Origin of the sequence: Lysinibacillus mangiferihumi (genome assembly GCF_003049665.1) — a bacterium.
In the GTDB taxonomy this organism is placed as follows: Bacteria; Bacillota; Bacilli; order Bacillales_A; family Planococcaceae; genus Lysinibacillus; species Lysinibacillus mangiferihumi.
The window spans coordinates 55,031-99,949 of the sequence record NZ_PYWM01000020.1 but is presented as its reverse complement, the minus strand read 5'-3'; the positions used below and the strand labels follow the sequence as shown (position 1 = coordinate 99,949).

Annotated in this window: 44 protein-coding genes, 3 tRNA genes and 1 rRNA gene (1 of these 48 running past the window's edge); 43 read left to right on the top strand and 5 right to left on the bottom strand. The window is 38.0% G+C overall.

Annotated elements, in window-relative coordinates; translation table 11 throughout:
* Nucleotides 1-385 precede the first annotated feature (385 nt).
* The 11 genes from rrf (at nt 386) to rsmI (ending at nt 8,544) form a co-directional block, all read left to right on the top strand.
* Nucleotides 386-501, top strand: a 5S ribosomal RNA gene (gene rrf / locus C9J37_RS18005).
* Between the two features lie 537 nt (nt 502-1,038).
* Nucleotides 1,039-2,463, top strand: a complete 1,425-nt coding sequence (locus C9J37_RS18000; RefSeq protein WP_107896452.1) for an aminotransferase class I/II-fold pyridoxal phosphate-dependent enzyme — start codon at nt 1,039-1,041, stop codon at nt 2,461-2,463.
* A 17-nt stretch (nt 2,464-2,480) separates the two neighbouring features.
* Nucleotides 2,481-3,110: a dTMP kinase gene (gene tmk, locus C9J37_RS17995; RefSeq protein WP_107896451.1), complete on the top strand. Its 630-nt coding sequence runs from the start codon at nt 2,481-2,483 to the stop codon at nt 3,108-3,110.
* 281 nt (nt 3,111-3,391) lie between these two features.
* Entirely contained in the window at nt 3,392-3,721 is a 330-nt protein-coding gene (locus C9J37_RS17990; protein WP_024362572.1) for a cyclic di-AMP receptor DarA, read from the top strand.
* Between the two features lie 95 nt (nt 3,722-3,816).
* On the top strand, nt 3,817-4,257 hold the full coding sequence (locus tag C9J37_RS17985; RefSeq protein ID WP_024362573.1) for a YaaR family protein: 441 nt from the start codon (nt 3,817-3,819) through the stop codon (nt 4,255-4,257).
* 158 nt (nt 4,258-4,415) lie between these two features.
* The gene (holB, locus tag C9J37_RS17980; RefSeq protein ID WP_024362574.1) at nt 4,416-5,420 is read left to right on the top strand and encodes a DNA polymerase III subunit delta'; all 1,005 of its coding nucleotides are present in this window, start codon (nt 4,416-4,418) and stop codon (nt 5,418-5,420) included.
* A complete protein-coding gene (locus C9J37_RS17975; RefSeq protein WP_024362575.1) occupies nt 5,413-6,228 on the top strand; it encodes a PSP1 domain-containing protein in 816 nt (271 codons plus the stop codon). Before holB ends, C9J37_RS17975 begins: the two co-directional genes overlap by 8 nt.
* 27 nt (nt 6,229-6,255) lie before the next feature.
* Nucleotides 6,256-6,612, top strand: coding sequence for a DNA replication initiation control protein YabA (gene yabA, locus C9J37_RS17970; RefSeq protein ID WP_024362576.1), 357 nt, complete (start codon nt 6,256-6,258; stop codon nt 6,610-6,612).
* 63 nt (nt 6,613-6,675) lie between these two features.
* Complete coding sequence (locus C9J37_RS17965; RefSeq protein WP_024362577.1) at nt 6,676-7,425, top strand: tRNA1(Val) (adenine(37)-N6)-methyltransferase; 750 nt, start codon at nt 6,676-6,678, stop codon at nt 7,423-7,425.
* Nucleotides 7,409-7,672, top strand: a complete 264-nt coding sequence (locus C9J37_RS17960; protein WP_024362578.1) for a GIY-YIG nuclease family protein — start codon at nt 7,409-7,411, stop codon at nt 7,670-7,672. Before C9J37_RS17965 ends, C9J37_RS17960 begins: the two co-directional genes overlap by 17 nt.
* Complete coding sequence (rsmI, locus tag C9J37_RS17955; RefSeq protein WP_107896450.1) at nt 7,669-8,544, top strand: 16S rRNA (cytidine(1402)-2'-O)-methyltransferase; 876 nt, start codon at nt 7,669-7,671, stop codon at nt 8,542-8,544. Before C9J37_RS17960 ends, rsmI begins: the two co-directional genes overlap by 4 nt.
* A 269-nt stretch (nt 8,545-8,813) precedes the next feature.
* Here the strand turns inward: rsmI and C9J37_RS17950 are convergent, their stop codons facing one another.
* Entirely contained in the window at nt 8,814-9,092 is a 279-nt protein-coding gene (locus C9J37_RS17950; RefSeq protein WP_024362580.1) for a transition state genes transcriptional regulator AbrB, read from the bottom strand.
* A 347-nt stretch (nt 9,093-9,439) separates the two neighbouring features.
* Here C9J37_RS17950 and metG point away from each other — a divergent pair, with 347 nt between their 5' ends.
* The 25 genes from metG to C9J37_RS17825 all read left to right on the top strand — a co-directional run bounded on the left by metG (nt 9,440) and on the right by C9J37_RS17825 (nt 33,952).
* Nucleotides 9,440-11,416, top strand: coding sequence for a methionine--tRNA ligase (metG, locus tag C9J37_RS17945; RefSeq protein ID WP_107896449.1), 1,977 nt, complete (start codon nt 9,440-9,442; stop codon nt 11,414-11,416).
* 253 nt (nt 11,417-11,669) lie between these two features.
* Entirely contained in the window at nt 11,670-12,440 is a 771-nt protein-coding gene (locus C9J37_RS17940) for a TatD family hydrolase (protein ID WP_069510816.1), read from the top strand.
* Between the two features lie 135 nt (nt 12,441-12,575).
* On the top strand, nt 12,576-13,787 hold the full coding sequence (locus tag C9J37_RS17935; RefSeq protein WP_107896448.1) for a resuscitation-promoting factor: 1,212 nt from the start codon (nt 12,576-12,578) through the stop codon (nt 13,785-13,787).
* 168 nt (nt 13,788-13,955) lie between these two features.
* Nucleotides 13,956-14,522 carry a ribonuclease M5 gene (gene rnmV / locus C9J37_RS17930; protein ID WP_107896447.1) on the top strand — a complete coding sequence of 189 codons (567 nt, stop codon included), beginning with the start codon at nt 13,956-13,958 and terminating at the stop codon, nt 14,520-14,522.
* Complete coding sequence (rsmA, locus tag C9J37_RS17925) at nt 14,515-15,396, top strand: 16S rRNA (adenine(1518)-N(6)/adenine(1519)-N(6))-dimethyltransferase RsmA (protein WP_025218327.1); 882 nt, start codon at nt 14,515-14,517, stop codon at nt 15,394-15,396. The genes rnmV and rsmA overlap by 8 nt, the downstream gene beginning before the upstream one ends.
* A gap of 156 nt (nt 15,397-15,552) precedes the next feature.
* Entirely contained in the window at nt 15,553-15,813 is a 261-nt protein-coding gene (gene veg / locus C9J37_RS17920) for a biofilm formation stimulator Veg (RefSeq protein WP_024362586.1), read from the top strand.
* Between the two features lie 114 nt (nt 15,814-15,927).
* A complete protein-coding gene (locus tag C9J37_RS17915) occupies nt 15,928-16,107 on the top strand; it encodes a small, acid-soluble spore protein, alpha/beta type (protein WP_004229193.1) in 180 nt (59 codons plus the stop codon).
* Nucleotides 16,108-16,318: 211 nt separating this feature from the next.
* On the top strand, nt 16,319-17,185 hold the full coding sequence (gene ispE, locus C9J37_RS17910) for a 4-(cytidine 5'-diphospho)-2-C-methyl-D-erythritol kinase (protein WP_107896446.1): 867 nt from the start codon (nt 16,319-16,321) through the stop codon (nt 17,183-17,185).
* 56 nt (nt 17,186-17,241) lie between these two features.
* Nucleotides 17,242-18,069, top strand: coding sequence for a pur operon repressor (purR, locus tag C9J37_RS17905; RefSeq protein WP_024362588.1), 828 nt, complete (start codon nt 17,242-17,244; stop codon nt 18,067-18,069).
* A gap of 3 nt (nt 18,070-18,072) precedes the next feature.
* A complete protein-coding gene (locus tag C9J37_RS17900) occupies nt 18,073-18,447 on the top strand; it encodes a RidA family protein (RefSeq protein WP_024362589.1) in 375 nt (124 codons plus the stop codon).
* Between the two features lie 342 nt (nt 18,448-18,789).
* Nucleotides 18,790-19,092, top strand: coding sequence for a septation regulator SpoVG (gene spoVG / locus C9J37_RS17895; RefSeq protein WP_024362590.1), 303 nt, complete (start codon nt 18,790-18,792; stop codon nt 19,090-19,092).
* A 272-nt stretch (nt 19,093-19,364) separates the two neighbouring features.
* Entirely contained in the window at nt 19,365-20,735 is a 1,371-nt protein-coding gene (glmU, locus tag C9J37_RS17890) for a bifunctional UDP-N-acetylglucosamine diphosphorylase/glucosamine-1-phosphate N-acetyltransferase GlmU (protein ID WP_107896445.1), read from the top strand.
* Between the two features lie 24 nt (nt 20,736-20,759).
* Nucleotides 20,760-21,719, top strand: a complete 960-nt coding sequence (locus C9J37_RS17885) for a ribose-phosphate diphosphokinase (protein WP_024362592.1) — start codon at nt 20,760-20,762, stop codon at nt 21,717-21,719.
* A 480-nt stretch (nt 21,720-22,199) separates the two neighbouring features.
* Nucleotides 22,200-22,790, top strand: coding sequence for a 50S ribosomal protein L25/general stress protein Ctc (locus tag C9J37_RS17880; RefSeq protein WP_107896444.1), 591 nt, complete (start codon nt 22,200-22,202; stop codon nt 22,788-22,790).
* 210 nt (nt 22,791-23,000) lie between these two features.
* Nucleotides 23,001-23,564, top strand: coding sequence for an aminoacyl-tRNA hydrolase (gene pth / locus C9J37_RS17875; protein WP_024362593.1), 564 nt, complete (start codon nt 23,001-23,003; stop codon nt 23,562-23,564).
* 60 nt (nt 23,565-23,624) lie between these two features.
* The gene (locus C9J37_RS17870; RefSeq protein ID WP_024362594.1) at nt 23,625-23,852 is read left to right on the top strand and encodes an anti-sigma-F factor Fin; all 228 of its coding nucleotides are present in this window, start codon (nt 23,625-23,627) and stop codon (nt 23,850-23,852) included.
* A gap of 277 nt (nt 23,853-24,129) precedes the next feature.
* On the top strand, nt 24,130-27,642 hold the full coding sequence (mfd, locus tag C9J37_RS17865) for a transcription-repair coupling factor (protein ID WP_107896443.1): 3,513 nt from the start codon (nt 24,130-24,132) through the stop codon (nt 27,640-27,642).
* Nucleotides 27,643-27,829: 187 nt separating this feature from the next.
* A complete protein-coding gene (spoVT, locus tag C9J37_RS17860; RefSeq protein WP_107896456.1) occupies nt 27,830-28,366 on the top strand; it encodes a stage V sporulation protein T in 537 nt (178 codons plus the stop codon).
* A gap of 159 nt (nt 28,367-28,525) precedes the next feature.
* Nucleotides 28,526-30,145, top strand: coding sequence for a putative polysaccharide biosynthesis protein (locus C9J37_RS17855; RefSeq protein WP_107896442.1), 1,620 nt, complete (start codon nt 28,526-28,528; stop codon nt 30,143-30,145).
* 9 nt (nt 30,146-30,154) lie between these two features.
* Nucleotides 30,155-31,618 carry a bifunctional methyltransferase/pyrophosphohydrolase YabN gene (gene yabN, locus C9J37_RS17850; protein WP_107896441.1) on the top strand — a complete coding sequence of 488 codons (1,464 nt, stop codon included), beginning with the start codon at nt 30,155-30,157 and terminating at the stop codon, nt 31,616-31,618.
* Between the two features lie 4 nt (nt 31,619-31,622).
* Nucleotides 31,623-31,913, top strand: a complete 291-nt coding sequence (locus tag C9J37_RS17845; RefSeq protein ID WP_107896440.1) for an RNA-binding S4 domain-containing protein — start codon at nt 31,623-31,625, stop codon at nt 31,911-31,913.
* A gap of 267 nt (nt 31,914-32,180) precedes the next feature.
* Nucleotides 32,181-32,480: a sporulation protein YabP gene (yabP, locus tag C9J37_RS17840; protein ID WP_004229167.1), complete on the top strand. Its 300-nt coding sequence runs from the start codon at nt 32,181-32,183 to the stop codon at nt 32,478-32,480.
* Complete coding sequence (gene yabQ, locus C9J37_RS17835) at nt 32,477-32,968, top strand: spore cortex biosynthesis protein YabQ (protein ID WP_107896439.1); 492 nt, start codon at nt 32,477-32,479, stop codon at nt 32,966-32,968. The genes yabP and yabQ overlap by 4 nt, the downstream gene beginning before the upstream one ends.
* A 16-nt stretch (nt 32,969-32,984) precedes the next feature.
* On the top strand, nt 32,985-33,389 hold the full coding sequence (locus C9J37_RS17830) for an FtsB family cell division protein (protein WP_024362601.1): 405 nt from the start codon (nt 32,985-32,987) through the stop codon (nt 33,387-33,389).
* A 134-nt stretch (nt 33,390-33,523) separates the two neighbouring features.
* On the top strand, nt 33,524-33,952 hold the full coding sequence (locus C9J37_RS17825) for a S1 domain-containing RNA-binding protein (RefSeq protein ID WP_024362602.1): 429 nt from the start codon (nt 33,524-33,526) through the stop codon (nt 33,950-33,952).
* Between the two features lie 178 nt (nt 33,953-34,130).
* On the opposite strand, the gene C9J37_RS17820 is transcribed toward C9J37_RS17825, so the two are convergent.
* The 4 genes from C9J37_RS17820 to C9J37_RS17805 all read right to left on the bottom strand — a co-directional run bounded on the left by C9J37_RS17820 (nt 34,131) and on the right by C9J37_RS17805 (nt 34,934).
* Nucleotides 34,131-34,379, bottom strand: coding sequence for a hypothetical protein (locus tag C9J37_RS17820; RefSeq protein WP_107896438.1), 249 nt, complete (start codon nt 34,377-34,379; stop codon nt 34,131-34,133).
* Nucleotides 34,380-34,695: 316 nt separating this feature from the next.
* A tRNA-Glu gene (locus C9J37_RS17815) sits at nt 34,696-34,767 on the bottom strand.
* Between the two features lie 5 nt (nt 34,768-34,772).
* Nucleotides 34,773-34,849 (bottom strand) — tRNA-Met (locus C9J37_RS17810).
* Nucleotides 34,850-34,859: 10 nt separating this feature from the next.
* A tRNA-Gly gene (locus C9J37_RS17805) sits at nt 34,860-34,934 on the bottom strand.
* Nucleotides 34,935-35,307: 373 nt separating this feature from the next.
* On the opposite strand from C9J37_RS17805, the gene C9J37_RS17800 reads away from it, so the two are divergent.
* The 7 genes from C9J37_RS17800 to hslO form a co-directional block, all read left to right on the top strand.
* Nucleotides 35,308-37,701, top strand: a complete 2,394-nt coding sequence (locus C9J37_RS17800; protein WP_107896437.1) for a SpoIIE family protein phosphatase — start codon at nt 35,308-35,310, stop codon at nt 37,699-37,701.
* Between the two features lie 28 nt (nt 37,702-37,729).
* Nucleotides 37,730-39,136, top strand: coding sequence for a tRNA lysidine(34) synthetase TilS (gene tilS / locus C9J37_RS17795; protein ID WP_107896436.1), 1,407 nt, complete (start codon nt 37,730-37,732; stop codon nt 39,134-39,136).
* A 68-nt stretch (nt 39,137-39,204) separates the two neighbouring features.
* On the top strand, nt 39,205-39,747 hold the full coding sequence (gene hpt / locus C9J37_RS17790; RefSeq protein ID WP_025218332.1) for a hypoxanthine phosphoribosyltransferase: 543 nt from the start codon (nt 39,205-39,207) through the stop codon (nt 39,745-39,747).
* Between the two features lie 285 nt (nt 39,748-40,032).
* Nucleotides 40,033-42,060 (top strand): ATP-dependent zinc metalloprotease FtsH, encoded by a 2,028-nt coding sequence (gene ftsH / locus C9J37_RS17785; RefSeq protein ID WP_107896435.1) that lies wholly within the window; start codon nt 40,033-40,035, stop codon nt 42,058-42,060.
* A gap of 122 nt (nt 42,061-42,182) precedes the next feature.
* Nucleotides 42,183-43,016 (top strand): aldo/keto reductase, encoded by an 834-nt coding sequence (locus tag C9J37_RS17780; protein ID WP_107896434.1) that lies wholly within the window; start codon nt 42,183-42,185, stop codon nt 43,014-43,016.
* Between the two features lie 254 nt (nt 43,017-43,270).
* Nucleotides 43,271-44,038, top strand: coding sequence for a type III pantothenate kinase (locus tag C9J37_RS17775; RefSeq protein ID WP_025218335.1), 768 nt, complete (start codon nt 43,271-43,273; stop codon nt 44,036-44,038).
* A gap of 21 nt (nt 44,039-44,059) precedes the next feature.
* On the top strand, nt 44,060-44,919 hold the 5' portion of the coding sequence (gene hslO, locus C9J37_RS17770) for an Hsp33 family molecular chaperone HslO (protein ID WP_107896433.1). The gene runs 22 nt beyond the window's last position; 860 of the gene's 882 nt are visible here — the first part of the coding sequence; it begins with the start codon at nt 44,060-44,062; its stop codon lies beyond the right edge, outside the window.

Genomic DNA, 44,919 nt, shown 5'->3' with positions numbered 1-44,919 from the left:
GATGAGGTAGATAGGTTCGAGGTGGAAGTGTGGTGACACATGGAGCTGACGAATACTAATCGATCGAGGACTTAACCAAAAAGTTTGAAACATTCAATGAACCGTTTATCCAGTTTTGAAAGAACAATCTTTCATAAAAGGGTTTCAAGATACGAGTAGTTCGCGGAAGCGATTGAGAGAAGGAAGGAGCGTACGTCTGTACGTGACTGACTGAACGAATGAAGCTGACAAAGAAATACGATGTATATTGAAAGCCGTGAGAGCTTCAAGACACAAGTAGAACAAGGAAGCAAACGAGTGAATGAAGGAGCGTACCTTTGTACGTGACTGATTGAACGAGAGAAGCTGACGCAGTAATACGCCGTGTATTGGAGGTCGAATAGAGTCTAGTGATGATGGCAAAGAGGTCACACCCGTTCCCATACCGAACACGGAAGTTAAGCTCTTTAGCGCCGATGGTAGTTGGGGGCTTCCCCCTGTGAGAGTAGGACGTCGCTAGGCAACTTAAAAAGACCGAAGAGAAATCTTCAGTCTTTTTTTATTTGAAATCCTAACGTATCCAAAGCGCTAAAGAAACAATCACACATTGTAATATCATGATTAGCTGCTTAGCCCAAAAAGTATGAGACACTTATTCTAACTAACTTATAGTTGAGATACTCTAAACAGCATGTGTATCGTTAACCTGAGAAAACTATTGGAGAATGGGTGACATCATACATCTAGAGACGGCAAGAAATAGATAGTAGGTATTGTAAATGGTGAAAGTGATGCAAAAGAGATACTTAAAGAATTTGCTATATTGAGGGAGGCCATTCTTTTTTAGGAATAAGAGAGAAGTTTCTGCATATTGCTGTCCTAACTAAATTATTGGCACTTTTTGAATCGTTGTAGCAGTTGGAATGAAAACCAAATGCTGTTTTATGGTTATTCTCGCATCTTAAATCTTAAGCTATCCTATTTTGTAGGATAGCTTTTTTATCGTGCCATAATCCCGTATAATTAAAGAATACAATAAACGAAAAAGGGTGTCTTGTTTTGCAAAAGAAAAAGCCAATTGTAGAAGGTTTAGAGCGTTTTCGACAACAACAAAATATATCCTTTCATGTACCAGGACATAAACATGGAGAATTTTCACATTTACCACAGGCTTTTAAAGATGTTATGCGCTACGATGTAACAGAGTTAACAGGAATGGATGACTTGCACTATCCTGAGGGAATGATATTAGAGGCTGAAAATTTACTAGCTGAAACATATGGTGCGACGAAAAGCTTTTTTTTAGTAGGTGGCTCAACAGTTGGGAATTTAGCGATGATATATGCTACATGTAAAAGAGGCGATACGATCATTGTACAACGTAATGCTCACAAATCTATTTTTCATGCAATTGAGCTTGTTGGAGCAAAGGCTGTTTATGTTTCTCCACTTTGGGACGACCGAACATTAACTGCAACACATGTTTCCTATCACGATCTAAAACAGGCAGTTGATGAGTATCCAGGCGCAAAGGCAGTGGTTTTAACGTATCCAACATATTACGGTATGATATCTAAAGAACTATCACAGCAAATAGCATATTGTCATGAAAAAAATATACCCGTTTTAGTAGATGAGGCCCATGGAGCTCATTTTAATGCTTGTTCTTTATTCCAGCCATCTGCTTTAACCTTCGGCGCCGATGTTGTTGTGCAGTCAGCGCACAAAACATTGCCGGCTATGACCATGGCTTCTTTTATGCATGTGAACTCACAATTAGTGAATGTTGATAGTATCCATCACTATTTACGCATGTTACAATCCAGCAGTCCATCTTATGTATTGTTAGCTTCTTTGGATGATGCACGCTATTATATACAGACATATATGGAGAGCGATGGTGCATATATAATAGAGAAAAAAAATCAATGGGTCGATGCATTACGTTCAATTGGTTCGCTTGAAGTCATTGAGGTAGATGACCCTATAAAATTATTGCTTCGCGTTAAAGGTTATAGTGGCTATCAACTACAGGAAGCATTAGAAGCGAAGCATGTATATGCAGAGCTTGCCGATGCTCATCAGGTATTACTTGTATTGCCACTTTTAAAACAAGGGTATAGTTTTCCATTTGCAGAGATTCGCGTACGTATAAAAGAGGCTGTGACAGCATTATTAAACACTGAAAAAACAGAAATACAAGCCGTTTCGCACAATGCCTACAGTTTCACTGCTATTACGGAACCAGCTTATTCATTTGATGAAATTGCAAATATGAAGAAGGAATGGCTACCCTACATGCGGACAATGGGACGTACGGCTGCAAGTATGATTATTCCTTACCCTCCTGGCATCCCATTGCTCGTTCCAGGGGAAAAAATTACGGTGGCTAAACTAAGTCAGTTGGAGGAATTACTTGCAACAGGCGCAACATTTCAAGGAAATCACAGATTAGAGGAAAAAATGATCGAGGTCATAAAATAGTTGGAGGCAATAACAGCATGAATGGCAATTTATTTATTACATTTGAAGGTCCAGAAGGTGCCGGGAAAACAACCATCATTAAAAAAATAGCTGAACGATTAGCACAAGAAAATATAGATGTTTTAGCAACGAGAGAACCTGGAGGCATTGAAATCGCCGAAAAAATTCGAACCATCATTTTAAATCCGGCGCACACAGCAATGGATGAACGGACGGAAGCATTGTTGTACGCAGCAGCGAGAAGTCAGCATTACTTTGAAAAAGTACGACCTGCTTTAGATGCTGGGAAAATGGTTATTTGTGATCGATTTATTGATTCATCGTTAGCTTACCAAGGATATGCACGTGGCATCGGTGTAGATGATGTACTATCAATTAATGAATTTGCAATTGGGAAAAAATTACCCGATTTAACTATCCTATTTGATATTTCACCGGAGGTTGGTTTAGCGCGTATACACGCACATGGAGATCGTGAAGTAAACCGCCTTGATGTTGAAAGCTTGGCCTTTCATCAAAAGGTGCGTGAGGGATATTTACAATTAGTAAAACGTTATCCAGAACGTATAAGAGTTATTAATGCGGACCAAAGTATGGAGCATGTAGTTGAAGATGTATGGGCAATAGTGTATAAGGCAATGCAGTAAAAACATGAAGTTAACTAGCATATTGTGATATAATGGTAACATCTGATGACACATTCACTGCATCGGATAAAAGAAAACTTTACCTTATAAGTGCTAAGATGAATGCAATGTGCCTACTTTCATCTGATACGCGTACGAACAAAGATAAATTGTCGCAAAGATTTTTTAACATGAATGTTGTTAGCGTCCTTTTCTTTCTAAGTATGGATTGAAATTGTTAGTAGATGTTGCTGTTTTGAATAAATTCTATCAAGGCCAATTATATAAAGGGGTGAGTGCGAATGAAGTTAGTCGTAGCTGTTGTACAAGATCAGGATAGTAGCCGCTTATCGAATGCTTTAACGAAAAATCAGTTTCGCGCAACAAAATTAGCGAGTACAGGGGGTTTTTTACGCTCTGGTAATACGACGTTTCTAATTGGAACAGAAGACTCTCTCATACCCAAAGTTTTAGATATTATCCGTGATAATTGTCGAGCACGGGAACAATTGGTTGCACCCGTATCGCCATTAGGTGGTAATGCAGATTCCTATATCCCATATCCAGTGGAGGTAGAGGTAGGGGGCGCTACCGTCTTTGTTTTACCGATTGAACAATTTCACCACTTTTAACAGTATTTAATATTTAGTGAGCATTGCCAAACTGGCAGTAAAAATTCACAACTATAGATGACATTGATAATAAAGCAGTTGGGGGCGAATGAAGCTTGAAGATCAATCAAGATATACGTGTCGGGATCAATACTAATCGTAAGGAGCCTCTACAAAATAATAATCAAAATAACCGATTTGGTGATATGGTCGTCAAGCAAGGCTCCAAATTGCAAACCGAACAACTAACACGATTGTTGGGGGATATTTCAACTGCTGGTGACCGTGTGGCAAGATCCCGTAATTTGCGAGAGCTTGCTCGTTTTAAAATGCTTGTGAAGCGCTTCTTACAGGAAACTGTAGAGCACGGTATGGAATTAAAACAATCGCATACGTGGAATCGCTTTGGTGAAGGAAGAAGATTGAAAATTATTGAGACAATTGATACGCGTCTTGTGGAGCTTGCACAAGATATTTTAGATGAAGAAAAGGAAGCGATTGACCTTCTCGACAAAATTGGCGAGATTAAAGGTCTATTAATTAATTTATATATGTAAAACCCGTGTCTTGTTCACTTGTAGGCGCGGGCTTTTTTCAAATTTGATCTGTAGGACTCCTTACTATCACAATTGGTAAAGCGTTTCTTCTACCAAAAATAAATTTACATGTACAAGTCCAAAAGGCTTTATAGATATAGGAAGGAATATAATAAAAAATGGCGAAGAATGTTGAAGAGCTTTTCACACTACAGCCAGTCGTAATGAAGCAGCTTCAAACGATTTTTGACAAAAATAGATTAGCCCATGCATACATTTTTGATGGCGAAAAAGGAACAGGGAAAGTGGATATTATGCATTTTTTTGTAAAATTAATGCTATGTGAACATCCACATGAAAATGTTCCATGTGAAACATGTCGAAATTGCAGACGTGTTGATTCGGGAAATCATCCGAATATTCACGAAATCTATCCGGAAGGTCAATTTATTAAAATTGATCAAATACGTGATCTTATTTCTGAGATGAAAATGATGGGTGTTGAGCAAGGACGTAAAATTTACGTACTGCATCATGCAGATCGTTTAAATATAGCATCTGCTAATATGATTTTAAAATTTTTAGAGGAACCCGATGGAGAAGTTACGGCTATTTTGTTAACAGAGCAGATGCAATCAATATTACCTACTATTCGTTCGCGCTGTCAGCATATTAAGTTTCAAAAGATGCCGCGTCAATTGTTGTTAAAGCATTTGCAAGAAAATGACGTTCCCCACTCCATGGCTTCTACGGTTAGCATGATGACGAACGAGCTCGAAACCGCTATTTTTTTAGCAAAAGATGAGCAGTTTGCACAGGCTCGAAAAACAGTGTTAAAATTAGTAGAGGCAATTCGCCAAAATGTACATGAAGCGATGATAGTTGTACATGAGGAATGGTTGCCACTATTTAAGGAAAAAAGCGAAATGGAGCAAGCATTGGATTTACTACTATTTGCTTACCGTGATATAGTGTCAATAAAAGCTAATCCCGAAGCAGCTTGTACTTATCCAGACATGTTACAGACTTTTAAAGAAGCTGCGTTACATTCGACTTTTGAACGCCTATCTAGTCAAATGGAGTCCATTTTACAGGCGCGTGCATCTTTACAGCGTAACATGAATAGGACGTTATTGATGGAGCAGCTAATGCTAAATCTGCAGGAGGGATATACATTTGTATAATGTAGTAGGAATCCGCTTTAAAAAGGCGGGTAAAATATATTATTTCGATCCAGCATCATTTCTACTAGAGGACAGTCAATATGTCATTGTAGAGACAGCTCGTGGTGTAGAATACGGGAAAGTAGTTGTACCTCAAAAAGTAGTAGGGGAAAATGATGTAGTATTACCACTTAAACAAGTACTACGACCAGCAGATGAACGTGATCGTATTCAAGTTGAAGAAAATGCGATAGAGTCAAAACGTGCATTTGAGCTAGCAAATGCAAAAATTATAGAACATAAACTAGAGATGAAACTTGTTGATGTTGAATATACATTTGATCGCAATAAAATCATCTTTTACTTTACGGCAGAAGGTCGTGTTGACTTCAGGGATTTAGTAAAAGATTTAGCATCTGTTTTTAGAACGCGTATCGAGCTCCGCCAAATTGGTGTGCGAGACGAAGCAAAATTATTAGGTGGTATTGGTCCTTGTGGCCGAATGCTATGCTGTTCAACATTTTTAGGTGATTTTGATCCGGTGTCTATTAAAATGGCAAAAGATCAGAATTTATCTTTAAACCCATCTAAAATATCTGGGTTATGTGGTCGTTTAATGTGCTGCTTGAAGTATGAAAACGATGAATACGAAGAAGCAAAAGAGGGTATGCCGGATATTGGTGAAATGACAATGACACCAGATGGCCGTGGGAGAGTTGTTGGTTTAAATGTGCTAGAAAGACTTATTCAAGTATATTTACAGGAGCAAGAGCGCACGGTTGAGTATACGCTCGAAGAACTGCTAGCATGCGAAAAAAATCTTATATAAGATAGAGAATTTAACGAGGTGGCTTGGGTGAAGGACCGTAATTTCTTAGATACCGTTATGGAGTTCGAACAACAGCTCGAAGCAATGCAGGCGCAATTTGGTGCATTGAAGCAATTTGTAGCGTTAATGATGGAAGAACATAAGGCACTCGAAACAGAAAATCATCACCTTCGTACACGTCTAGAAGAACTACTTTCTAAAGAGAACACCGTACAGGCTACAGATGAGAAGAAAGAGAATCCATTAGATATTGGCGAGGGATATGATAACTTAGCACGTCTATACCAAGAGGGCTTCCACGTTTGTCATGTTCATTTTGGAAGTTCACGTAAAGGTGAAGATTGTCTGTTTTGTCTATCATTTTTAAATAAGCAAAATGTGTAATAGAAGACTGATTCCCGCTTCGGTGGTATCAGTCTTTTGTTTTGTATAGTAGGAGGAAGGCTCATGGAAAATTGGTTGAAGGATGATGAAAGGTTAGATTATTTGTTGGCAGAGAATTTACGTATTATTCAAAGCCCATCTGTCTTTTCTTTCTCATTGGATGCAGTGTTACTTTCGAAATTTGTCAATGTACCTTATCATAAAGGGGAAATAGTTGATTTATGCTCAGGCAATGGGGTTATTCCGTTATTTTTAAGTGCTAGAACGAAAGGGCATATTACGGGTGTAGAATTACAGCCTCGTTTATTTGATATGGCAGAGCGAAGTATTCGGTATAATAACTTAGCGCAACAAATCAATATGGTACTTGGTGATGTAAAGGAAATTCCATCTCAATTAGGAATAGAAAAATATGATGTAGTGACTTGTAATCCGCCATATTTTTTAGCGCATGAAGCAAGTGATAAAAATTTATCTGAACATTACGCGATAGCACGACATGAGTTACATTTAACACTCGATGAAGCGGTGCAATCGGCAAGTAGATTATTAAAACAAGGTGGAAAAGCAGCATTTGTACATCGCCCTGGTCGCTTATTGGATATTGTCACAGCTATGCGAGCAAATCGATTAGAACCAAAACGAATGCAACTGATTTATCCGAAAGTAGGGAAGGAAGCCAATACTTTATTAATAGAAGCAATAAAGGATGGTAAACCAGATTTGAAAATATTACCCCCACTGTATGTCTATGATTCAAATAATGAATATACAGCTGAAGTGAGAGCAATGCTTTATGGACAAAACGAATAGTCATTTCTTCTATGTGTTAGAATGTGCGGACAAGACTTATTACGCAGGTTATACAAATAATGTAGAAAAGCGTGTTGCCGCACATAATGCAGGGAAAGGTGCCAAATATACACGGGCTAGAGGACCAGTTGAATGTATTTATGTCGAAGCTTTCGACACAAAACAAGAAGCGATGCGGGCAGAATATGCTTTTAAGCAGTTAACACGGGCGCAAAAAACGAACTATATAGGGAGGGATAAATCGTGAAATCACAAAAAAGTACGATGCACGATCATCAAGGACATTTATATCTTGTAGCAACACCCATTGGCAATTTAGAGGATATGAGTGTACGTGCACTACGTATTTTAAAGGAAGCGGATGTGATAGCTGCTGAAGATACACGGAATACAAAGAAGCTTTGCAACTATTTTGACATTGAAACACCACTTGTAAGTTATCACGAACATAATATTGATGCCGGGGGAGAGAAGCTACTAAGCTTTTTACGTCAAGGAAAGACGGTGGCATTAGTAAGTGATGCTGGTTTACCTTGTATTTCGGACCCAGGGGCAGATATTGTTAGTAAGGCAATTGCCGAAGGAATAGCTGTAGTACCAATACCAGGTGCGAATGCCGCAATTTCTGCTTTAATTGCTTCTGGTTTAACACCACAACCCTTTTTCTTTTACGGGTTTTTAAATCGTGGAAAAAAAGAGAGACGACAACAATTAGAGCAATTAAAAAAAAGACAAGAAACCATCTTATTTTACGAGGCTCCCCATCGTTTAAAAGAAACACTAAAGGATATGGAATTAATTCTTGGTAATCGCCGTATTGTGCTGGCGCGTGAACTGACAAAAAAATTCGAGGAGTTTCTTCGTGGTACTGTAACAGAAGCGGTGGAATGGTCTCAAACCGAAGAAATTCGAGGAGAGTTTTGTATTGTTTTAGAAGGAAATCAACATGCAGAAGAAGATAAGCAAGAAGATGTATATTGGATTGCCATGAATGTTGTGGAACATGTCGATTATATTATTGCCGAATCAGGCGTTACTTCTAAGGAAGCAATAAAAGAAGTAGCGAAACTGCGCCAAGTAGCGAAGCGTGATATTTATAACGAATACCATAGTGAGTGAGTATTAAAAGGTTGTCTCCATGGAGGCAATCTTTTTTATTTGCAATAAACAATATTTACCAAATTATTACGATTGAGAATGATTATCCTTATTAAAATACAAATGTTTAAATTGATAATAATTGTAAAAGCGAGTAATCTTAATAAAAGAGGTCTGACATGGACATTATATGGGAAGTATATATAATACTTTACCATTATAAAAAGAAATTTTTATTAAATAATAAAAACACCTAAACCGCTGTTGTCGATTTAGGTGCAGGAAAGGGTTTATTTTTTTAAGCTAGATTGGATTTCTTTCATCAGCATTTCTGCGCCTTCAGGGCTTAAAATTAATTTGCCTCCAACTAGACGGAAGTTATCATCAGAAACTTCACCAGTAACAGCACAAGTCATGTTAGGCATATATTTTTTTAGGATGATTTTATCATCATCTACGTAGATTTCTAAAGCGTCCTTTTCAGCGATACCTAATGTACGACGAAGTTCGATTGGAATTACCACACGACCTAATTCATCGACTTTACGAACAATACCTGTTGATTTCATAATTATTTTTCCTCCTATAAGTGAAAGTTATATTTGTGTTTCGTCAAATTTCGACATAATTTCCTTGTCTGATAGTTATCATACCAAGTAATGCCATAAACGTCAATTAATTAATACAGTAATTATTTCTTATTTGTAAAAATTTTTGAGGAGAAAACTGTTATTTCTACGTTTTTAAAAGGTTTTTATTATAGATTTTATTTTATAGTAAAAAAGCTTCTTATAAAAGACATTAAATGGATTAATATAATATTCGACATTTTTCGCATTCGATAAACTTTCATTGAAACGAATTTCGTACTTCGATAGAATAGATATTATACTGTGAAACATTGGAGGCAGTTCTCGTGAGCGAACAAAACAAAACATTCTATATAACAACCCCGATTTACTATCCAAGTGGAAAATTTCATATTGGTACTGCGTATACGACAGTAGCGTCTGATACGATTGCACGTTACAAACGTTTACGTGGCTATGATGTACGTTTCTTAACTGGGATGGACGAGCACGGACAAAAGATTCAAGAAAAAGCTGCAGAAGCTGGCAAACATCCTCAAGAATATGTAAATGAGATTGCCGAGGCAGCGAAAAAACTTTGGGCATTAATGGATATTTCGTATGATGATTTCATTCAAACAACGGAAGAGCGTCATAAAAAAACTGTCGAAAAGATTTTCCAAAAGTTTTTAGACAACGGCGATATCTATAAAGGTGAGTATGAAGGGTGGTACTGTACTCCTTGTGAGTCATTCTTTACTGAAACGCAATTAGAAGATGGAAAGTGTCCAGACTGTGGTCGCGCAGTACACAAAGTAAAAGAAGAATCTTACTTCTTTAATATGAAGAAATACGCAGATCGCTTACTCGCTTATTATGAAGAAAATCTAGAATTCATCGAACCGGAATCTCGTAAAAACGAAATGATTAATAACTTTATTAAACCAGGGCTTGAAGATTTATCAGTTTCACGAACTTCATTTGATTGGGGCATTAAAGTACCGGGAGATCCAAAACACGTAATTTATGTTTGGGTAGATGCGTTAACAAATTATATTACCTCTTTAGGTTACTTATCAGAAGATGAAACGTTATTTAATAAATATTGGCCAGCCGATGTACATGTTGTAGGTAAAGATATCGTACGTTTCCATACAATCTATTGGCCGATATTCTTAATGGCTCTTGATTTACCATTACCTAAAAAAGTGTTCGCGCATGGATTTATTATGATGAAAGACGGAAAAATGTCGAAATCAAAAGGAAATGTTATCTATCCTGAAATGTTAATCGAACGTTATGGATTAGATGCAACACGTTACTTCCTATTAAGAGAGTTACCGTTTGGCTCTGATGGCGTATTTTCACCAGAATCATTTGTGGAGCGAACAAATTTCGATTTAGCCAATGATTTAGGTAATTTATTAAACCGTACAATTTCTATGATTAATAAGTATTTTGATGGCAATATTCCTACAGAAAATCTTCAATCGACAGAATTTGATGAGGCATTAAAAGTGCATGCAGAAACTGTACGTATTAAATATGAAGAAAGTATGGAAAAAATGCAATTTAGTGTCGTATTAGCTGACCTCTGGACACTAGTATCTCGTACAAATAAATACATTGATGAAACACAGCCTTGGGTACTTGCAAAAGAAGAAGCAGATAATCCAAAATTAGGGGCTGTTATGCGAAATTTGGCAGAGAGTTTACATCATATTGCCGTTATGTTACAACCATTTATGACATCTACACCGAAACGCATATTGCAACAATTAGGATTAGACGACAAATTTTTATCATGGGAAACAATTGAAACATTCGGTAATACTATTCCAGCAAACATTAAAGTGGTAGAAAAAGGTACACCAATTTTCCCACGTTTAGATAGTGAAATTGAAATTACTTACATTCGTGAAGAAATGCGCGGCTCTGTAAAAACTTCTCAAGAAGAAGAACCAAGCACAGAATCAAAAGTTGTAGAAATTCCAGAAATTCCTGAAATTTCTATTGATGATTTTATGAAAGTAGACTTACGTGTGGCAACGGTTACAGCATGTGAACCGATTCCGAAAGCGGATAAATTATTAAAGCTTCAAGTTGACCTTGGATATGAGCAACGCCAAGTAGTTTCGGGAATTGCTAAGTATTATACTGCGGAAGAGCTAGTCGGACAAAAAGTGATTGTTGTTGCAAATTTGAAACCTGTAAAATTACGTGGTGAATTATCACAAGGGATGATTTTAGCGGGTGAAAAAGATGGAATTTTAAAGCTAGCCTCTGTTGATCCAAATCTTGAAAATGGTGCAAAAGTAAAATAAAAAATGCAGTATGGCCTGTTGAGTAGAAAATATTCATCAGGCCATTCTAAATTTGGACTATTATTTGGCTGAAAGTTATTTTACTATAACTTATGCAACGCGTAAATTGGCGAATTTTAGGTACATGGTAATAGTTTTGCCGAATATATATAAGTGTATTGTCACAATACTAATTTGTTTGTAACAAAATTGTAATGCAGATGAAAAATATGAAATAATAATCTTTAATAAAATCAAGGTTAGGGGAATGACAATGTTTATCGATACACATGTACATTTGAATGCAGAGCAATATCAAGAAGACTTACAAGAAGTCATAGATCGAGCTCTTGAAGCAAAGGTTGAAACCATGGTAGTTGTAGGTTTTGATCGTAAAACGATTGAAAAAACAATGGAATTAGTAGAACAATACGATTTTATTTATGGTGTGATTGGTTGGCATCCAGTAGATGCTATTGATTGCACTGAAGAAGATTTAAAATGGATTGAGGAATTGGCGGCACATCCTAAAGTCGTTGGAATTGGTGAAACAGGTTTAGATTATTACTGGGATAAATCACCAAAGGATGTTCAGCAAGCTCTTTTTCGCAAGCAAATTCATTTAGCGCAAAAAGTAAATTTACCAATCATCATTCATAATCGAGATGCGACAGCAGATGTTGTGGATATTTTACGTGAAGAGAATGCTGCTTCTGTTGGAGGCGTTATGCATTGCTATAGCGGAAGTGTAGAAACAGCACGTCAATGCATCGCAATGAATTTTATGATTAGTCTTGGCGGACCGGTGACTTTTAAAAATGCTCGCATGCCGAAAGAAGTAGCAACAGAGATACCTTTAGAGCACTTGATGATCGAAACAGACGCGCCATATCTAGCTCCACATCCTTATCGTGGTAAACGTAATGAACCAGCATTGGTGCCATTAGTTGCAGAAGAAATTGCACGTTTAAAAGAAATACCAATTGAGGAAGTTGCCAATGTAACGACTGCCAATGCAAAAAAATTTTTTAGGATTGACGTTTAACTAGCTAAAGTGCCTCCAATACTGTGTTTGCGGTTGGCTAAAATAGCATGGTCAAATTTTTTTGAAATACATTCGGGTTGACAGTGCTAAATCTAGTCCGTATAATCCAACTTTGTATTAAGGAGGCGTTTTTTCATGTCAAATAATTCCATGAAAAACTTGTTCTTAGGATCATTGAGGAGTAAGCAAACAGTGATAAGAATTGTTTCACTTGTCCTGTTTGTGTCAGTAATTTCATTCGTACTTTATCAAGGTACTAAAAAATCCGTAACGCTTAACGCTAACGGAGAAGCAATTGAAGTATCAACACATGCTAAAACTGTAGAAGAACTATTACAAAATCAAAATATAGACGTAGCAGCGCATGACAAAATATCACCCTCTCTGAATGCCAAAATTGTTAATGGTTTAGCAATTACTTGGGAACAGGCAAAAGAAGTAACAATTTCAGTTGATGGAAATCAGTCAAAAGTTTGGACAACTGAAAAACTAGTGAAAGACATTTTGAAGGAAGCAAATATCGAAGTATCAGAACATGATTCATTAGCGCAAGGTTTGGATACAGAAGTAGGAGCAGATAACAAAATCGATATTCAAAAAGCGTTTCAGGTAACGCTTGTCGATGGTTTAGAAAACAGACAAGTTTGGTCCACTTCGACTACGGTCGCTAACTTTTTAAAACAACAAGGAATTCAACTTAATGAATTCGATCGTGTCGAGAATAACCTGGAGGACGTTATCACTCCAGAGAGTAAAATCGCAGTAGTTCGCGTAGAAAAGGTTATCGATGTAGTGGAAGACTCTATTGATTTCGCAATTGAAAAGAAGCAAGATGCTACTTTGCTTAAAGGAAAAGAAAAAGTTGTCACGACGGGCGAGAAGGGTACAGTTTCTCGAACGTATGAAGTCGTGAAAGAAAACGGCAAAATTGTGGCAAAAAATTTACAATCTGAAAACGTCATAAAAGAGCCAAAGAAACAAGTGGTTGCTGTTGGTGCAAAAAAATTAGTAGCTAGCGCAACAACTGTGTCTCGTGGTTCAGCGGAGCCTGCTAGTGGGAAAGAATTTTATGTAACGGCAACAGCTTATACACCGTATTGTAAAGGCTGTTCAGGTACATCAGCTACTGGCATTAACTTGCGTTCAGGTTCTGGCTTAAAGGTAATCGCAGTAGATCCATCCGTTATTAAACTTGGCTCAAAGGTATGGGTTGAAGGTTATGGAACAGCTGTTGCTGGGGATACTGGTGGTTCAATTAAGGGTAATAAGATCGATATACTTGTACAAACAGATGCTCAAGCCCGCAACTGGGGACGTAAGAAAGTGCGTATTAAAGTATTAAATTAAAAAAATTGTAAAATATAACAAAATGTTTTTCACTAAGCATTGGCTTTCCTGTATTGACTGGCGGGAAAGCTTTTTTCACGTATAGAACCGACTAGCTTTGTATTTCTGTACAATCACACAGGGCAGTTGTAAAATGGTCTGAAGATAAGGTAGAAAAGAGGAGCCTTTTTGCAAATTCAAGAAGTCATTGTCGTTGAAGGAAAAGATGATACAACAGCCATTAAGCGAGCTGTTCAAGCAGATACTATTGAAACAAATGGATCTGCAATTTCAGAGGAGACGCTTAAACGAATTCAGCACGCACAGGATAAACGAGGAGTTATTGTGTTTACAGATCCTGATTATCCAGGACGGCGAATTCGAGCTATTATTGAGCAACATGTCTCAGGGGTAAAACATGCCTTTTTACCAAAATCGAAAACAATTGCAAAAAACGGTAAAGGTTTAGGCATTGAGCATGCGGCAGATGAGGATATTCGCGAAGCGTTAAGTCTTGTCTATACGCCAAATAGCAATGAGCCCATTACCGATGATATTACGCTAGAAGATTTAATGACCGCTCGTTTAATCGGTCATCCATTGGCGAAAAGACGCCGTGATCGTCTAGGCGAAATATTGAATATTGGTGCAACAAATGGTAAACAACTTCATAAAAGATTGAAAATGTTTCAAATAACAGAACAGCAATTTGGTGCTGCTGTCGCACAGGTAGATCAGGAGGATAATAATGCATAAGGATATTGCAACACCCATTCGAACACAAGAAATTTTAAAAAAATATGGATTTTCATTTAAAAAGAGCTTAGGTCAAAATTTTTTAATTGATCCGAACATTTTAAGAAACATTGTTAGTCATGCGAATTTGACAGAAAACAGTGGTGCAATTGAAGTAGGTCCGGGTATTGGCGCATTAACGGAGCATTTGGCACGCAGCGCAAAAAAGGTCGTATCGTTTGAAATCGATCAGCGTTTATTACCAGTACTAGCCGATACATTAAGTCCATATAATAATGTGTCTATTGTGCATTCCGATATTTTAAAAGCAGACGTTGCTAAAGTAATTGAGGAAGAAATGCCAGGTATTGAGGATATTATGGTTGTTGCTAATTTACCCTATTATGTTACGACGCCTATTTTAATGAAGTTGTTAAATGATCGTCTACCAATCCGTGGTTTTGTGGTGATGATGCAGAAAGAAGTAGCGGATCGTATTACAGCGAAACCAGGAACAAAAGAATATGGTTCATTATCGATTGCCATTCAGTATTACGTGAAAGCTGAAATTGCGATGACCGTACCGAAAACTGTTTTTATGCCACAACCAAATGTAGATTCAGCAGTTATTCGTCTTATTAAGCATGATGCGCCACCGGTTAATGTGATTGATGAGGATTTTCTTTTTGTTGTCACAAGAGCGTCATTTGTACAGCGTCGTAAAACCATCTTAAATAATTTACAATCTGGTTTACCAAATGGTAAGGCCAATAAAGATAAAATCATCGAGGCTTTAGAATCTGTAAATATTGAGCCAACTCGTCGAGGTGAAACACTTTCCATTCAAGAGTTTGGGAAGCTTGCAGATGCTCTTTATCCAACCTTTGCAAAGTAAAAAATTTTGTTACATTTTCATGTGATATGAAAAAAAAACGTATTTTTTCAAAAAAAATAAGTTGACAACATTTATGAAGGGCTGATAAAATATTATATTTTGTTGACATTTTTGGGCGTATCACTTATACTAGGTATTAGTGAGGTGTAAGCGAAAATGCCAAAAACTTTAGCGGACATTAAAAAGTCGTTGGATTGTCATTTGGGTAAACGTTTGCAGTTAAAAGCAAACGGTGGTCGCAAGAAAACGATCGAGTGTGCAGGAATATTGCGTGAAACATATCGTGCAATTTTTGTAGTTGAGCTTGATCAAGAAGACAATACGTGCAAGCGCGTATCGTATAGCTACACAGATATTTTAACTGAGGCAGTAGAGATTACATTTTTGGACGAAGCAAAGGCTGCTGTCGCGAAATAGTTTCTAGTACTTATTTCTATATTTTGGAGCACTCATGTATGTCAAAAACTACATGAGTGCTTTTCGTTTTATCGGACATACTAATGTCGTCAGTTGTTACAAGGAGGAGTTTATATGCCTAGAAAAGGTATCATGTCACCTCGTTTAAAAGAAGAGATCGCCAAAGAACTTGGATTTTATGATGTTGTGCAAAAAGAAGGTTGGGGCGGCATTAAAGCTCGAGATGCTGGTAATATGGTGAAACGTGCCATTGAGATGGCAGAAAGAGCAAGCAGTGAACAAGAGCGTAAGTAGTCTACTTTGCCTAAAATAGGTTACTTACATTTATTTACTTCATTTAGCTAGGTTTTCCTATGCTGAACACAACAAAACAACTGACGAGAGAGAACCGTTATAAAACGGTTCTTTTTTCAGTTTGCTTTCTCATTATGGTAAAATAAAATGAATTATCTTGCGCGAAAAATGAATGGCTGTTTCTGCGTGTAGTTATGAGGGAGGAAGTAAGATGCTTTATGTAAAGGCGCCTGCAAAAATTAATTTAACATTAGATGTTCTTTATAAACGACCAGATAATTATCACGAAGTGGAGATGGTCATGACGACTGTCGATTTGGCAGATCGTATTAGCTTAGAATCTCGAGAAGATGGAGTTATCGAAATTATTTCAACGGATAATTTCGTACCAAATGATCACCGCAACTTTGCTTATCAAGCAGCGCGTCTTATAAAAGATACATACGGCATTAGACAAGGTGTATCCATTACAATTGAAAAAGAAATACCGATTGCTGCAGGTCTTGCAGGAGGCAGTAGTGATGCAGCGGCGACACTAAAAGGCTTAAATGAACTTTGGAATTTAAACTTGTCCATAGATGAGCTAGCAGAGCTTGGTGCTAAAATCGGCTCTGATGTATCTTTTTGTGTATACGGAGGTACAGCGCTAGCAACTGGACGTGGAGAAAAAATTCAAGAATTACCTGCTCCGCCAAGCTGTTGGGTTGTATTAGCCAAGCCTAAAATAGGTGTATCAACAGCGGAAGTATATGGCGGATTGAATGTTGAAGGACTTGAGCATCCAAAGACAAAGCAAATGATTCAAGCGATTGAGACGGATAATTATGAACTATTATGTGCATCTTTAGGAAATGTTTTGGAAACTGTAACATTTAAGTTGCATCCAGAAGTTATTATGTTAAAAGAGCAGATGAGACGTTTTGGAGCAGATGCGACATTAATGAGCGGAAGCGGTCCCACGGTCTTTGGCCTTGTGGATAGTGAGGCTCGTGTAAGTCGAATTTACAATGGCTTACGAGGCTTTTGTGAAGAAGTATATGCTGTGCGCATTTTAGGGGAGCGAAATACGCTTGCTTAAAAACGCATATTTGTGTTAATTTTACCTATAAATATTCGTGTTTAGGAGAGGGTCGCATGAAATGGAAGCGTAGTGAACGACTAGTTGATATGACGTACTATTTACTAGAACATCCACATCAGCTGATCCCGCTAACTTATTTTTCAGAATTATATCAATCAGCAAAGTCTTCAATTAGCGAAGATTTAACGATTGTAAAAGAAACTTTCGAAGAAAAAGGAATCGGGTTATTGACAACAGTGCCAGGGGCTGCAGGTGGTGTGAAGTATATTCCTAAAATGTCCGAAGAGGAAGTTCGTTTAGTTATTCAGGATTTAAAAGCAGAACTTGAACATTCTGATCGTTTGTTACCTGGTGGCTATTTATTTATGACGGATTTACTGGGCAATCCAGATTTAATTAATCGAGTTGGTAAGGTCTTTGCATCTGCTTTTGCTGACCAACAAATTGATGTCATTATGACAGTGGCAACAAAGGGGATATCTATTGCCCATGCCATAGCAAGGCATTTAAATGTACCGGTAGTAGTTGTACGTAGAGACAGCAAAGTAACAGAAGGTTCTACAGTCAGCATAAACTACGTATCTGGTTCTTCTCGTAGAATTCAGACAATGGTATTATCAAAAAGAAGCATGAAGAGTGGACAGCGCGTACTGATTACCGATGATTTTATGAAGGTCGGAGGTACGATGAACGGTATGAAAAATCTACTAGAAGAGTTTGACTGTCAACTAGCAGGTATCGCGGTTCTTGTTGAAGCAGAGCATGCCGATGAAACTTTAGTAGATGATTACTATTCACTTGTAAAGCTTCATGAGGTAAATGAAAAAGATCGTACGATTGCATTAAGTGAAGGAAATTATTTTACAAAAAGGGAGAAATGACAAATGAATGTAGTATCTACAACAAATGCACCAGCAGCAATTGGACCATATGCACAAGGCATAATTGTGAATGGGATGTTTTATAGTTCAGGTCAAATTCCGCTTACTGCAACAGGGGAATTAGTAGAGGGTGATATCGCCGCTCAAACACACCAAGTATTTGCTAATCTAAAGGCAGTGTTAGAGGCTGCTGGTTCATCATTAGACAATGTAGTAAAAACTACTGTCTTTATGAAGGATATGAATGACTTTGTGGCAATGAACGAAGTCTACGCTAGTCACTTTGGCGAACATAAGCCAGCTCGTTCGGCAGTGGAAGTAGCTCGTTTACCAAAAGATGTGAAAGTCGAAATAGAAGTAATAGCTGTTGTAAAATAACATAAGCACCCTTTAGAAGAACAATAACTCTTTTAAAGGGTTTTTTACTAATACTCACAATTTCTTACGAGTGCCATTTTAAGTACTTATCTTAGAAATCTAAAAATTGTTTACTTAGAAAATATAACTGGATTACAGAAAAACATAAAAGATTCGTTAGTTTTCCAAAAATTTGACAAACTATTGTCAAATTTACGATGAACTAGAGAAAATATTATAGTGAATTAAAAATGAAGTATTCAAATTTTTTAGAAAATTTGTTAGACTATGAAAAGGAAAATATTCGGTAATAGGAATATAAATATTTTCATTTAGGCATCTAAGAAGAGAGGTGGTGAGAAAATGGAAGTCACTGATGTGAGATTACGTCATGTTCAAACGGATGGTCGCATGCGTGCGATTGCTTCCATTACACTCGACAATGAGTTTGTGGTACATGATATCCGTGTAATTGATGGCAATACAGGCTTATTCGTTGCTATGCCAAGTAAACGTACACCGGATGGAGAATTTAGAGATATTGCGCATCCGATTAATTCAACGACACGTAACAAAATTCAAGAGATTATTTTAAACGCTTATCATAACTCAAGCGACACGCCTGAGTCAGAACAAGCAGCCGAATTAGAAGGAATTGGCGTATAGTTTTATGAAAATAAATGTTCGCTCAAAGGTTATTTACAAAATAAGGACTTTTTGGCGATGAAAAATAGAAAGAACTCCTCAATGAATGAAGGGTTCTTTTTATTTTTCAAAAAAGAGAAAACGGGCAGATTTTAGTGCATAGCTGATAACAATCGAGCATAAGCCGTGTTTGATTTAGGAATTCACTTTTTAGTCAATTCTACATGCCTTGAAAATAGATGAATTTTGCTATATAGTCATAAGAGAAAATGAGCGTATTGGAGGACTTACTGATGAGCAATATTTTTGCTGTCATTTTGGCTGCAGGTCAAGGTACACGTATGAAGTCCAAATTATATAAAGTGCTCCATCCAGTATGTGGGAAGCCCATGGTACAACATGTAGTGGATCACATTCAAACGTTAGATGTCGAGCGCATCGTAACGGTTGTAGGACATGGTGCAGAAAAAGTAAAACAACAACTTGGCGATAAAAGTGAGTATGTTTTACAAGCTGAACAACTAGGTACAGCACATGCAGTACAACAAGCAGAGTCAATTTTAGGTAGCGAGCAAGGAACAACATTAGTTGTTTGCGGTGATACGCCACTTATTCGTCCTGAAACGATGAAAGCGTTATTTGAGCATCATCTAGCAAATAATGCAAAAGCGACAATTTTAACAGCTGTTGCTGAAAATCCAACTGGCTATGGTCGTATTTTACGTGGCGATAATGGACAGGTGGAACAAATTGTTGAACAAAAAGATGCAAGTGTAGAGCAGCAACGAGTAAAAGAAATTAATACGGGGACATACTGCTTCGATAACAAGGCGTTGTTTGAGACGTTAAAGCTTGTGAAAAATGACAATGCACAGGGCGAGTATTATTTACCTGATGTAATTGAAATTTTACAAAAGCAAGGCGATATCGTTGGAGCATATGTAACCGATGATTTTGAAGAAACACTCGGTGTCAATGACCGTGTGGCATTGTCACAGGCGGAAACGTTAATGCGTGCACGTATTAATGAACGTCATATGCGTAATGGTGTAACAATCATTAACCCAACTGCTACTTACATTAGTTCAGACGCAGTCATTGGACGTGATACTGTTCTACATCCTGGCTCTATGATTGAAGGAGCAACGGTAATAGGAGAAGATTGTATTATTGGCCCAAATTCACAAATTATTGATAGTCGTATCGGTGACCGTACTTCAGTACATTCCTCTGTTGTAAGAGAAAGCACTGTAGCGGAAGATACAACGATTGGACCATTTGCACATATTCGTCCACTATCTGATATCGGTAGCCATGTTAAAATCGGTAACTTTGTAGAAGTGAAGAAAAGTACACTAGGTCATGACACAAAAGTATCCCATTTAAGCTATATTGGAGATGCTGAAATAGGAAATAACGTCAATGTTGGCTGTGGTTCTATTACAGTGAACTATGATGGGAAAAACAAATTCCAAACAATTATTGAAGATGATGTATTTGTAGGATGTAATACTAACTTAGTAGCGCCAGTGAAAGTTGGAAAAGGTTCATTTATTGCAGCAGGATCTACAATTACAAAAGAAGTTCCTGAAGATGCGCTAGCAATTGCTCGTGCAAGACAAGAAAACAAACCGAATTATGTAAGCAAATTAAATTCAAAATAATTATCAACTAAACAGGAGGCCATCATGCCGTATCAATATGCAAACTCACAATTAAAAATATTTTCACTCAATTCTAATAATCCACTTGCCCAAGAAATTGCGCAAGAAATGGGAGTTGAATTAGGGAAATCTTCTGTTAAGCACTTTAGCGATGGAGAGATTCAAATTAGCATTGAAGAAAGTATTCGTGGTTGTGACGTGTTTATCGTGCAGTCAACTTCTGCACCTGTAAACGAACATTTAATGGAGCTTTTAATTATGGTAGATGCTGTAAAACGCGCATCTGCACGTACAGTTAACGTTGTAATGCCTTACTATGGTTATGCTCGTCAAGACCGTAAAGCAAAAGCGCGTGAGCCAATTACAGCTAAATTAGTGGCAAACTTACTTGAAACGGCTGGTGCAACACGTGTTATCGTTTTAGATTTACATGCACCACAAATCCAAGGTTTCTTTGATATTTTAATCGATCACTTAATGGCGGTACCTTTACTATCTGATTATTTCAAATCAAAAGGTATTCCTGCTGAGGAAATCGTAATTGTTTCACCTGACCATGGTGGAGTAACACGTGCACGTAAAATGGCAGAACGTTTAAAAGCACCAATTGCAATTATTGACAAACGCCGTCCAAAACCAAATGTTGCAGAAGTGATGAACATCGTTGGTAATGTTGATGGTAAAGTGGCAATCTTGATTGATGATATTATCGATACTGCAGGTACAATTACGATTGGCGCTGATGCATTACGTGCTGCGGGTGCAAAAGAAGTGTATGCATGTTGCTCACATCCAGTACTTTCTGGTCCAGCTATCGAGCGTATTGAAAACTCTGCAATTAAAGAATTAGTAGTAACAAATACAATTCAACTTTCTGAAGAGAAAAAATCACCAAAAATTACAGAGCTTTCAGTAGCTAAATTAATGGCAGATGCAATTTCTCGCGTTTACGAAAACAAATCAGTAAGTACTTTATTCGATTAATTAAGTTCAGTTCATAATGTTTTTCGGGACAGATGCATTTTCATAAAGCAAAAGGCGGCGAACTCCATCGAAGGAAAGTGAGCGCCTTAGCTTAGCAAAAAATATATATTGTATTTATTTTAAAGCTTTTAAAATGGTTATCTGTAAAGCTGGAAATACAAATTATGGGATTTAATTTAGTTTTATGTAAAAGAATTAGCATAATATGTGACAAAAAAAGGACAAATCTACATTTATGAGTAGATTTGTCCTTTTTGCGTAGCAGTTACGTGTGAAGATTCTCATTAAGGGGTATAATAGTAATTGTTACTGCTTAATATTTGCATTCATATATAAAAAGAATGTAAATATTATAAAAAAATTCAGCGTTGTCAAAGACTCTTAACAGAACAAATAAATATTTATATTAAAATTCTGTAAATAGGTTGCGACTACGGTGAAATAAATTATTAATTTTTCTTGGAAGGGGAAGGTATAGATATGAGTACCGTGTTAAGTGTAAATAAGCGCGAAACTGGGCATCGTTCGACATTAACCCAACTTAGAAAAGGGGGAGCCATTCCTGCTGTTATTTATGGCTACAAACTAGATTCAACCCCAATTTCTATTTCAGCGAAAGAATTTAGACAATTCGTTCAAAAAAATGGGCGTAATGGTGTTATTCCGGTGGAGTTAGATGGTGAACGGGTAAATGTCGTTGTATCAGAAGTACAAAAATGTACACTGAAAGATGAAGTGAATCATGTTGATTTTTTAGCAATTAATATGACTGAAGAATTAGAAGTAGATGTAGCAGTAACACTTACTGGAGAATCCGTTGGTGTAAGTGAAGGTGGCATTTTAATGCAGCCAAACTTAGAAGTAAAAATTAAAGTAAAACCTACTGATATTCCGGAAACATTAGAAATTGATATTACGAAACTAGCAATTGGAGAATCTATCATGGTAGCGGATATTCGCAATCAAGTAGATTTTGACATTGTGAACGAAGATGATCATATCTTAGCAACAATTATGGCGCCAACCGTATCGGCAGAAGATGAAGAGGTCGAAGAAAGCGTTGAGGCATAAGGTTAAATAGACGTTAGTAGGGAAGGCTATCGAGGAAGTCGTAAAAGACGGACTTGATAGTCTTTTTTTATTGAAAAAGCGACAGTGAGATTAAAGGCTAATGGATTTTTAGCATACGGATAATTGTTCAGAACTGATATGAACGAAATGCTTTCTTAGAGCGCAGTATGGTAAAATAATGACTATTAGATTGAAAGAAGTGAGGTACTTATGAAAATTATCGTTGGTTTAGGAAATCCAGGTAAACCTTATGAGCATACAAGACATAATATTGGCTTTGATGTCATAGATGCATTAGCGAAAAAGTGGGATGCACCATTAACGAATTCGAAATTTAATGGCATGTATGCTACTGTACATCGTCCTGAAGGAAAGGTTCTACTTGTTAAGCCTTTAACATATATGAATTTATCAGGTGAATGTGTTAGACCTCTTATGGACTATTTTGATATTGATGTGAAGGATCTAATCGTTATTTATGATGATTTAGATTTAGAAACAGGCAAATTGCGTTTGCGTCAAAAAGGCAGTGCGGGCGGGCATAATGGTATTAAATCGTTAATTCAGCATTTAGGAACACAGGAATTTAACCGAATTCGTATTGGTGTGAGTCGCCCACCAGCAGGCATGAAGGTAGCGGATTATGTGCTATCTAAGTTTTCTAAAGAAGAGAATATTATTATGGCTGATGCTATTGATAATAGTGTTCATGCAATAGAAGCGTCTCTTTCAAAACCATTTCTTGATGTGATGAACCAATTTAACGGTGCATAATCTTTTTCCTAAATGTCTATACTTTAAGTAGTAAGTTGCTTAAAGGAGGATGATTTGGAGATGGCAATTCGCTACCGGTGTAGGCATTGTGAAGTAGAAATAGGAACACTACCATTTGATGCAGATGATACAATTCGAAAGTTGCATATTTTTGAGTTAGGTGAGGCAGACGATTATGTTGAAAAGAATCAACATGGTGAAACAACCGTCCACTGCATTTGTGAGCAATGTGAGGATTCGCTTAGACAATATCCAGATTATCACGCACTCAATAAATGGATTCAATAATTGGAAGGATGCTTTGGCGCACAATGTGTGCGTCCAAAGCTTTTTCCGTTTTTATTTTTTGAAGCACATGGTTACACTGCTTTTAATAATATGAAAAAAATCGATACAGATGAATGATTAGAGAGTCATCTTTTTAAACTAAAAGTGAACTGACTAGGACAATTACACAAAGGTGAACATGATAATTAGACAATGGGAATGTGTAATATTGTACTAGATTAATAGTATAAAACACATTGAATAATTAGAATTTTCGCGCTGAAAGGAGCTTTTGACTGTGGAAGTTTTACGACAGCTTGTGTCGCAGGACAAACATATCACATCATTTTTACAGGAGATTCAGAGCGGCAATACAGCATCACAGCTTATTACAGGTTTAACAGGAAGCGCACGACCAGTTATGGTTGATGCGTTATTTGAACATGTGCAAAAACCCATCTATATTGTGTCACCCAATTTATTGCAGGCGCAAAAGATGGCGGATGAGCTTGTTGGGTTATTAGGAGAGGAACATGTTCACTATTACCCAGCGGATGAATTTATTGCTGCTGACTTAGCAGTTGCCTCGCCAGAGCTTCGAGCAGAGCGTATCGCGACGCTTGATTGCCTAGCGAGAGGTGAAAAAGCTGTTTATATTATCCCGATTGCTGGTTTAAGAAAAATGATGCCGCCAAAAGAGCAGTGGATTCATTATTTTTTACAGACAGCAGTCGGACAAGAAGTACAAATTGAGGAATGGTTACAGACGCTCGTAGCTATGGGCTATGTTCGTAATTCAATGGTAACGACACCTGGGGAGTTTGCGTTGCGTGGAGGGATTTTGGATATTTATCCTCCCTATTTAGAGGCGCCGATTCGAATTGAGTTATTTGATACAGAAGTGGACTCCATTCGTACATTTTCTGCGGATGACCAGCGTTCGATTGATAAATTGCGAGAAGTGCGTATTTTACCTGCATCAGAAGTAATTTTGACAATGGAAGAGCGAATTGCTTTAGCAGGTCGATTAGAAAGTGCGCTAGCGACAAGCTTGAAAAAAGTTAAGAAGCAGGAGACAAAAGAGCTGCTGTATCAACATATTCAGTATGATATTGAATTGTTGCAACAAGGGAACTTACCTGACTTTGTAAATAAATATGGCTCGTTGCTATATGATAAAACAGCTTATTTAGGCGACTATTTTGCACAAAATGGCATTGTATTATTTGATGAGCTAGGTCGTATTCAAGAAGTAATGGATGCATGGGAACGTGAAGAGGAAGAATGGTTTTTATCGTTAATTGAAGAGGGGAAAATGGTACATGATGTGAAACCAGCCTTTTCTTTAAAGGAAATACTGGCGATGCTGTCGCAGCAGAAGCTTTATTTCTCGCTATTTTCTCGTACGTTTGCGGGTATTACCTTTTCTAAAACGACTAATTTTTCATGTAAACCGATGCAACAATTCCATGGACAAATGGCATTATTACAAAGTGAAGTTGAACGATGGCAGCTTGGTAAATTTACCGTTCTAATCGTTGCCAGAGATAAAAACCGTGTGAAACGTGTACAGGAAATGCTTGAGGAATATGATATTCATGCAACAATTGGAGAGCCTAATGAACCAGGTCTGTACATTGTAGAAGGCGGATTATCGAGTGGTTTTGAACTACCATTGCAACGTTTGGCAATTGTGACAGAGGATGAATTATTTAAACAACAAGCAAAGAAAAAATCACGCCCTCAAAAGATGACAAATGCAGAGCGTATTAAAAGCTATACAGAAATTAAAGCTGGCGACTTTGTCGTGCATGTGCATCATGGGATTGGGAAATACATTGGTGTAGAAACGCTAGTAGTTAATGGCACACATAAGGATTACTTGCATATACGCTATCGTGCAGACGATAAATTATATGTACCTGTGGAGCAAATCGATTTAATTCAAAAATATGTGGCATCTGAAGACCGCGAACCGAAGCTACATAAATTAGGTGGAGCAGAGTGGAAAAAAGCGAAAGCAAAGGTTTCCTCTGCCGTACAAGATATTGCAGATGATTTAATAAAGCTATACGCCAAGCGGGAAGCCGAAAAAGGGCATGCTTTCGCACCGGATAATGACGATCAACGTAATTTTGAGGCATCGTTCCCTTATGAAGAAACTGAGGATCAGCTTCGTTCCATAGTGGAAGTGAAACGTGATATGGAACGTGAACGCCCGATGGACCGCCTTGTATGTGGTGACGTAGGTTATGGTAAAACCGAAGTAGCCATTCGTGCAGCTTTTAAAGCCATTCAGGACGGTAAACAAGTTGCCTTTTTAGTACCTACGACGATTTTAGCGCAACAACACTACGAGACAATCCGTGATAGATTTCAGGATTTTGCTATCAATGTCGGCTTATTATCTCGTTTCCGTACGAAAAAAGAGCAAGTAGCGACTTTAAAAGGATTGAAAGAAGGGCAAGTAGATATTGTAATAGGGACTCATAGAATCTTATCTAAAGATTTAACGTTCCAAGATCTTGGCCTATTAATTGTAGATGAAGAACAGCGTTTTGGTGTTACTCATAAGGAAAAAATAAAACAATTAAAAACGAATGTGGACGTTTTAACATTAACCGCAACGCCTATTCCGAGAACGTTGCATATGTCTATGGTAGGTGTTCGTGATTTATCGGTTATTGAGACACCTCCTGCCAATCGATTCCCAGTACAAACCTATGTTATGGAGCATAGTGGGGCACTTGTGCGCGAAGCCATTGAGCGAGAAATGGCGCGTGGTGGTCAAGTATTTTACTTATACAATCGAGTAGAGGATATGGCACGTAAAGTTGAGGAGATTCAAATGCTTGTCCCAGAAGCGCGTATCGGCTATGCTCATGGCAAAATGACGGAATCGCAATTGGAATCTGTGATTTTAGCCTTTATTGAAGGGGATTATGATGTTTTAGTAACGACTACAATTATCGAAACAGGTGTTGATATTCCAAATGTAAACACACTGATTGTCCATGATGCAGATCGCATGGGATTAGCACAGCTCTACCAATTACGTGGCCGTGTAGGTCGCTCAAATCGAGTGGCATACGCTTACTTTATGTATCAACGTGACAAAGTACTTACAGATGTAGCTGAGCAACGATTACAAGCGATAAAAGAGTTCACAGAGCTCGGATCTGGATTTAAAATTGCTATGCGTGATTTATCCATTCGAGGGGCTGGCAATTTATTGGGGGCGCAACAACATGGCTTTATTGATTCAGTTGGTTTTGACTTGTACTCCCAAATGCTAGAAGAGGCCATTGCAGAGCGACAAACTGGCGTGAAAAAAGAAGAGAAACCAGAGATAGAGATCTTACTCAACGTTGATGCTTACATTCCTGATGCGTATATACCAGACGGCTATCAAAAAATTCAGATGTATAAGCGCATTAAAGCGATGGACCAAGTGGATGAATACGAAGAAATTATGGAAGAATTACAAGACCGTTTTGGTGATTTACCAATTGAAACAGAACGATTGCTGCGTATTGCACGCATGAAGATTTGGGGATTAGAAATGGGCGTTTCTTCTATTAAGGAAAAGCAAAAGGTCATCTCCATTTTGCTATCTGAGGAAGGTTCAGCCAAGGTGGATGGAAGTAAAATTGTAAGCGAGACGATGAAATTTGAGCGAGCTGTTGGCTTCGGTATGGATAGTATGCAATTGATATTGACAATTGATGAGCGTAAATGCATAAAATACCATCATTTTGATATATTAGAAGAAATAATGCAGATTATTGCAAATTCCAAAAAAAATATGTGAAAAAAGGCTGAACTTGTTGACAAATTGGCAAGTTCAGCCTTATTGTATGAAAAGACAAATTTTTATTAAAAAAAATAATGTTGGATTCATAATCCTTTTCGTTCATTTTTTGCATAGATTGTCTCAAGAAAAACCATACTATTGTTGAAGAAAAATTTTAATGAATACGAAAGCGAGGCAGTTTAGCATGAAAGCAACAGGAATTGTTCGTCGTATAGATGATTTAGGACGTGTGGTAATACCAAAGGAAATTCGTAGAACGCTACGTATTCGTGAAGGTGACCCGTTAGAAATTTATACGGACCGTGAAGGTGAAATCATTTTGAAAAAATATTCTCCAATTAATGATTTAGGAGAATTCGCCCGTGAATATGTGGAAACATTATATGAAACACTAGGCACGCCGGCATTTGTAACAGACCGAGACGAAGTAATCGCTGTTGCAGGGATTGGTAAGAAGGAATACATTAATCGTCGTATTACATCCTTCGCAGAAGGTTTTATGGACGAGCGTTCAACAAAAATTGAGAAGATGGAAACAACAATTGAAATTGTTCCTGGACAATATGAGCAAGTTAAATCCTATTGTGCAACACCAATTATGGTGAACGGGGATCCTATTGGTTGTATCATTGTTTTATCTAAAGTACATTTTGTTGGCGAAGTAGAAGTAAAAGTTGTGGAAACAGCTGCTAACTTCTTAGCAAAACAAATGAATAATTAATGAACATCGAAAGTTATTGTCATAACTCTTTTTAGGGTGAACAATAACTTTTTTTGTATACATAAAGCTTTGCGATAGCAAAGCTTGTTCAGGTGAGCGTCAAACTTTTGAGGTATGCTATACTATTGGCATTGTTAAACGAAGGAAAGAGGACAATGTATGTCGGAACGATTTGGTATGAAAAGTTACATGAAGGGTGCAGCATTATTAACAATTGCGGCACTCATTGTGAAGATTTTAAGCGCAATTTATCGTGTGCCTTTTCAAAACCTTGTAGGTGACGAAGGATTTTATATTTACCAACAAGTGTATCCTGTAATATCCATATTTGTAGTATGGACATCGAGTGGTTTTGCTGTAGCAATTTCCAAAATGCTGGCCGATAATGATTGTGTGGTCGATGTGGAAGAACGTACACAGAGAAGACGAAGCATTATGCGGATTATATTTCGTTATTTAACGATACTCTCCTTGGTATTTTTTGTTGCATTATTTGCTGGTGCGGACGTCATTGCGAAAATGATGGGAGATGCAAATCTTGCTCCTTTATTACGGACGGGGTCGTTTATTGTATTGGTTATGCCGGCACTTGCTATTTTTAAGGGAGGCTTTCAATCCAGAGGGATTATGGAGCCAATTGCTTATGCACAAGTTTTGGAGCAAACGGTAAGGGTTTCTGTTATTTTGACCGGTACATTTATCATAATGGCGACGTCAAAATCTCTCTACGGTGCTGGCCAAATGGCGATTATCGGGACTGTTATTGGAGAAGGCGTAGGCTTATTATTAATTGCGTATCTCTTTAGAAAACGCTTTGGTTCATTTATAGGAAAACAGCAACAACGCTTAGCCAGTTTTCCGGTGTTAAAAGAAGTGACACTACTAAGTTTAAGTGTAAGTATGAGTAGTTTATTACTGCTTGGTTATCAACTAGTCGATTCTTTTACTATCTATTCGCTATTAATAGATAGCGGGATGGACCACACGATAGCGAAGGAAACGAAAGGGATTTACGATCGTGGACAACCATTAGTGCAACTTGGTGTTGTCATTGCTGCCTCATTATCTCTAGCAATCGTTCCGCTCGTTGCCCATATGTCAAATAAGCAGAATGGACGTAGTGCGTTGCCATTTATACAGTTGACATATAGAGCTTCTATATTATTTGGCTGGGCTGCTTCACTAGGGTTAATATTAGTAATGCCTTATATAAATACAATGCTGTTTAAAACAGATGCATTATCGGAAGTACTGATGCTATATGTACTCCAAATTGTACCGTTGTCTATTATTTTGACATTTACAGCGATTTTGCAAGGTTTTGGGAAATTAAAAAAGCCAGCCCTGTTTTTATTGACAGGTTTTTCGTTGAAAGTGCTGCTAAATGTGTTCACAATTAGGACATTAGGTGTTTTAGGTGCTGCTATTGCAAATAATGTGGGCCTTTTGTTCACAGCGTTAGCGCTTGTTTTTTACTTAAAAAAATTAACGGGTATGCAATTAGCACCTGCTAGTTTTTACAAAAAGATTAGCATTGCATCATTATGTATGGCAATAGCAGTCATACTTTGGCTTCAAATTACCCCATCTTTATTAGATGGTTTATTATCTCAACGTTTAGTGGCAGTGGTTGCTGGTTTTAGTGCGGTTTGTATTGGTGCATTTGTTATGGTTACGTGCATTGCCAAGCTACGAGTACTGGCTGAAAAAGAATGGTATCTACTGCCTTTCGGTCGAAGAATGGCAGTGTATCAACTATGGTTAAATCGAAAGAAGTAGGTGGAATGAATGAATAATACTTTAACAATAATTGGTCTTGGCGCTGGTGATTTCAATCAGTTGCAAATGGGCGTTTATAAAAAATTAATGGCAGCCGAAAAGTTATTTGTTCGGACGGTGGATCATCCAGTATTAGATGAGTTAGCTAACGAAGGCTTACAATTTGAAAGCTTTGATGCAATATATGAAAAGCATCATACGTTCCAGCCAGTGTATGAAGAAATTGCACAACGATTAATTGAAGCGACTAAAATTGGAGATGTTATGTATGCTGTGCCAGGCCATCCGCTAGTGGCAGAGCAAACAGTGCAATTACTGATTCAAGCTGCGGATGAAGGTAAAGTGAAGGTAGTGATTGAAGGCGGACAAAGCTTCTTAGATCCTATTTTTGGTGCGTTAAAAATCGATCCGATTGAGGGCTTTCAATTACTTGATGGCACTAGCTTTTCCATGCATGACATTAATATGCGTCAGCACATTTTAATTGCGCAGGTATATGATACATTTAGTGCATCTGAAGTAAAGCTTACTTTAATGGAAAAATATGATGATGAATATCCGGTAACCGTTGTTACAGCAGCGGGTTCCTCACAAGAAAAGCTTGTAACAGTGCCACTGTATGAGCTAGATCAAAGCGTTGAAGTAAATAATTTAACAACGGTTTATGTACCTCCAGTCACATCACAGGAAGAGGCTTTACGTGATTGGACAACATTCCGCCAAATAATTGCTACTTTACGTGGGCCAAATGGCTGCCCATGGGATCGAAAACAAACACATGAATCACTTAAAAAATATTTATTGGAAGAAGCACATGAATATTTGGCCGCTGTAGATGCAGAAGATGATTTTGCGATGATTGAAGAACTTGGAGATGTGTTACTACAAGTATTTTTACATGCACAAATTGGAGAAGATCAAGGCTACTTCACACTTGAGGACGTGTTGGCTTCCGTTAGTGAAAAAATGATTCGTCGACATCCTCATGTATTTGGAGATGTATCAGTAGAGGATGCAGAAGGTGTTGTCGCTAATTGGGAAGCGATTAAGGCAGAAGAAAAGGGTATTAGTGACAAGCCACTGCTGGAAGAAGAATACCGCCCGTCATCCGCGTTGCAAACGGCATACAATTATCAAAAAAAGGCTGCAAAAGTTGGCTTTGATTGGCCAGATGTAGAAGGTGCTTGGGATAAGTTTGCGGAAGAGTGGCAGGAATTTCGTCAGGAAGTGGCGAAAGGGTCTAATGGAACACGACTCGATGAATTTGGCGATGTTTTGTTTACACTTGTAAACTTAGCGCGCTTTTATAAGCTATCACCTGAAGAAGCAATGTTGCATGCAAATGAGAAATTTGCACGACGTTTTGGCTATGTTGAAGCGAAGGTAAAGGCGAGCGGTCAGCCATTTTCAAATTATACACTAGAACAATTAGATGCTTTTTGGGATGAAGCCAAGCAGCTTGAGAAGGAGTAAAAACATGCGATTAGATAAATTTTTAAAAGTTTCACGATTAATCAAACGACGTACGTTAGCAAAAGAAGTCGCTGACCAAGGTCGTATTACTATTAATGGTAAAGTAGCGAAGGCTAGTAGCAGTGTGAAGGTTGGCGATGAATTAGCGATTCGCTTCGGTCAAAAAATTGTCACAGCACGTGTGGAAGAATTGCGTGATACAGTGAAAAAAGAAGATGCAGCAAAGATGTTTACAATTTTAAAAGAAGAGCGTCTTGAAAAGGTTGAGCCTGAATTTATTGATGATGAGGACTAATAAAAATTACTTTAGTAGAAACCTGCCGCTAATGTAGGCGGGCAAAACGCTAGCTAAAAAGACGAGAAGGTGCTAGTGATAATATATAGATGTGCAGGATTGCCAACAATCTGAATGGCAGTTTTGCCAAAGTGTCATGGATAGCAGAGTAGGTAACGTTGTAAATTTTTCTTCTTAAAAGTAAGGCAACTTCCATAAAGTTTGTCATGCTTTGAAGGTTGTCCGCATAAAGTGAACAGAAGCTAGGACGACTAAAGGAGGAAAAAAATGACGCTACATCAAGAAAGTAATCGTTACACAATTCCATCTGGAGAGCATATTTTAACGATTCGTAATCGTAAAAGAATGGACATGACTTCTGTAAAATCAATTGAACGCTTTGATCAGGAAGAGTTTTTTATCAAGACGTCCCAAGGGCATTTATTGATTCGTGGAGAGGAACTGCATATCGTTCACTTAGATGTTGACAAAGGGTTATTGACACTTGAAGGAACTGTAAAAACCTTGCAGTATGACGAGGAGGAAAGTGGCTTCTCGAAAGGTTTCCTTCATAAATTGTTTGGATGATTGTTAGTCAGCAATTCGTTCAGCTATTAGTCATGGTTGTGAGCGGTATAGCAGTTGGATTTATTATTGATAGTGTAAGGCTCATAGTTTTTTCAACTCCAAAAAAGTCAAGCCTTCGAAAGTGGATGATGGTGTTAGAGCTACTGACATGGATTCTGCTTGGAGGGTTAACGTATTATTTATTATTTTGGCTAAAAGATGGCGCGTGGCGGGCTTACGACCCGCTAGCGCAGATTGCTGGTATATTTTTATATCAGACTTTTTTTCAAACCTTTTTACGTTTCATGGCACGCATTGTAGTGAATATAACGTGGAGACCTTTTTGGTTTATTGTCCGATTAATAATCGCTATTATTCGACAAATATTACAGATATTCATTAAAATTGCTGCGTTCGTCTTAAGGCCTTTTGTCAAAATTTATTCGTATTTGTCCTACACTTTATTAAAAAAAATTCGATATATCAAGTATAATAAAAGACAACAATAACTTCGGAGGTGCGGGCATGACTAGACGTCATTCATCAAAAGATGAACAGAAAAACTACACCAAGCTTGATAATGACTATGTCCGTAACACGGATAAAGCTATAAATCGTAAAGTGCAATCGCGTAAACGAAAAATGCGTCGTATTGTCTTTTTTGCGATTGCGCCAGTCGTTATCATCGCCTTTCTCTTAAATATACTTGCCCATCAGTCTGAAACGCTAGCTACAAAGGAAAAGAAAAAAGAAGAAGCCAATCAGCATTTGATGAAGGTAAAAGAGGAACAGGATTCACTCAATCTTAAAATTAAACAATTAGAAGATGATGAGTATATTGCAAAGTTATTGCGTAAAGAGTACTTCTTATCTGAGGAAGGCGAAATTATTTTCATTATGCCAGATAAGGAAGATAAAAAAGACGACTGAAAAGCTATGTATTGTTGACACTCTTTTTTAGTTATATATAATGAAAAGAGAAACTTATTGAAGTAAAAAGTTTGATTAAATTGATTACATGGCTCAAAAGAGTCGCTTAATTTTTAAGGAGGAGCATTTTTTTTATGTCAATTGAAGTAGGCAGCAAGGTACAAGGTAAAGTAACAGGAATCACAAATTTTGGAGCATTCGTTGAGCTGCCAGACGGCAAAACAGGCTTAGTACACATCAGTGAAGTTGCTGACAATTATGTAAAAGATATCAATGAGCATCTAAAAGTTGGAGATGAAGTTGAAGTAAAAGTGATGAATGTTGAAGCGGATGGAAAGATCGGTCTTTCAATCCGTAAAGCAAAGCCTCAAGCTGAGAGACCAGAGCGTCCTCAACGTCCGCGTCGTGACAATCGTTCTAACGATCGTAACGAACGCCATCAGCCGAAGGAAAACTTTGAGCAAAAAATGGCACGTTTCTTAAAAGATAGTGATGAGCGTTTAGCAACATTAAAACGTGCTACAGAGTCAAAACGTGGTGGTCGCGGGGCTAGAAGAGGGTAGTTTGCTGACTGTTTTAATCGTAGAAAAAGTGTATTAAATAGAACGGAGATTAGCTTTTGTTTATGACAAAGGCTAATCTTTTTTGGTTTAAAGTCAATAGAATATGTACATTTGGAATGATAAGGGTCAAAAAAACGTAATTCCAAAAGATTGAAACTACGCAAATAAAGAAAACACCTTATAATGTTGAGGTTGGTCTTTTCTTCTTCTTAGGAGCAGGTGCAGGTTGCTCCTGTGTTGTTTTAACTGTCTTTTCCGCTGGCTGGGACACCATTTTTACGAGTAAGTACACGCCGTATACGCTTACGACTAGCCCAGTAAGGAGTAAAAATATTTGTATGGCAAACGGTAAGTTAATGAGTATGGATACGAGAATAATCATGGAGCCACTCCCGCAAATTAAAGCTGCTTTCGTTAATAAACTCAAAGAAAGGTAACCTCCTAATAACATGTGCATTTTATCATAAGTATGCCACAGTTTTAGAAAAGAGGCATACTAAAAGTGCTGATGTCAATTGGTACGGTATTGTAACCGATTAATATGGATGTTGATTTTCGCTGAGGGTGGGCTTGCCATGTGATGCTCAGCAAGTATGTCAGTCCTTGTTTACAAAAGATTTCAATTCAGTATTTCTAAAAACATAAAAAATGACAAAAGGCATCAAGGAGTTTAAATTCACTCTTGATGCCTTTTGTCGACAATTTAAACGTCTTAGAAGCTACTTCTAAGACGTTTTGCAGTATGACCCCTACGGGATTCGAACCCGTGTTACCGCCGTGAAAGGGCGGTGTCTTAACCGCTTGACCAAGGGGCCAATTATGGTGGCGGCCGAGGGGATCGAACCCCCGACCTTACGGGTATGAACCGTACGCTCTAGCCAGCTGAGCTAGGCCGCCGAAATGTTATTGGAGCGGAAGACGAGGTTCGAACTCGCGACCCCCACCTTGGCAAGGTGGTGTTCTACCACTGAACTACTTCCGCATTTCTTTTTTAAGGACAAGTTAAATAATACAATCCATTAAACTAAGTGTCAATATTCTTTATGAAAAAAGTTTAATAAAAATCTTAAAAAAATGAAAAAGCATCTATTTGCATGAAAACAAACACCGTGAGCGCATGAATATCAGCGCAAAAAATGACGTTAGCACCATAAAAACACGTAATAATAGAATATTCCGAAAAATATTTACTGTAATTTTGCACAGTATCCTATTTTTTTAGTACTTGCTGACAATTAACGTATTTATGCATATGTATTCGTCGAAATGTTTATATTTTTTTTTGCCATCGTCAGACAATCTTTCCACACATAATTTCTTATAATAACGAAAAAGTGTAGAAAGGGGATTATGTAATGACTAGTGTTGAATGGTATGAAACAGCGAATGTAGACGACCAAAAATCGGGGGCAAGAAAAAGGCAATTGCTGATAGGTTCCCTATTTTTCTTAACATCCTTTTTTTTAGCTCAATCTGTGGTGTTTGAAGCAGCTGTACCTTTCTCTGTCCCGTTTTGGGCGATTATTCGCAGTAAATATAAAGAGTATGCGAAGTTCGTCTTAATAGGCGGTTTAATAGGCTGTTATTTCCTTGGTTTTGGACAAGTCCTCATTCTAGCATTACAAATAGGCATGTATGAATGTATACAACGTTTCCGATATTGGCAGTTACCTCAAAGTATTGCCGTTTCACTTGCAGTACTTATCGTACAAGTATTATGGCAAGGAGTAATGCACCAAGGGCTTCCGCCAGTGCTTGTACAATTTTATGTAGGATGTGAAGTAGCTTTAGCGCTCATTATGACGTTATTTATGCAAGTGCTTTTTGTTAACTCCTATGAGTGGTTTACAAGCCATTGGACATATGAACGGTTAGGCTCAGCGTTAGTTGTATTTGCGGCTATGCTTACGGGGATGCAAGCCGTCGTCATTAGCTATTTTTCTCTACCCATTTTTTTATTACAACTACTTATTTGTTTTGGTGCATCCGTGGGAAGTGTGCCGCTAGCTACTGTAATAGGAGCGGTATTAGGAGCACTTATAGGTGTGGCAAAGTTATCTTTTACAGGGATGTTGTCGGTTGCAACCTTAACGGGGCTTTGTGCAGGTATGGGGGCTCGTGCAGGGAGATTTGGTGTAGCAATTGGTAGCATTTTGCCGAGTGTGTTTTTTTTATTTTATGACGCAACGTTGCCATTAGATAGCGTGTACTTCACGTCAATTGCTATAGGCAGTTTGGTTTTTTTAGTTCTTCCTAAAAGCTATTCAGATAAAGTGCGTAACAAGCTTTTTCCACAACGTGAAGAAGTGTTATTAGCTAGGCAACATTGGTTGACAGAACATGTTACATTTAAGCTAGAGCACTTTCAACATTTCGTTCATTTCATGAAAGAACTTGTATTTGAACGCTTTATGACAGCCCCTGTAGCAGTGAAAGAAGAAGTGGCTCCTATGAATACATGTTTAAGTTGTTTTCGCCATGATCGGTGCTGGGGAGCGCAAAATAATGGCATGGACAAGCTTATGACAGATTGGTTTCATATGAAAGGTGTAGGGAAAGAATCGTCTATCCACCGTGTGGAAGAACAAATTCGATATAAATGTGTTAAATCAACAAAAATTTTCGAGGAATTGGAGACGGAACTGTATAGGGAGCGTATTAATGGACAGTATTTTCATGGTAAAAAAATGATTGCCCTTCAGTTACGCGATATGAGTAATCATCTTAATCAGTTAATTGCAGAGATGAAAGAAGAAACAATCTCTTTCGTCAGCGTAGAGAAGGATATTATTCAACGCTTGAAGGATGCTCATATCGAGTGTTTTCAGCTTGATGTGCTGAGCAATAAGGCGGGAGCGCGAAAAATCGTATGTGCACTAGCTCCTGCACGTGTTAATTGGGAAGAGGATACAACAGTAGCAGAGCGTATGATTTTGCCAATTTTATACGATATTTTTGAAGAACCGTTTGAAATCGATAAAGTTGTTGCGTGTGATGTACCATTTCGTCACATTCAAGTAAGCTTTAGATCAGCTATTAGCTTTGAAGTAGAGTATGATATATATAGCATGTCAAAAGATGCAACGCTATATTCAGGTGATTCACACGCGCTATTCCAACTGCATCCAGGGTTATTTGCCATATTGTTGTCTGATGGTATGGGACAGAGTAAAGAAGCACAGCATGAGAGTAGAAAATTGATTCATTTAATGCGGGAATGTTTGAATTTCAATATGAATCCGGAGACGGCGATGCATACCTTACATTATGTGATGTCTCTTAAGCAACAGGATGATATGTACGCTACGCTCGACTTTGCTCTAGTCGATTTACAACATGGTGATTTATGGTCGTGGAAGGCGGGGGGCATGTCCACCTATATTTTACGAGGCAAAGAGGTATTGAAAGTTGAGAGTAATGCAGCACCTGTTGGGTTTTTGTCGATTTCGGCGGTTGAAGCTGAAAAAAGAAAGCTCAAGGCGGGGGATGTCATACTGATGCATTCAGATGGTCTGTTTTCAAGCATTGCCGATTGGGATGAGCAAGAAGAAGCATTTTTAGCATTCGCACAACAGGTAGCAAGCACAAATAAAACAATACAAGATAAATTAACAACAATAATGCAGTCCTTCCAATCGTACTATGCAATAGAGGATGACTGTACAGTATTGATGTTAGAAGTTACCCATGTTGTGCCAACATGGGCAGTATTTAAACCGGCTCAATATTCCATGAGTAAATCTTCGTAAAAAGAAACGAAAAGGGGAGGAGAAGCGTTTGTCATTTGAATTAAAGGTCAAACAATTTATTGATGAAGAGCAATTATTACAGCAAGACGACCATCTTCTCGTCGCCGTTTCGGGTGGTGTAGATTCAATGGCACTACTCCATTACTTTGTGAAAACTAAAGAGCAATGGGGCATTGAGGTCGAGGCAGTGCATGTCGATCATATGTTAAGAGGCGAGGCATCCGCTGAGGATAGAGCTTTTGTCCAACGTTATTGCGATAAATATGGCGTTATGTTGCATGCAACAGCCATTCCTATTCCAGAAATTTTAGCGCTGGAAAATGGCAACTCACAGTTAGTTTGTCGTAGAGAACGCTATCGTTATTTTGCAGAAGTCATACATAAAACGATGGCAACCAAGCTTGTAACTGCACATCATGCGGACGATCAACTGGAGTCAGTATTAATGGCCCTGACGAAAAATGCTACGATGAATAGTATGCAAGGTATTCGTCCAAAGCGTATTTTTGCAGGAAAATCATTAATTCGTCCGTTTTTAACGGTTACAAAGTCCGAAATAAGGGAATATTTACGGAAGCAGGGTTTGAATTATCGTGAAGATGCGAGCAATCTGAAAGACTCCTACGTAAGAAATCGTTATAGACACCACGTAGTACCCCTATTGAAGGCGGAAAACCCACGTGTCGCTGAGCAGGCGAGTCGATTTACAAAGCATTTGCAAGAGGATGATGCGTACTTAATGACACTTGCACAAGACATATTTTCTAAAACAGTAAAAATATACAATGAAAATATGTATAGTATGGAGATAGAAGCATTTGAAATGGTAGCACTTGCTTTACAAAGGAGGCTCATTTTAATACTATTAAACTATCTTTACAAAGATTCAAATACGATACAAAGTTATGCTATCTTAACTTCGCTTTTAAAGCTTTGTGAAACAACATCTGGGTATGCAGAAATTCACTTACCAGAAGGTTTTATGGCAGTTCGCCGTTACGGCAAATTGACGATTCAGAAAAGCGCATCATTAGAAAGTGAAATTTACCCTGAAAAAGGAATTGTTTTAACTGCTAATGATAGGACAACATTAAAAAATGGTGTCCGTCTATCTGTCGTTAAGCTGTCTGAATTAGCATCCGAATTGCTTACGGATAGTGCACAACTTTTTTACTTTAACGCTAATAAACTTACACTTCCACTCTATATTAGGGCACGTAAGGAAGGAGACCGAATGCTGTTAAAAGGAATGGATAAGCCAAAACGTTTATCTCGCCTTTTTATAGATGAAAAGATTCCTTTAAATGAGCGAAATAGCTGGCCGTTACTGATTTCTCAATCTAACGAGGTCGTAGCGGTAATTGGTGTGCGTATGGGTGTTTATTTTTCAACTACGCCGCAACCAAGCGATGATACAGTGCTCATCGTAGACTAATGGTCTTTGTAAAATATTTCACCTACATACAGGTTGAAAATTTTTGATACACACGAGGAGGAATCAATATGTTACAAAATGACATCGAAAAAATTATGATTACAGAAGAACAACTGCAAGAAAGAATCGCTGAGCTAGGTGCCCAATTAACAGAGGAATATCAAGATTCGTTCCCGTTAGCTGTCGGCGTACTTAAAGGTGCGATGCCCTTCATGACAGACTTAATGAAACGTTTTGATTCTTTTATTGAGCTAGATTTTATGGATGTATCTAGCTATGGTAATGCCACTGTTTCATCTGGTGAAGTGAAAATTTTAAAGGATTTAAACACAAGTGTTGAAGGTCGTGATGTATTAATTATCGAGGACATCATCGATAGCGGGTTAACACTAAGCTATTTGGTGGATTTATTTAAATACCGTAAAGCAAAATCCATTAAAATTGTAACGCTTTTAGACAAACCATCTGGGCGAAAAGTAAACCTTGCTGCTGATTATGTTGGCTTCAAAGTTCCCGATGGCTTTGTTGTTGGCTATGGTTTAGACTACGCTGAGAAATACCGTAATTTACCGTATATCGGTATTTTAAAGCCTGAAGTTTATTCATTTTAATGCCTTAGCCCACTTGGATTAAAGAGTGGGTACAAGTTAAAGCCTCCAGCGGATGACATAGGTAGGGTATAAAACAATTCAATTTCGGATGCATCGAAAGCTGCGCCAAAAGAGAATTACCGGTTGCAAATTCGCTGGGATTGTAATTAGTGGGAGTAAATATGTTTAGATTTCGACAAAATTCGAACGAAACTTTTTTTAAGTAAGGCTTTTCGTTGTATGATGAAATCATGATATGTTAAGATTTTACTTATAATTTTTCTGTTTGTAATGAGGAGGCTGGAGATGAATCGAATATTTCGATATACCATATTCTATTTACTGATTTTCCTAGTGATCATTGGTATATTTGGTACTTTCAATGGCGGTAAATCGCCGACGAACGAAATTACTTATCCAGAGTTTTTAGAAGCTCTTGATAAGAATGAAATTACAGAAGCAAAAATTCAACCTGATAAATCAGTATATATTGTTGAAGGTTCCATGAAAGGTTATGAAAAAGGCGAAAGTTTCACAGTGAACCTTCCCCGCGATAACCAATCATTGATGGATCGAATCGATGAAGCTGCTAAGGATAAGAATAGCAATATAGATTTCTTGAAAGCACCAGAAACGAGTGGATGGGTACAGTTCTTTACAGGTATTATTCCATTCATCATTATCATCTTCTTATTCTTCTTCCTAATGAGTCAATCTCAAGGTGGCGGCAATAAAGTAATGAGTTTTGGTAAAAGTAAAGCTAAGCTTTATGATGACCAAAAGAAAAAAGTTCGTTTTACTGATGTAGCAGGTGCAGATGAAGAGAAAGCGGAACTTGTAGAGGTCGTTGATTTCTTAAAAGATCACCGCAAATTCACTGAAATAGGTGCTCGTATTCCAAAAGGTATCTTACTTGTAGGTCCTCCAGGTACAGGTAAAACATTACTTGCTCGTGCAGTAGCAGGTGAAGCTGGCGTACCATTCTTCTCGATTTCAGGTTCTGACTTCGTGGAAATGTTTGTCGGTGTAGGTGCTTCGCGTGTGCGTGATTTATTCGAAAATGCGAAGAAAAATGCTCCATGTATCATTTTCATTGATGAAATTGATGCTGTAGGTCGTCAGCGTGGTGCTGGTCTTGGCGGTGGTCACGATGAACGTGAGCAAACATTGAACCAATTATTAGTTGAAATGGATGGCTTCGGTGCAAACGAAGGGATTATTATTATCGCGGCAACAAACCGTCCAGATATTTTAGATAAAGCGTTATTACGTCCTGGTCGTTTTGACCGTCAAATTACAGTAGGACATCCTGATGTAAAAGGTCGTGAAGCCATTCTAAAAGTGCATGCTCGCAATAAGCCTCTTTCGGATTCAGTCGATTTAGCAGCTGTAGCACAACGTACACCAGGCTTCTCGGGTGCGGATTTAGAAAACTTATTAAACGAAGCTGCACTTGTAGCAGCACGTAAAAGTAAACGTACGATTAATATGGCAGATATCGATGAGGCATCTGACCGTGTGATTGCAGGTCCAGCGAAAGCGAGCCGCGTTTACTCTGCAAAAGAGAAAAAGCTTGTATCCTTCCATGAAGCGGGTCACGTTGTTGTTGGTCTAGAGCTTGATGAAGCGGATACAGTTCATAAAGTAACAATCGTACCACGTGGTCAAGCGGGTGGTTATGCGATTATGTTACCGAAGGAAGAGCGTTTCTTCACAACAAAACAAGAGCTGTTAGACCGTATTGCGGGACTTCTTGGTGGTCGTGTAGCTGAAGAAATCGTGCTAGGTGAAGTTTCTACTGGGGCTCATAATGACTTCCAAAAGGTAACAAGCATTGCACGTGCGATGGTTACAGAATATGGTATGAGTGAAACTCTTGGTGCGATGCAATTTGGGTCAAGTCAAGGCGGAAATGTATTCCTTGGTCGTGACTTCAACTCAGATCAAAACTACTCTGATTCAATTGCATATGAAATCGATAAAGAAATGCAAAAAATTATTGATACGCAATATGAACGTACTAAACGTATCTTGACAGAAAATCGTCATTTACTTGATTTAATTGCGAATACATTAATGGAAAAAGAAACATTAAATGCGCAAGAGATCGAGCATTTACGTGACCATGGTGTGTTACCAGAACCTGAAGCGGTGGAAAACGTGTTAGAAGAAGCGCCTAAAGTTGAAGCACAACCAACTTTAGAAAAAGTCGGTAAACCTGTTCTTGAAAAAGAATTGCTAAGCGATGCGCCAAATCCAACAACAGCGGATTTACCAAAAGAAGGTTTCGACCAAAAGGATGCTCCTAAAGGGATCGACGAAAAACGTGATTAACCACATAAAAGACTGCTTATGAAATTTTCATAAGCAGTCTTTTTCTTTGCTTTTTTTTTGCATGAAGCATTACGATGTAAATAGTATGTTATGTGTCTGCATAATGGATAGGAGTGTTGAACATGGAAAACGTAACATTGAATAATGGGCTAGAAATGCCTTTAGTAGGCTATGGTGTATTCCGTGTACCAGATGGAGATGATTTGGCTGAAGCTGTTAAAACGGCTATCGCAAAAGGTTATCGTAGCATCGATACTGCACAAGTGTACCGTAATGAGGAAAGCGTTGGGCGAGGAATTCGCGCAGCAATCGATGAAGGTCTAGTTGCACGTGAGGAGCTTTTTGTAACTTCAAAAGTTTGGAATGACGGACTTTCTTATGAAGAGACACTTGCCGCATACGCTAGCAGTTTAGAAAAATTAGGTTTAGACTATTTAGATTTATATTTAATTCATTGGCCAGGTTTAGATACGAACTATATTAAGGCATATAAAGCGCTTGAAAAAATTTATCAGGACGGGCGTGTTCGTTCCATCGGTGTCAGCAATTTCCATGTACATCATTTAGAACATTTATTAAAAGAAACAACGGTTATTCCTGTTATCAATCAAATAGAATTTCACCCCCATCTGACACAGGAAGAAGTACGTAATTATTGTAAAGAACATCGTATTCAAGTTGAAGCATGGTCACCATTAATGAATGGTTCTTTGTTGGAGGAAGCGTTAATTCAACAGTTAGCAAGTAAATACAACAAAACACCAGCACAAATTGTTTTGCGATATGATGTTCAACATGGTGTTGTAACAATCCCAAAAACAATGACGCCATCACGTATGACAGAAAACTTAGATGTTTTTGATTTTGCGTTAGCTGATGAAGAAATGGCGCAGTTAGATGCTATGAATGACGGCTTGCGTTGCGGACCAGACCCTGAAAAATTTAATTTTAAATAATGGTTACGGAGCTACCTTCTAAAATGTAGGGTAGCCCCTTTTATCGTGAGTAGGAATGCTATTTCATTGGCTTAAAAGTGTGGTATCATTTTCTAAAGTGTTCAAACTTTATTTGGTGTTCAGCGAAGCGCCTTCTTAAACTGAAAATAAGCGCCTCTAGTTCGATGGAGTGAAGTTGCACAAACAAATGTTTGTTAAAAGTAATGAAACTCAGTCGGTTTCATTGGGGCGAATTTGATATGGAGGCATCGGCCATGATTTTAGTATTGGATGCAGGAAATTCAAATATTGTTTTGGGAGTCTATGATACAAATGATCAGCTCGCTTTTCATTGGCGAATGGTTACGGATCTTCATAAAACGGAAGACGAATATGCGATGCAAGTACTCGCTTTTTTTAACCATGCAGGCATTTCATTTGAACAAATTACTGGCATTATTATATCCTCGGTTGTACCGCCGATTATGTTTTCGTTAGAAGCAATGTGCAAAAAATATTTTCGGAAAAAACCATTGGTCGTTGGACCCGGTGTAAAAACAGGTTTAAACATTAAATATGAAAACCCACGAGAGGTTGGTTCAGATCGAATCGTAAACGCTATAGCAGCGCTCGATGCTTATAAAGCACCGTTAATTATTGTGGATTTTGGTACGGCAACAACATATTGTTATTTGAATGAAAAAGGCGATTATATGGGCGGTGCTATTGCTCCAGGCATTTCGATTTCAACAGAGGCACTTTATACGCAGGCAGCTCGATTACCACGTATTGAAATTCTTCGATCTACACATATTGTTGGAAAAACAACCGTTTCTGCGATGCAGGCCGGCATTTTTTATGGTTTTGTTGGACAAGTGGAGGGCATTGTTAATCGCATGAAGGCACAAAGTAAAGAAGAGCCGCTTGTTATTGCAACTGGAGGATTAGCTAATTTAATTGCTGGGGAGACGCAAGTGATAGATGTCGTCGATCCATTTTTAACATTAAAAGGTTTATATAAGTTATATAAACGTAACCAATAAGAAAAGAGGGACTTTTCATTTATGAAAGATTATTTAGTTCGAGGTTTAGGATTTAATGGGCAGGTGCGTGTTTTCGCTGCTTGTACAACAGCAACTGTAGGAGAAGCACAACGCCGTCATAATACATGGCCAGTTGTGTCTGCAGCTCTTGGTCGTTCCATGACTGCTGGTGTCATGATGGGAGCTATGTTAAAAGGTCAAGAAAAGATTACCATTAAAATCGAAGGTAATGGTCCAATCGGTCCTATGGTAATTGATAGTAACGCTCAAGGTGAAGTGCGTGGTTTTGTAACAAATCCACACGTGCATTTTGATTTAAACGAACAGGGCAAGTTGGATGTACGAGCTGGTGTCGGGACGGAAGGCGCGTTAACGATTGTCAAGGATCTGGGCTTACGTGATATGTTCTCTGGCCAAACACCAATTATATCTGGAGAAATTGCAGAAGATTTTACTTACTATTTTGCAACATCTGAACAGGTGCCTTCATCTGTAGGGCTTGGTGTGCTAGTTAATCCGGATAATTCTATTCTAGCAGCGGGCGGCTTTATTCTTCAACTTATGCCGGGCTGTGAAGAAGAAACAATCGACGCAATCGAGCAACATTTAGCGACGCTAGAGCCTGTATCGAAAATGATTGAAAAGGGCTATACGCCAGAGCAAATTTTAGAGGCTGTATTAGGAGAAGGAAAAGTCCAAATTTTAGATTCAATGCCGGTTGAATTTAAATGTCAATGTTCAAAAGAGCGATTTGGTGCAGCAATTTTAGGTTTGGGTTCGCAGGAAATTCAAGAAATGATTGATGAAGATGGTGCGGCTGAAGCACAATGTCACTTCTGTTTAGAAACATATCATTTCTCAAAAGAAGTACTAGAAGGTTT

Bases quoted from the DNA above. Each gene is read 5' to 3' on its own strand.
- tmk (WP_107896451.1), top strand. From the start codon at position 2,481: ATGAATGGCAATTTATTTATTACATTTGAAGGTCCAGAAGGTGCCGGG.
- C9J37_RS17990 (WP_024362572.1), top strand. From the start codon at position 3,392: ATGAAGTTAGTCGTAGCTGTTGTACAAGATCAGGATAGTAGCCGCTTA.
- holB (WP_024362574.1), top strand. From the start codon at position 4,416: ATGGCGAAGAATGTTGAAGAGCTTTTCACACTACAGCCAGTCGTAATG.
- C9J37_RS17965 (WP_024362577.1), top strand. From the start codon at position 6,676: ATGGAAAATTGGTTGAAGGATGATGAAAGGTTAGATTATTTGTTGGCA.
- C9J37_RS17960 (WP_024362578.1), top strand. From the start codon at position 7,409: ATGGACAAAACGAATAGTCATTTCTTCTATGTGTTAGAATGTGCGGAC.
- C9J37_RS17950 (WP_024362580.1), bottom strand. From the start codon at position 9,092: ATGAAATCAACAGGTATTGTTCGTAAAGTCGATGAATTAGGTCGTGTG.
- C9J37_RS17940 (WP_069510816.1), top strand. From the start codon at position 11,670: ATGTTTATCGATACACATGTACATTTGAATGCAGAGCAATATCAAGAA.
- C9J37_RS17935 (WP_107896448.1), top strand. From the start codon at position 12,576: ATGTCAAATAATTCCATGAAAAACTTGTTCTTAGGATCATTGAGGAGT.
- rsmA (WP_025218327.1), top strand. From the start codon at position 14,515: ATGCATAAGGATATTGCAACACCCATTCGAACACAAGAAATTTTAAAA.
- veg (WP_024362586.1), top strand. From the start codon at position 15,553: ATGCCAAAAACTTTAGCGGACATTAAAAAGTCGTTGGATTGTCATTTG.
- C9J37_RS17915 (WP_004229193.1), top strand. From the start codon at position 15,928: ATGCCTAGAAAAGGTATCATGTCACCTCGTTTAAAAGAAGAGATCGCC.
- ispE (WP_107896446.1), top strand. From the start codon at position 16,319: ATGCTTTATGTAAAGGCGCCTGCAAAAATTAATTTAACATTAGATGTT.
- purR (WP_024362588.1), top strand. From the start codon at position 17,242: ATGAAATGGAAGCGTAGTGAACGACTAGTTGATATGACGTACTATTTA.
- C9J37_RS17900 (WP_024362589.1), top strand. From the start codon at position 18,073: ATGAATGTAGTATCTACAACAAATGCACCAGCAGCAATTGGACCATAT.
- spoVG (WP_024362590.1), top strand. From the start codon at position 18,790: ATGGAAGTCACTGATGTGAGATTACGTCATGTTCAAACGGATGGTCGC.
- glmU (WP_107896445.1), top strand. From the start codon at position 19,365: ATGAGCAATATTTTTGCTGTCATTTTGGCTGCAGGTCAAGGTACACGT.
- C9J37_RS17885 (WP_024362592.1), top strand. From the start codon at position 20,760: ATGCCGTATCAATATGCAAACTCACAATTAAAAATATTTTCACTCAAT.
- C9J37_RS17880 (WP_107896444.1), top strand. From the start codon at position 22,200: ATGAGTACCGTGTTAAGTGTAAATAAGCGCGAAACTGGGCATCGTTCG.
- pth (WP_024362593.1), top strand. From the start codon at position 23,001: ATGAAAATTATCGTTGGTTTAGGAAATCCAGGTAAACCTTATGAGCAT.
- C9J37_RS17870 (WP_024362594.1), top strand. From the start codon at position 23,625: ATGGCAATTCGCTACCGGTGTAGGCATTGTGAAGTAGAAATAGGAACA.
- spoVT (WP_107896456.1), top strand. From the start codon at position 27,830: ATGAAAGCAACAGGAATTGTTCGTCGTATAGATGATTTAGGACGTGTG.
- C9J37_RS17855 (WP_107896442.1), top strand. From the start codon at position 28,526: ATGTCGGAACGATTTGGTATGAAAAGTTACATGAAGGGTGCAGCATTA.
- yabN (WP_107896441.1), top strand. From the start codon at position 30,155: ATGAATAATACTTTAACAATAATTGGTCTTGGCGCTGGTGATTTCAAT.
- C9J37_RS17845 (WP_107896440.1), top strand. From the start codon at position 31,623: ATGCGATTAGATAAATTTTTAAAAGTTTCACGATTAATCAAACGACGT.
- yabP (WP_004229167.1), top strand. From the start codon at position 32,181: ATGACGCTACATCAAGAAAGTAATCGTTACACAATTCCATCTGGAGAG.
- yabQ (WP_107896439.1), top strand. From the start codon at position 32,477: ATGATTGTTAGTCAGCAATTCGTTCAGCTATTAGTCATGGTTGTGAGC.
- C9J37_RS17830 (WP_024362601.1), top strand. From the start codon at position 32,985: ATGACTAGACGTCATTCATCAAAAGATGAACAGAAAAACTACACCAAG.
- C9J37_RS17825 (WP_024362602.1), top strand. From the start codon at position 33,524: ATGTCAATTGAAGTAGGCAGCAAGGTACAAGGTAAAGTAACAGGAATC.
- C9J37_RS17800 (WP_107896437.1), top strand. From the start codon at position 35,308: ATGACTAGTGTTGAATGGTATGAAACAGCGAATGTAGACGACCAAAAA.
- hpt (WP_025218332.1), top strand. From the start codon at position 39,205: ATGTTACAAAATGACATCGAAAAAATTATGATTACAGAAGAACAACTG.
- ftsH (WP_107896435.1), top strand. From the start codon at position 40,033: ATGAATCGAATATTTCGATATACCATATTCTATTTACTGATTTTCCTA.
- C9J37_RS17780 (WP_107896434.1), top strand. From the start codon at position 42,183: ATGGAAAACGTAACATTGAATAATGGGCTAGAAATGCCTTTAGTAGGC.
- C9J37_RS17775 (WP_025218335.1), top strand. From the start codon at position 43,271: ATGATTTTAGTATTGGATGCAGGAAATTCAAATATTGTTTTGGGAGTC.